The sequence below is a fragment of the Kitasatospora sp. NPDC090308 genome, assembly GCF_044769485.1.
GTDB classification, from domain to species: Bacteria; Actinomycetota; Actinomycetes; order Streptomycetales; family Streptomycetaceae; genus Kitasatospora; species Kitasatospora fiedleri.
The window spans coordinates 454292-510950 of sequence record NZ_JBIVXY010000005.1 but is presented as its reverse complement, the minus strand read 5'-3'; the positions used below and the strand labels follow the sequence as shown (position 1 = coordinate 510950).

The 56659-nt window shown below is 74.1% G+C and carries 49 protein-coding genes, 7 tRNA genes and 2 pseudogenes (2 of these 58 cut by a window edge); 41 read left to right on the top strand and 17 right to left on the bottom strand.

The genetic code is table 11. The features are described 5' to 3' along the window. The 10 genes from argH to cobA form a co-directional block, all read left to right on the top strand. Positions 1-494: the final stretch of an argininosuccinate lyase gene (gene argH, locus ACIQVD_RS15545; RefSeq protein WP_402289392.1), read on the top strand. Its footprint begins 928 nt before the window's first position; the window shows 494 of its 1422 coding nt (coding positions 929-1422); the start codon falls outside the window, past its left edge; it ends in the stop codon at positions 492-494. A gap of 104 nt (positions 495-598) precedes the next feature. After that, positions 599-1963, top strand: coding sequence for an FAD-binding oxidoreductase (locus ACIQVD_RS15540; RefSeq protein WP_402289389.1), 1365 nt, complete (start codon positions 599-601; stop codon positions 1961-1963). A 288-nt stretch (positions 1964-2251) separates the two neighbouring features. Continuing rightward, positions 2252-2746 carry a GNAT family N-acetyltransferase gene (locus ACIQVD_RS15535; protein WP_400689640.1) on the top strand — a complete coding sequence of 165 codons (495 nt, stop codon included), beginning with the start codon at positions 2252-2254 and terminating at the stop codon, positions 2744-2746. Between the two features lie 469 nt (positions 2747-3215). Then, positions 3216-4241, top strand: coding sequence for a methionine ABC transporter ATP-binding protein (locus ACIQVD_RS15530; RefSeq protein ID WP_400689637.1), 1026 nt, complete (start codon positions 3216-3218; stop codon positions 4239-4241). Further along, the gene (locus tag ACIQVD_RS15525) at positions 4238-4978 is read left to right on the top strand and encodes a methionine ABC transporter permease (protein WP_402289385.1); all 741 of its coding nucleotides are present in this window, start codon (positions 4238-4240) and stop codon (positions 4976-4978) included. The genes ACIQVD_RS15530 and ACIQVD_RS15525 overlap by 4 nt, the downstream gene beginning before the upstream one ends. A gap of 79 nt (positions 4979-5057) precedes the next feature. Next, positions 5058-5894, top strand: coding sequence for a MetQ/NlpA family ABC transporter substrate-binding protein (locus ACIQVD_RS15520; protein ID WP_100835316.1), 837 nt, complete (start codon positions 5058-5060; stop codon positions 5892-5894). Positions 5895-6062: 168 nt separating this feature from the next. Further along, entirely contained in the window at positions 6063-6689 is a 627-nt protein-coding gene (locus tag ACIQVD_RS15515; protein WP_402289381.1) for a GNAT family N-acetyltransferase, read from the top strand. A 203-nt stretch (positions 6690-6892) separates the two neighbouring features. Beyond that, positions 6893-8131, top strand: coding sequence for a precorrin-6y C5,15-methyltransferase (decarboxylating) subunit CbiE (gene cbiE, locus ACIQVD_RS15510; protein ID WP_402289378.1), 1239 nt, complete (start codon positions 6893-6895; stop codon positions 8129-8131). A 425-nt stretch (positions 8132-8556) separates the two neighbouring features. Further along, complete coding sequence (cobT, locus tag ACIQVD_RS15505) at positions 8557-12237, top strand: nicotinate-nucleotide--dimethylbenzimidazole phosphoribosyltransferase (RefSeq protein WP_402289375.1); 3681 nt, start codon at positions 8557-8559, stop codon at positions 12235-12237. A 237-nt stretch (positions 12238-12474) separates the two neighbouring features. Further along, positions 12475-13713, top strand: coding sequence for a uroporphyrinogen-III C-methyltransferase (cobA, locus tag ACIQVD_RS15500; protein WP_402289372.1), 1239 nt, complete (start codon positions 12475-12477; stop codon positions 13711-13713). Between the two features lie 104 nt (positions 13714-13817). Here cobA and ACIQVD_RS15495 read toward each other — a convergent pair whose 3' ends face one another. After that, the gene (locus ACIQVD_RS15495) at positions 13818-14378 is read right to left on the bottom strand and encodes a DUF6790 family protein (protein WP_400689618.1); all 561 of its coding nucleotides are present in this window, start codon (positions 14376-14378) and stop codon (positions 13818-13820) included. Positions 14379-14435: 57 nt separating this feature from the next. On the opposite strand from ACIQVD_RS15495, the gene ACIQVD_RS15490 reads away from it, so the two are divergent. Both ACIQVD_RS15490 and ACIQVD_RS15485 read left to right on the top strand, forming a co-directional pair. Beyond that, positions 14436-14912: a MarR family winged helix-turn-helix transcriptional regulator gene (locus ACIQVD_RS15490; RefSeq protein WP_400689615.1), complete on the top strand. Its 477-nt coding sequence runs from the start codon at positions 14436-14438 to the stop codon at positions 14910-14912. A 102-nt stretch (positions 14913-15014) separates the two neighbouring features. Beyond that, a complete protein-coding gene (locus ACIQVD_RS15485) occupies positions 15015-15818 on the top strand; it encodes an RNA methyltransferase (protein ID WP_111556491.1) in 804 nt (267 codons plus the stop codon). 15 nt (positions 15819-15833) lie between these two features. Here ACIQVD_RS15485 and ACIQVD_RS15480 read toward each other — a convergent pair whose 3' ends face one another. Then, a complete protein-coding gene (locus ACIQVD_RS15480) occupies positions 15834-16208 on the bottom strand; it encodes a hypothetical protein (protein WP_282205093.1) in 375 nt (124 codons plus the stop codon). 107 nt (positions 16209-16315) lie between these two features. Continuing rightward, complete coding sequence (locus tag ACIQVD_RS15475) at positions 16316-16873, bottom strand: hypothetical protein (RefSeq protein WP_400689610.1); 558 nt, start codon at positions 16871-16873, stop codon at positions 16316-16318. 83 nt (positions 16874-16956) lie between these two features. Here ACIQVD_RS15475 and ACIQVD_RS15470 point away from each other — a divergent pair, with 83 nt between their 5' ends. Then, a complete protein-coding gene (locus ACIQVD_RS15470) occupies positions 16957-18471 on the top strand; it encodes a hypothetical protein (protein ID WP_402289366.1) in 1515 nt (504 codons plus the stop codon). A gap of 544 nt (positions 18472-19015) precedes the next feature. On the opposite strand, the pseudogene ACIQVD_RS15465 reads toward ACIQVD_RS15470, so the two are convergent. Further along, positions 19016-20455 (bottom strand): annotated as a pseudogene (locus ACIQVD_RS15465) (protein kinase); the annotation flags it as partial. Between the two features lie 589 nt (positions 20456-21044). On the opposite strand from ACIQVD_RS15465, the gene ACIQVD_RS15460 reads away from it, so the two are divergent. Beyond that, a complete protein-coding gene (locus ACIQVD_RS15460) occupies positions 21045-21221 on the top strand; it encodes a hypothetical protein (protein ID WP_159073016.1) in 177 nt (58 codons plus the stop codon). Between the two features lie 244 nt (positions 21222-21465). Here the strand turns inward: ACIQVD_RS15460 and ACIQVD_RS15455 are convergent. The 5 genes from ACIQVD_RS15455 to ACIQVD_RS15435 all read right to left on the bottom strand — a co-directional run bounded on the left by ACIQVD_RS15455 (position 21466) and on the right by ACIQVD_RS15435 (position 21993). Then, positions 21466-21540, bottom strand: a tRNA-Val gene (locus tag ACIQVD_RS15455). Between the two features lie 35 nt (positions 21541-21575). After that, positions 21576-21647 (bottom strand) — tRNA-Val (locus tag ACIQVD_RS15450). 34 nt (positions 21648-21681) lie between these two features. Further along, positions 21682-21753, bottom strand: a tRNA-Val gene (locus ACIQVD_RS15445). Positions 21754-21792: 39 nt separating this feature from the next. Next, a tRNA-Cys gene (locus tag ACIQVD_RS15440) sits at positions 21793-21863 on the bottom strand. A gap of 57 nt (positions 21864-21920) precedes the next feature. After that, a tRNA-Gly gene (locus ACIQVD_RS15435) sits at positions 21921-21993 on the bottom strand. 287 nt (positions 21994-22280) lie between these two features. Between ACIQVD_RS15435 and ACIQVD_RS15430 the strand changes: the two genes are divergently transcribed. The 3 genes from ACIQVD_RS15430 (at position 22281) to ACIQVD_RS15420 (ending at position 25244) form a co-directional block, all read left to right on the top strand. Then, complete coding sequence (locus ACIQVD_RS15430; RefSeq protein WP_400689600.1) at positions 22281-23339, top strand: chorismate-binding protein; 1059 nt, start codon at positions 22281-22283, stop codon at positions 23337-23339. Positions 23340-23362: 23 nt separating this feature from the next. Then, positions 23363-24181: an aminotransferase class IV gene (locus tag ACIQVD_RS15425; RefSeq protein WP_402289362.1), complete on the top strand. Its 819-nt coding sequence runs from the start codon at positions 23363-23365 to the stop codon at positions 24179-24181. Positions 24182-24398: 217 nt separating this feature from the next. Continuing rightward, the gene (locus ACIQVD_RS15420) at positions 24399-25244 is read left to right on the top strand and encodes a GNAT family N-acetyltransferase (RefSeq protein WP_402289359.1); all 846 of its coding nucleotides are present in this window, start codon (positions 24399-24401) and stop codon (positions 25242-25244) included. A gap of 25 nt (positions 25245-25269) precedes the next feature. Here the strand turns inward: ACIQVD_RS15420 and ACIQVD_RS15415 are convergent, their stop codons facing one another. The 3 genes from ACIQVD_RS15415 to ACIQVD_RS15405 all read right to left on the bottom strand — a co-directional run bounded on the left by ACIQVD_RS15415 (position 25270) and on the right by ACIQVD_RS15405 (position 27177). Then, the gene (locus tag ACIQVD_RS15415) at positions 25270-25758 is read right to left on the bottom strand and encodes a DsbA family protein (RefSeq protein ID WP_402289356.1); all 489 of its coding nucleotides are present in this window, start codon (positions 25756-25758) and stop codon (positions 25270-25272) included. 56 nt (positions 25759-25814) lie between these two features. Beyond that, complete coding sequence (locus ACIQVD_RS15410) at positions 25815-26426, bottom strand: CGNR zinc finger domain-containing protein (RefSeq protein ID WP_402289353.1); 612 nt, start codon at positions 26424-26426, stop codon at positions 25815-25817. Between the two features lie 337 nt (positions 26427-26763). Then, positions 26764-27177: an SsgA family sporulation/cell division regulator gene (locus tag ACIQVD_RS15405; protein ID WP_030459107.1), complete on the bottom strand. Its 414-nt coding sequence runs from the start codon at positions 27175-27177 to the stop codon at positions 26764-26766. Between the two features lie 496 nt (positions 27178-27673). On the opposite strand from ACIQVD_RS15405, the gene ACIQVD_RS15400 reads away from it, so the two are divergent. Together ACIQVD_RS15400 and ACIQVD_RS15395 are read left to right on the top strand one after the other, a co-directional pair. After that, positions 27674-27745 (top strand) — tRNA-Val (locus ACIQVD_RS15400). 185 nt (positions 27746-27930) lie between these two features. Beyond that, positions 27931-28002, top strand: a tRNA-Val gene (locus ACIQVD_RS15395). A 77-nt stretch (positions 28003-28079) separates the two neighbouring features. Here ACIQVD_RS15395 and ACIQVD_RS15390 read toward each other — a convergent pair. Next, positions 28080-28853 (bottom strand): exonuclease domain-containing protein, encoded by a 774-nt coding sequence (locus ACIQVD_RS15390; protein WP_402289350.1) that lies wholly within the window; start codon positions 28851-28853, stop codon positions 28080-28082. A 259-nt stretch (positions 28854-29112) separates the two neighbouring features. On the opposite strand from ACIQVD_RS15390, the gene thrS reads away from it, so the two are divergent. Continuing rightward, positions 29113-31092, top strand: a complete 1980-nt coding sequence (gene thrS, locus ACIQVD_RS15385) for a threonine--tRNA ligase (RefSeq protein WP_400689582.1) — start codon at positions 29113-29115, stop codon at positions 31090-31092. A gap of 82 nt (positions 31093-31174) precedes the next feature. After that, complete coding sequence (locus ACIQVD_RS15380) at positions 31175-31732, top strand: HIT domain-containing protein (RefSeq protein ID WP_035860128.1); 558 nt, start codon at positions 31175-31177, stop codon at positions 31730-31732. 69 nt (positions 31733-31801) lie between these two features. On the opposite strand, the gene ACIQVD_RS15375 is transcribed toward ACIQVD_RS15380, so the two are convergent. Beyond that, the gene (locus ACIQVD_RS15375) at positions 31802-33445 is read right to left on the bottom strand and encodes a hypothetical protein (RefSeq protein WP_400689579.1); all 1644 of its coding nucleotides are present in this window, start codon (positions 33443-33445) and stop codon (positions 31802-31804) included. Positions 33446-33635: 190 nt separating this feature from the next. Between ACIQVD_RS15375 and ACIQVD_RS15370 the strand changes: the two genes are divergently transcribed. After that, positions 33636-34058 carry a thiol-disulfide oxidoreductase DCC family protein gene (locus ACIQVD_RS15370; protein WP_402289345.1) on the top strand — a complete coding sequence of 141 codons (423 nt, stop codon included), beginning with the start codon at positions 33636-33638 and terminating at the stop codon, positions 34056-34058. A gap of 12 nt (positions 34059-34070) precedes the next feature. On the opposite strand, the gene ACIQVD_RS15365 is transcribed toward ACIQVD_RS15370, so the two are convergent. Continuing rightward, positions 34071-36092, bottom strand: coding sequence for an elongation factor G (locus tag ACIQVD_RS15365; RefSeq protein WP_402289342.1), 2022 nt, complete (start codon positions 36090-36092; stop codon positions 34071-34073). Between the two features lie 128 nt (positions 36093-36220). Between ACIQVD_RS15365 and pgsA the strand changes: the two genes are divergently transcribed. The 17 genes and pseudogenes from pgsA (at position 36221) to ACIQVD_RS15280 (ending at position 52706) form a co-directional block, all read left to right on the top strand. After that, positions 36221-36877 (top strand): phosphatidylinositol phosphate synthase, encoded by a 657-nt coding sequence (pgsA, locus tag ACIQVD_RS15360; RefSeq protein ID WP_400689571.1) that lies wholly within the window; start codon positions 36221-36223, stop codon positions 36875-36877. Continuing rightward, on the top strand, positions 36874-37779 hold the full coding sequence (locus tag ACIQVD_RS15355) for a phosphatidylinositol mannoside acyltransferase (RefSeq protein WP_400689568.1): 906 nt from the start codon (positions 36874-36876) through the stop codon (positions 37777-37779). Before pgsA ends, ACIQVD_RS15355 begins: the two co-directional genes overlap by 4 nt. Continuing rightward, positions 37776-38951 (top strand): glycosyltransferase family 4 protein, encoded by a 1176-nt coding sequence (locus ACIQVD_RS15350; protein WP_400689565.1) that lies wholly within the window; start codon positions 37776-37778, stop codon positions 38949-38951. The genes ACIQVD_RS15355 and ACIQVD_RS15350 overlap by 4 nt, the downstream gene beginning before the upstream one ends. A 28-nt stretch (positions 38952-38979) precedes the next feature. Then, positions 38980-39342 (top strand): isomerase, encoded by a 363-nt coding sequence (locus ACIQVD_RS15345; RefSeq protein ID WP_400689562.1) that lies wholly within the window; start codon positions 38980-38982, stop codon positions 39340-39342. Between the two features lie 19 nt (positions 39343-39361). Continuing rightward, the gene (locus ACIQVD_RS15340) at positions 39362-39907 is read left to right on the top strand and encodes a hypothetical protein (protein ID WP_100835292.1); all 546 of its coding nucleotides are present in this window, start codon (positions 39362-39364) and stop codon (positions 39905-39907) included. 145 nt (positions 39908-40052) lie between these two features. Next, complete coding sequence (gene pdxS / locus ACIQVD_RS15335; RefSeq protein ID WP_033211561.1) at positions 40053-40964, top strand: pyridoxal 5'-phosphate synthase lyase subunit PdxS; 912 nt, start codon at positions 40053-40055, stop codon at positions 40962-40964. A gap of 105 nt (positions 40965-41069) precedes the next feature. After that, a complete protein-coding gene (gene pdxT / locus ACIQVD_RS15330) occupies positions 41070-41681 on the top strand; it encodes a pyridoxal 5'-phosphate synthase glutaminase subunit PdxT (protein ID WP_100835290.1) in 612 nt (203 codons plus the stop codon). 99 nt (positions 41682-41780) lie between these two features. Next, positions 41781-42536, top strand: coding sequence for a YebC/PmpR family DNA-binding transcriptional regulator (locus ACIQVD_RS15325; protein ID WP_014134592.1), 756 nt, complete (start codon positions 41781-41783; stop codon positions 42534-42536). 111 nt (positions 42537-42647) lie between these two features. Beyond that, positions 42648-43277: a crossover junction endodeoxyribonuclease RuvC gene (gene ruvC, locus ACIQVD_RS15320; protein WP_400689556.1), complete on the top strand. Its 630-nt coding sequence runs from the start codon at positions 42648-42650 to the stop codon at positions 43275-43277. An 87-nt stretch (positions 43278-43364) separates the two neighbouring features. Next, complete coding sequence (ruvA, locus tag ACIQVD_RS15315; RefSeq protein WP_100835289.1) at positions 43365-43976, top strand: Holliday junction branch migration protein RuvA; 612 nt, start codon at positions 43365-43367, stop codon at positions 43974-43976. Between the two features lie 72 nt (positions 43977-44048). Further along, the gene (ruvB, locus tag ACIQVD_RS15310) at positions 44049-45134 is read left to right on the top strand and encodes a Holliday junction branch migration DNA helicase RuvB (RefSeq protein WP_282205078.1); all 1086 of its coding nucleotides are present in this window, start codon (positions 44049-44051) and stop codon (positions 45132-45134) included. A 181-nt stretch (positions 45135-45315) separates the two neighbouring features. After that, positions 45316-45699, top strand: coding sequence for a preprotein translocase subunit YajC (yajC, locus tag ACIQVD_RS15305; RefSeq protein WP_233533830.1), 384 nt, complete (start codon positions 45316-45318; stop codon positions 45697-45699). A 147-nt stretch (positions 45700-45846) separates the two neighbouring features. Beyond that, entirely contained in the window at positions 45847-47646 is a 1800-nt protein-coding gene (gene secD / locus ACIQVD_RS15300; protein ID WP_400689551.1) for a protein translocase subunit SecD, read from the top strand. A 3-nt stretch (positions 47647-47649) separates the two neighbouring features. Further along, positions 47650-48762, top strand: a complete 1113-nt coding sequence (gene secF / locus ACIQVD_RS15295; RefSeq protein ID WP_111555886.1) for a protein translocase subunit SecF — start codon at positions 47650-47652, stop codon at positions 48760-48762. Positions 48763-48782: 20 nt separating this feature from the next. Then, entirely contained in the window at positions 48783-49337 is a 555-nt protein-coding gene (locus ACIQVD_RS15290; protein ID WP_400689547.1) for an adenine phosphoribosyltransferase, read from the top strand. Between the two features lie 185 nt (positions 49338-49522). Continuing rightward, positions 49523-51817 (top strand): annotated as a pseudogene (locus ACIQVD_RS15285) (RelA/SpoT family protein); the annotation flags it as partial. Positions 51818-51914: 97 nt separating this feature from the next. Then, entirely contained in the window at positions 51915-52706 is a 792-nt protein-coding gene (locus ACIQVD_RS15280) for a hypothetical protein (protein WP_400689544.1), read from the top strand. Positions 52707-52809: 103 nt separating this feature from the next. Here the strand turns inward: ACIQVD_RS15280 and ACIQVD_RS15275 are convergent, their stop codons facing one another. Continuing rightward, positions 52810-54039 carry a DUF349 domain-containing protein gene (locus ACIQVD_RS15275; protein ID WP_400689541.1) on the bottom strand — a complete coding sequence of 410 codons (1230 nt, stop codon included), beginning with the start codon at positions 54037-54039 and terminating at the stop codon, positions 52810-52812. A 208-nt stretch (positions 54040-54247) separates the two neighbouring features. Next, on the bottom strand, positions 54248-55000 hold the full coding sequence (locus tag ACIQVD_RS15270) for a peptidylprolyl isomerase (RefSeq protein WP_400689538.1): 753 nt from the start codon (positions 54998-55000) through the stop codon (positions 54248-54250). 222 nt (positions 55001-55222) lie between these two features. On the opposite strand from ACIQVD_RS15270, the gene ACIQVD_RS15265 reads away from it, so the two are divergent. Together ACIQVD_RS15265 and hisS are read left to right on the top strand one after the other, a co-directional pair. After that, positions 55223-55930 (top strand): MBL fold metallo-hydrolase, encoded by a 708-nt coding sequence (locus ACIQVD_RS15265; RefSeq protein WP_400689535.1) that lies wholly within the window; start codon positions 55223-55225, stop codon positions 55928-55930. A gap of 11 nt (positions 55931-55941) precedes the next feature. Beyond that, positions 55942-56659, top strand: the 5' portion of a protein-coding gene (hisS, locus tag ACIQVD_RS15260; RefSeq protein WP_400689533.1) for a histidine--tRNA ligase. It continues 545 nt past the right edge of the window; only the first 718 of its 1263 coding nucleotides appear in the window; it begins with the start codon at positions 55942-55944; its stop codon lies beyond the right edge, outside the window.

The window sequence follows — 56659 nt, the reverse complement described above, 5'->3', positions numbered from 1 at the left end:
GCAACCTGACCGGCCTGCTGGCCACCCTCAAGGCGCTGCCGCTCGCCTACAACCGCGACCTCCAGGAGGACAAGGAGCCGGTCTTCGACTCCTGCGACACCCTGGAGGTCCTGCTGCCCGCCTTCACCGGCATGATCGCCACCCTGACGGTGCACCGCGAGCGGCTGGAGGAGCTGGCCCCGGCCGGCTTCTCGCTCGCCACCGACATCGCCGAGTGGCTGGTCAGGCAGGGCGTCCCGTTCCGGGTCGCGCACGAGGTGGCCGGCGCCTGCGTCAAGGTCTGCGAGGCCGAGGGCATCGAGCTCTCCGACCTGACGGACGCCCAGTTCGCCGCGATCTCCCCGCACCTCACCCCCGAGGTCCGCACCGTCCTCTCGGTCCACGGCGCGATCGCCTCCCGCAACGGCCGCGGCGGCACCGCCCCGTCGGCCGTCGCCGTCCAGCTCGCCGAGATCAAGGAGGACCTCGCCGCCCAGCAGTCCTGGCTGGGCTGAGCGGTCTCCGGCAGGCACCGGCCCGGGGGCCCGGGGGACGGCGGAACGGCTCCTGGCCCGCCGTTCCCCGGGCCCCCGGCCGTCTCCCGGCCTACGCTGGAGCCATGGCCACAGCAGCCATGGCGCTCGCCGAGGGGTTCCGGGGCGAGATCGTGGTGCCCGGGGACGTCGGGTACGACGCGGCGCGGGCGGTGTGGAACGCGGCGGTGGACCGGCGGCCCGAGCTGATCGCCCGGTGCAGCGGCGTCGCGGACGTGCTCCAGGCCGTCGCGGTGGCTCGGGAGCACGGCCTGCCCGCCGCCGTGCGGGGCGCCGGGCACAGCCTGGCGGGCCTGGGCACCTGCGACGGCGGCATGCTGATCGACCTGTCCCGGCTGACCGGCGTCCGGGTGGACCCGGCCCGGCGGCTCGCCCGGGCGCAGCCGGGGGTGACCTGGGGGGCGTTCGACCACGAGACGCAGGCGTTCGACCTGGCGACTACGGGCGCGCCGTACTCGGCGGCGGGCATCGCGGGGACGACGCTCGGCGGGGGAGTCGGCTGGCTGGCCCGGTCGTACGGGCTGACCTGCGACAACCTGGTGGAGGCGGACGTGGTGACCGCCGAGGGGCGGCTGCTGACGGCGAGCGCGGCGGCGCACCCGGAGCTGTTCGCGGGGCTGCGCGGGGGCGGCGGGAACTTCGGGGTGGTGACCTCGTTCACGTACCGGCTGCACCGGGTGGGGCCGCACCTGCTGTGCGGGGCGGTGTACGTGCCGGTGGAGCTGCTGGCGCCGACCCTCGCCGCGGTGCGGGACTTCATGGCGGACGCCCCGGACGGCCTGACCGTGATGGTGGAGTTCGGGCGCCCGCGCGGGATGCCGCAGCTGCCGGACCGGACGGTGCTGCGGATCGGCCTGTGCTGGTCGGGCCGGGCCGACCGGGGACGGGAGGCGGTGGCGCCGCTGCGCGCCCTGCCGGGGGTGGTCGCGGACACCGTGCAGACCCGGCCGTACCCGCTGTGGCAGCGGATGCTGGACGCCGGCCTGGGCCCGGGGGCGGGCAACGCGGGGCGCTCGGAGTTCCTGTCGGTGCTGGACGCGGCGGCGATCGACCGGCTGGCCGAGCAGGTCGACGCGGCGCCGGGCCCGCTGGCCCGGGTGCAGCTGGCGTTCCTGGGCGGCGCGGTGGCCCGGGTGGGGCCGGAGGACACCGCGTACACCTACCGGACGGCGCCGTACCTGCTGAGCGCGGTGGCGCGCTGGACCGACGGCCCGGCGGAGCCGCACGCGGCGTGGGTGCGGCGGTGCTGGGAGGCGATGCGGCCGTTCTCCTCGGGCGGCGCGTACGTGAACCTGATGGGCGCCGAGGGGCAGGGCCGGGTGGTGGAGGCGTACGGGCTGGCGAAGTACGAGCGGCTGGTGGCGCTGAAGGAGCGGTACGACCCGGCGAACCTGTTCCGGGTCAATCGGAACATCCGGCCGAACGGGTGACGCGGGGGCGCCCGGGCGGGCGTGACGCTCGCCACGTCGGGCGTCGGGAAGGTTGAGAGCAGGGGTCGGCTGGGTAGAGCGGTGGCGAACGTCTCTCTTGACGGTCGCCCGACTCCCCGGATACTGAGCGTGAGCGTGTCAGTTCCGGCTGTCCGGGCCACCGTCCGGCGGGGCGCGTCGCGCTTCTCCCGGGCCGGGCAGATCCCCGTCCGGGCACACCTCGGACAGGAACCGGTGCCAGACCCTCACTCGCACGCGCCGGGCACTTAACGATGGAGGCCCCCGCACATGGGCATGAGTGTGATCATCGCAGCGGCACGACCGGAGGAGGCGGAGCAGATCCTCAAGCTCCAGTACCTCGGTTACCAGAGCGAGGCGGAGCTGTACAGCGACTGGACGCTGGAGCCGCTGACCCAGACCCTGGAGAGCCTCCAGGCCGAGATGTCCGAGCACCGGGTGCTGGTGGCCCGGCTCGGCGACGAGGTGGTGGGCAGCGTCCGCGGCTGGGTGGACGCCAAGGGCGTCGGCCAGATCGGCCGACTGGTGGTGCACCCGCGGATGCAGCGGCACGGCCTGGGCCGCCGCCTGCTGGAGGGGCTGGAGGCGCAGCTGGCCGCGGACGGCGCGACCGGCGGCTTCGAGCTGTTCACCGGCCACCGCAGCCTGGGCAACCTGCGGCTGTACCGCCGGCTCGGCTACCGCGAGACCGAGGTCCGCGAGGTGTCCCGCCGGCTGTCGATCGTGACGCTGGCCAAGCCGGTGGCGACCAGCCTGGCCGCCTGAACCAGGCGACACCGGCCGCCTGAACCGCGCGGCACCCGGGCCCGACCCGGCGCGGCGCCCGACCCGAACGAGGGGTCGGGCGCCGCAGTGCTTGTGCCGCAAGGATCGTGTCCGCAATGCGGACAGCTGGTCCTGAAAACTGGGACACGGACCATATGTCTGATTTACTGGGTTCCATGACCACGACGACGACATGCATCCCCACCGGCGCGACGCCGGCAGGTGAGTCGCGCATGTGCGGCCGTCGAATGTGTCGCCGCTGAGGGCCACCGCCCGGCGCCCGCTGACACCCCGTCCGCTGATGACTCGTTAGGGCCACGCCCACGGGCGGCCCGCCCGACCGGCGGACATGATCGGAACGAAGCCGGCAGCCCACTCTTCCCGGGCACCCGCGTGCCCATCCCGCCATCGGCGCGGACGCCCCCGCGGCCGTCCGCCGACCGTCCGCCGACGAACAACGGAAGCAGCTGTGATCACCACCAAGGGCCTGACCAAGGTCTACCGCTCCGGCGGCCGCGAGGTCCGGGCACTGGACGACGTCGACCTGCACGTGCGGCAGGGCGAGGTGTTCGGCGTCGTCGGCACCAGCGGCGCCGGCAAGTCCACCCTGATCCGGTGCGTCAACCTGCTGGAGCGGCCCAGCTCCGGCACCGTCACCGTCGACGGCGTGGAGCTGACCGCGCTCTCCGGCGGCCGGGAGCGCGCCGGGCGCGAGCTGCGGGAGGCCCGGCAGCGGATCGGCATGGTCTTCCAGCACTTCAACCTGCTCTCCTCGCGCACCGTCCAGCAGAACGTCGAACTCCCGCTGGAGATCATCGGCCTGGACCGGCGCGAGCGCCGCCGCAAGGCCGCCGAACTGCTCGACCTGGTCGGCCTCGCCGACAAGGCCCGCCAGTACCCCGCCCAGCTCTCCGGCGGCCAGAAGCAGCGCGTCGGCATCGCCCGCGCCCTGGCCGGCGACCCCAAGGTGCTGCTCTCCGACGAGGCCACCAGCGCCCTCGACCCGGAGACCACCCGCTCGATCCTCAAGCTGCTGCGCGAGCTCAACCAGCAGCTCGGCCTGACCGTCCTGCTGATCACCCACGAGATGGACGTCATCAAGTCGGTCTGCGACTCCGCCGCCCTGATGCGCGGCGGCAGGGTCGTCGAGAGCGGCCGGCTCACCGACCTGCTCGCCGACGGCCGCTCCCGGATCGCCCGGGACCTCTTCCCGCTCGGCGACTTCGGCACCCGGGACCCGGAGCGCACCGTCCTGGAGATCACCTTCCAGGGCGACGCGCCCGCCCAGCCGTTCGTCTCCCAGCTGGCCCGCACCTACCAGATCGACATCAACATCCTCGGCGCGGCCGTCGAGACCATCGCCGGCCGCCTGGTCGGCCGGATGCGGGTCGAACTGCCCGGCAGCCACACCGACAACGTGGTGCCGATCGGCTACCTGCGCCAACAGGGACTCCAGGTGGACGTCCTCGACCTGTCGAACGGAGCGGCGGCATGACCTGGGACCAGATGCAGGAACTGATGTGGCCCGCCACCTGGGAGACCTTCGGCATGGTCGGCATCGCCGGGCTCGCCAGCCTGCTGATCGGCCTGCCGATCGGGCTGCTGCTGGTGCTCACCGACAAGGGCGGCCTGCTGCAGAACCTGGCCGTCAGCCGGGTGCTCGGCGCGGTCGTCAACGTCGGGCGCTCCATCCCGTTCGTCATCCTGATCGTCGCGGTGATCCCGCTCACCCGGGCGATCGCGGGCACCACGCTCGGCTGGCAGGCCGCCAGCGTCCCGCTCGCGATCGGCGCCGTCCCGTTCTTCGCCCGGCTGGTGGAGACCTCCGTCCGCGAGGTGGACGGCGGGCTGGTCGAGGCGCTCAAGTCGATGGGCGCCGGCACCGGCTCCATCGTCCGCAAGACCCTGCTGCCCGAGGCGCTGCCCGCGCTGGTCGCCTCCGCCACCACCACGGTGATCGCGCTGATCGGCTACTCCGCGATGGCCGGCGCGGTCGGCGGCGGCGGACTCGGCGACCTCGCCATCCGCTACGGCTACCAGCGCTTCGAGACCACCTTCATGTGGGTCATCGTCGCCGAACTCGTGGTCATCGTCACCGTGATCCAGCTGCTCGGCGACCTCGCCGCCCGCCGGCTCTCGCACCGCGGCGACTACCGCAGCCCGCTCGGCTTCTTCCGCTCCGCCGGTGCCGAGCCGAAGGACACCGAGGAAGACCTGCTCTCCTCGCACTGACTTCCCGCCCTCGCCGAAGCCGAGGGACGGGTTCCCGGCCCCACCAGGGCCGTTCGCATCCCGCAGAAAGGCACTTTTCGTGCGTAACGTCCTGAAGACCACCGCCCTGACCGCCACCGCCGCCGGCCTCGCGCTCACCCTGGCCGCCTGCTCCTCGGACTCCTCCGGCTCCGGCGCCTCCGCCGACCCGAACAAGCCCCTGGTGGTCGCCGCCAGCCCCACCCCGCACGCGCAGATCCTCAAGTTCGTGCAGGACAACCTGGCGGCCAAGGCCGGCCTCAAGCTGGACATCAAGGAGGTCAGCGACTACGTGACCCCCAACACCTCGGTCCAGGACGGCTCCGCGGACGCGAACTACTTCCAGCACCAGCCCTACCTCGACGACTTCAACAAGAAGAACGGCACGGACGTCGTGTCGGTCGAGACCGTCCACCTGGAGCCGCTCGGCGTCTACTCCAAGAAGGTCAAGAGCATCACCGAGCTCAAGGACGGCGCCCAGGTCGCCGTCCCCAGCGACGCCACCAACGAGGGCCGGGCGCTCAAGCTGCTCGCCGACAACAACGTCATCACCCTCAAGGACGGCGCCGGCACCACCGCCACCGTCCAGGACGTCACCGGCAACCCGAAGAACCTCAAGTTCAAGGAGCTGGAGGCGGCCCAGCTGCCGCGCTCCCTCGACGACGTCGACGCCGCCGTCATCAACGGCAACTACGCGCTGGGCGCCAACCTCAAGCCCGCCACCGACGCGCTGGTGCTGGAGAAGGCCGAGGGCAACCCCTACGCCAACATCCTCGCCGTCAAGAAGGGCCACGAGAGCGACCCGCGGGTCCAGAAGCTCGCCGAGCTGCTGCACTCCGACGAGGTGAAGAAGTACATCGACGACAACTTCCAGGGCGCCGTCATCCCGGCGTTCTGACCCCCCGTCCGACCCCGCCCGGCCCCGCCGGACCTCCCCGCGGTGCCCCCGGCCTCCCCGCCGGGGGCACCGTGCTGACGAGCCGTGAGGTGCGGAGCGGGTACGCTGGCACGCCCGACGAAGGGGCGGGGCGTACGGTGTGTCCACGACCCGGCGAGGAGAGACGGCATGGTTGCGAACTTCCCCGAGACAGCCATCAGCACCGAACGGCTGCTGCTGCGCGCCCTTGAGGACCAGGACGCCCCCGCACTGGCCGCCATGCTCGACGACGAACTCGTCCAGACCTGGACCGGACACCCCCGCCCCTACCGGGAGTCCGACGCGCACGAGCTGATCGCCCGTCAGGCCCCCGAACGGCGCGCCCGGGGACGCGGAATCGTTTTCGCCGTCACCGAGCACCTCACCCAGCGGCTGGTCGGCCTGCTCGAACTCGACCGCACCGACTGGCACCTGCGCGCCACCGAGGTCCGCTTCGTCACCGCCCCCTGGGCCCGCGGCGAGGGCTACGCGCCCGAGGCCGTCCTCGGCACCGCCCAGTGGCTGTTCGAGGACCGCGGCTTCCAGCGCCTCGAACTGCGCACCGCCGCCGGCAACACCGCCGCCCAGCAGGTCGCCCAGAAGACCGGCGCGATCAGCGAGGGCGTGCTGCGCAACGCGGCGATAGTCCGCGGCGGGGAGTGGGGCCCGGGCCCCGAGGAGCACACCGACCTGATCGTGTGGAGCCTGCTCCCCGAGGACCTCGACCTGCCCGAACCCGTTCACCCCGACGACCGCCACCACGCCCTGCGCCGCTGAGACCCGGCCGCACCCACCACCGGACCCCGGGCCGCCCCCGACCGCGTTCCCGACCGCGTTCCCGGCCCTGCTCCGGTTGTTCACGCCCCCGGCGCGCGCCACGGCTCCGCACCACCCCGGCCAGGCGGTAGCCTCTGCGCAGGGAGCGCCCGCGGCGCACCCCACCAGGGGCGGACACACGGCACGAGGGAGAACGGCCGCAGATGGCTGACCGGATCACGGTCATCGGGTGGGACGGCACCCCCTTGACCCAGAGCGCCGCCGACGCACTCGCCGGAGCCACCCTGGTCGCCGGAGCGGGCTACCAGCTCGCCGCCCTCCCCGTCCCCGAACGCGCCGAACGCATCGGCCTCGCCGACCTGCGGGCCGCCGCCCGGAAGATCGCCGACCACCGCGGCGCCGCCGTCGTCGTCGCCGAGGGCGACCCCGGCTTCTTCGGCGTCGTGCGCACCCTGCGCCGCCCCGAGTACGGCCTCGAACTCGAAGTCCTGCCCGCCGTCTCCTCGGTGGCCACCGCCTTCGCCCGGGCCGGAATGGCCTGGGAGGACGCCCAGGTGGTCTCCGCCCACGGCGGACGGCTGCGCCGCGCCGCCAACGTCTGCCGCGCCCACCCCAAGGTCGCCGTCCTCACCACCGGTGGCGCCGGGCCCAGCGAACTCGCCCTGATGCTCCGCGGCGTCCCCCGCACCTTCGTGGTCTGCGAGGCGCTCGGCACCGCCGAGGAGGACGTCACCGTCCTCACCTCCGAACGCGTCCCCGACCACGACTGGCGCGACCCCTCCGTCGTCCTGGTCATCGGCAACGTCCCGCCCGCCGAGGCCGCCTCCGGCTGGCTGGCCGGCCGACCGCTCGACCACCCCGGCCCGCAGCGCGGCTGGGCGCTCCCCAGCCGGGCGTACGCCGGAGCGGACGCCGACGCCCGGCGCCCCCGCGCACTCCCGCCGCACGTCCGCGCGCTGGCCCTGGCCCGGCTCGCCCCCGCACCGGGCGACCTGCTGTGGACCGTCGGCGCCGGGGACGGCGCGCTCGCCGTCGAGGCCGCCCGGTTCGGCGCCGCCGTGGTCGCCGTCGAGGCCGAACCCGCCGACTGCGCCCGGATCTCCGCCAACGCCCGCAAGGCCGGCGTCGAGGTCGAGACCGCCGCCGGCTCCGGCCCCGACGTGCTCGGCGCCCTCCCCGAACCCGACGCCGTCGCCGTCGAACACGGCGGCCCCGCCATGGTCCGCGCCGTCGCCGCCCGTAAACCCGAACGGGTGGTCGCCGTCGCCCGCACCCTCGCCGAAGCCGCCGAGACCCGCCAGATCCTGGACGCCGCCGGCTACCGCGTCGACGGCCTGCTGCTCCAGTCCGCCCCCCTGCGCGCCGAACCCGACACCGGCGGCGGACCCTCCTTCGGACGCGGCGACTACACCCTGCTGATCTGGGGCGAACCGTACGACTGACCTCCGCCGACGCCCCCGCGGAGCGTCCGTCCCCGGCGGTACGGTGATCCCCGTCGCATCCGGACAGGGTTTCGAGATCGGCCCGGCCGCGGCCGGTAGGGTTTCCCCGGGGGACCAACCCGTCGAGGCAGTCCCGTGTCCGATCCGGCACGGTTACCGCCGATTTGACGCGTTGCAACCCGAACGGCCCGCTTCGCGGGCATTCGACGCGGTGCGCACCCGCCCGGAAGAATGCCGTGAGGGTCCGGAGCGGCCGCGCCGTCGTGCCGGTTGCCCGGGGCCGTCGTTGTTTCTGATGGCACGCCACCCGTGCGGGTGACGGCCGGTGGAGTAAGGGACGGGTCGGTGCGGCCCCGCCCCGGCGAAGTGGCGGGGCCTTCGGGGAGCCGCCGAGGACGCGCAAGCGGCCTGGAAGGAGCATTGACATGACCGACGGCGGCCACGCCCCCAGTACCGGTCCCCTCGCGCCCGAACCCGGGCCCGGCGGACCCGTCCCGGAGCACCACCTCGGCGCGCCCCTCCAGCCCGCCGCGCCCGCCGGGCCCTGGCACGGCGACCAGCGGCCCGCGTACACCTTCCTCGACCAGCCCGACGGCGACGAGGAGGACGACGTCCTGCTGATGCCCGGCCCGCAGACCGCCTGGGGCGACGCCGTGCACGGCACCGCCGAGTCCGCCGAACCGGCCGCGGAGCCGGTGGCCGAGCCGCTCGTCGCGCCGCTCGGCGAGCCGCTCGTCGCGGGTGAGCAGCCGCCCGGTACCCCCGTCGCGCCGTCCTGGCCGCCGCTCGAACCCCCGGTCCTCACCGCCACCCCGCCCGTCGAACCGGCCGCCGGGCCGTCCTCCGCACCGGCCGCGCCCGGCGCGGAGGGGGTCGGCAGCGGCACCCTGCACCTCGGTGCCCCGCAGGCGCAGGCGCAGGCCCAGCCCGTGGCCCCGGCTCCGGCTCCGGCCGCCGCCGTCCAGCAGCCGGCGCCGCCGCAGCCGCGCCGCCCGCTGCACGCCGGGCCGCCGATCCCCGACCCGTCCCTGATGACCGGTCACGTCCCGGTGCGCTCGCTCGCCGACCGCGGCCCGTCCTTCCCCGGCGGCACGCCCGCGTACGGGGTGCCGGTGCTGACCGCCGAAACGGTGCAGCAGCAGGCCGCCGTGCAGACGCAGGCCGCCGTGCAGACGCAGGCCCCGGTGCCGCCGCAGGCACAGCCGCAGCCCGCGCCGGCCGTGCAGGTGCCCGCGCCGGTGCAGCCGCAGGTGGTGGAGGCCGCGGCGGCGGTCGTCGCCGAGCCGGTGGCCGTGGCCCCGCCGGTCGTCGAGCCGCCCGTGGCGGTCGAGCCGGTGGCCGAGGTGCCGGTCGCCGTCGAGGCTCCCGCGCCCGCCGCCGAACCCGTCGTGGAGCAGCCGGTGGCCGTCGAGGGCTCCGTGGCTCCCGTGGCTCCCGTGGCCGGGCCCGCCGCGAACCTGGCACCGGTGTTCGTGGAACCGGCCCAGCAGGTCGAGCCGCCGGCCGCCGTGCCCGCCGCCGAGACCGTCGAGCCCGTCGAGTCCGTCGAACCTGCGGCGGTGGTGGCCGAGGCGGCCCCCGCGCCGTCCGAGCCGCAGCCGGAGGTGGCCGCCGAGCCGGTGGCCGTTGAGCCGCCCGCCGTTGAGCCGACCGCCGTTGCGGCGGTCGACGCGCCGTCGGCCGAGCAGCCGGAGGCCGTCGCGGCGGAGCAGCCCGCGCAGGCCCCCGCCGTGGAGCCCGAGGCCGCGCGGCCCGTCGAGGCCGCGTCCGCGCAGACGGTGAGCGGCGAGGCCGCCGCGGAGCCGATCCCCGCTCCGGCGGGCAAGTCGTCCGGGCGGGGTGCGCACCGGCGGATCTCCGCCTTCCTCGCCGCGCCCGCCGGTCTGCCGCTGCTGGAGCCCGAGGGCGCGCAGGCCGCCGCGGAGCCGCAGCCCGAGGCCGTCGCCGAGCAGCCTGCGGTCGAGGCCCCCGAGGCTCCCGCGGCCGTCACGGCCCCCGAGCAGGCGCAGACCGCGACCCCCGCCGCCGAGCAGCCGGTGGAGCCGGTGGCCGAGCCGGTCGCCGAGACCGCCGTTGCGGCCCCCGCCGAGGAGACCCAGCCGCAGCCCGAGGCCGAAGCCGCCGCCGAGCAGCCGGTGGAGCCGGTGGCCGAGCAGGCGGCCCAGCCGGTCGCGGCGTCCGAGGCCGAGCCCGCGCCCCGGCCGGAGGCCGAACCGGAGCAGGCCGAGCAGCCGCAGCCCGCGGCCGTCGAAGAGACCGCCGGAGCCGACGTCGAAGCCGAAGCCGCCGAGGTCGAGACCGTCACCGAGTCCGAGTCCGAGTCCGAGTCCGAGGCCGCCGAAGGGGAGCGCCCGCCCGCCGCGCCGGGTTACGACGAGGCCGGGCGGGAGGCCGTGCACCAGGTGATCAGGGAGCGGCGCGACGTGCGCAACGGCTTCCGGTCGGACGCGATCCCGCACGAGGTGCTGATCCGGGTGCTGGAGGCGGCGCACACCGCGCCGAGCGTCGGCTACTCGCAGCCGTGGGACTTCGTGGTGATCCGTTCCGCGAAGACCCGCCGGAAGATGCACGAGCTGGCGGAGCGTCAGCGCGAGGCGTACGCGGACTCGCTGCCCAAGGGCCGGGCGAAGCAGTTCAAGGAAATCAAGATCGAGGCGATCCTGGAGACGCCGGTCAACATCGTGGTGACCGCCGACCGCACCCGCGGCGGCCGGCACACCCTGGGCCGGCACACCCAGCCGCAGATGGCCCCGTACTCGGCCGCGCTGGCCGTGGAGAACCTGTGGCTGGCGGCCCGCGCCGAGGGCCTGGGCGTCGGCTGGGTGAGCTTCTTCGACGAGGAGGAGCTGGTCCGCGAGCTGGGCCTGCCCGAGCACCTGGAGGTCGTCGCCTACCTGTGCGTCGGCTACGTGGACGCCTTCCCGGACGAGCCGGAGCTGCAGCAGCAGGGCTGGGCGAAGAAGCGCCCGCTGTCCTGGGTGGTGCACGAGGAGCAGTACGGCAACCGCGCGCTGCCCGGCGAGGAGCCGCACGACCTGCTGTCCGACACCCTGCGCGGCATCCGCCCGCTGGACGCCAAGGCGCTCGGCGAGGCGTGGGACCGGCAGAAGCGGATGACCAAGCCCGCCGGTTCGCTCGGCGTGCTGGAGATGATCGCGGCCCAGCTGTCCGGCCTGGCCCGGCAGTGCCCGCCGCCGGTCCCGGAGCCCGGCTGCGTGGCGATCTTCGCGGGCGACCACGGCGTGCACGCCCAGGGCGTCACCCCGTGGCCGCAGGAGGTCACCGCGCAGATGGTCGGCAACTTCCTGGCCGGCGGCGCGGTGGTCAACTCCTTCGCCGCGCAGGTCGGCACCGAGGTGTGCGTGGTCGACGTCGGCGTGGCCGCCGAACTCCCGGACGCCATCCAGCAGGGCCGCACCACCGGCCTGCTGCCGCGCAAGGTCAAGCCCGGTACCGACGACATGACGCAGGGCCCGGCGATGAGCCGCGACGAGGCGCTGCGCGCGATCGAGGTCGGCATCGAGACCGCCCGCGACCTGGTCGCGGCCGGCAACAAGGTGCTGATCACCGGCGACATGGGCATCGCCAACACCACCGCCTCCGCCGCGCTGATCTCGGTCTTCACCGAGACCGACCCGGCCGAGGTCACCGGCCGCGGCACCGGCATCGACGACGAGACCCACGCCCGCAAGGTCGAGGTGATCCGGCAGGCCCTCGACCTGCACAAGCCGGATCCGGCCGACCCGATCGGCGTGCTGTCGGCCGTCGGCGGCCTGGAGCACGCCGCGATCGCCGGGTTCCTGCTCGGCGCGGCCTCGCTGCGCGTCCCGGTGATCCTGGACGGCGTGATCGCCGGTTCGGCCGCCCTGGTCGCCAAGGCCATCGCCCCCGAGGTGCTGGCCGCCTGCATCGCGGGCCACCGCTCCGCCGAGCCCGGCCACCAGACCGCGCTCGCCAAGCTCGGCCTGCGCCCGCTGATCGACCTCGACCTGCGGCTCGGCGAGGGCACCGGTGCCCTGCTGGCCCTCCCGCTGGTGCAGAGCGCGGCCCGGGCGATGCACGATGTAGCCACCTTCGACTCCGCCGGAGTCACCGAGAAGGCCTGACCCCGCCCGGCCCCGGCCGCCCCCGCCGTGCGAGGGGGCGGCCGCCCCGCCCGGGCCCCGTCCGGCCGACCCCGCCGGGCACCGGACGCCCGGCATCCGGCGTCGGTCGGTCCTTTCGACCGACCGGACCGGCCGGACCGGCCGGACCGGACCGATCGGACCGAACCCGTACCGGCTCAAGGGCGCGCCGGCACGGGGCTCCCCCCAGCACCGCCGCCCACCCAGGAGCTCCCCCTCATGACCGCGCCCACCCCCCACCCCCACCCGTCGACCCGGGGCCTCACCCCGTACCCCGTCGGGCTGCTGCTCACCGGCCGCCGCGTCGTGGTCGTCGGCGGCGGACAGGTCGCCCAGCGCCGGCTGCCCGCGCTGATCGCGGCCGGCGCCGAGATCCACCTGATATCCCCGGCCACCACCCCCGCCGTCTCCGCGATGGCCGACGCCGGCGAGCTGACCTGGCACCGGCGCCCGTACGCGGACGGCGACCTCGCCGACACCTGGTACGCGCTGGTCGCCACCGACGACCCGGCCGTCAACACCGCCGTCTCCGCCGAGGCCGAGCGGCTGCGGGTGTTCTGCTCCCGCAGCGACGACGCCTCCGCCGCCACCGCCTGGACGCCCGCCTCCGGCCACGACTCCGGCGCGACCGTCGCGGTCCTCACCGGCGACCCCCGGCACTCCGCGGCCCTGCGCGACTCCATCGTGGCCGGCCTGCGCGACGGCTCCCTCGCCGCCCGCCAGTACCGCGCCCGGGACGCGGGCGTCGCCCTGGTCGGCGGCGGACCTGGCGACCCGGACCTGATCACCGTCCGGGGCCGCCGCCTGCTCGCCGACGCCGACGTGGTCGTCGCCGACCGGCTCGCCCCGCGCGAACTGCTCGCCGAACTGCCCCCGCACGTCGAGGTGATCGACGCCTCCAAGATCCCCTACGGCCGCTACATGGCCCAGGAGGCGATCAACCGCACCCTGATCGAGCACGCCAAGGCCGGCAAGTTCGTGGTCCGGCTCAAGGGCGGCGACCCGTACGTCTTCGGCCGCGGCGGCGAGGAGCTGCTCGCCTGCGTCGAGGCGGGCGTCCCGGTCACGGTCGTCCCCGGCATCTCCTCCTCGATCAGCGTCCCCGCGGCGGCCGGCATCCCGGTCACCCACCGCGGCCTCACCCACGAGTTCACCGTCATCTCCGGCCACGTCGGCCCCGGCGAGCGCTCCCTCACCAACTGGGAGGCCGTCGCGGGGATGACCGGCACCCTGGTCCTGCTGATGGCCGTCGACAAGATCGGCGCGATCGCCGCCGAACTCCTCGCCCACGGCCGCGCCGCCGACACCCCGGTCGCCGTCGTCCAGGAGGGCACCACCGCCGGCCAGCGCCGCGTCGACGCCACCCTCGCCACCATCGGCGGGACCGTCACCGCCGAGGGCATCAAGCCCCCGGCGGTGATCGTGATCGGCGAGGTGGTCGGCGTCCTGGGCGAGTAGCCCGCCGGGCGGGAGCGGGAGGAAAGGGGAGCGGCCGTCCGACGGGACGGCCGCTCCCCTTCCTCGTGCCGGTCGTGCCGGTCGGGCGGGTCGGGCCGGTCGTGTCAGTCGTGCGTCCGGAGCCGGGCGGCCCGGTGCACGGGGCGGGCGGTGCGGGCCGGGCCGGTGGCGGTGCGGGCGGCGCGGCGGAGGTCCCGGGCGGCCAGGGCGATCATCACGGCGGGGATCAGGAGGTCGTTGGCCAGGATGCCGCCGGTGTTCCCGGCGGCGTGGTCGCCGTGGGCGAACCACTGGTAGAGGTGGCCGGCCGCCGCGCCCCACAGGAACGCCGCCGCCGCCAGCCCGCAGGTGAGTCGCTCGCGGGCGGAGGCGGACGCGGCGCGGAAGCCCAGCAGGGCGAAGCCGACGTTCGCGCAGGCGATCTCGAACTGGAACGGCGAGTGCGCGAACCCGATGGCGTCGGCCATGCCCGACGGGGCGATCAGGAACGCGACCGCGACCCAGAGGCTGCCGAAGCCCAGGGCGCCGACGGCCCACCAGCGCTGCCAGACCTCCGCCGCCGGCCGGTCCGGGTGCCGGCGGCTGCTCAGCAGCGCCCCGAGGGCGGGCACCAGCAGGAAGAGGAGCGGGAACGCGGTGCGAACGGCGTACGGGAGAGTGTCCATGCCTTCGAGTGTTGCATGGTTAATATTAACCCTGCAAGTGTTCGGTAGGATGGACCCATGGACGAAGGACTCGCAGAACTCCTCTACCGCGTGGTCATGCTGATGGGCGACGCGGCCCGCCGCCGCTCCGGCCCCGACCAGCGCCTCTCGACCAGCCAACTGCGGCTGCTGGGCACCCTGGAGGAGATCCAGCCCGCCACCCAGCACCGGCTCGCCGAGGCCCTGGCCCTCTCCGACCCCGCTGTCAGTCGCGCCCTGCGCCCGCTGGAGGCGGCGGGCTACGTCGCGGTCGACGTCGATCCCGCCCACCGGCGCCGCCGCCTGGTCACCCTCACCCCGGCCGGCCAGGCCGCCTTCCTGGACGAGGGCAAACCGCTGGAGGAGGAGTTCCGCACCGCCCTCCTGGCGGCCGGCTTCCCCTACGAGCGGTACCTCGCGGACACCCACCGGCTGGCCGACCTGCTCACCCCCGCCCCGCCGCCGCGCCGCGCGCCCGGCGCCCGGCGAGCGGACGGCGCACCCGGACCGGAGTGAGCCGGAGCCGCACGCGACCACCGCGGGGCGGGCGTCCCGTCCCGCCCCGCACCCGCGGATCACCGGACCTCTCCCACCCCCGCGACGTGCGAAAATCGTCCGGTGTCCGAGCCACTGACCGTCACCGACGCCGCCGACCCCCGGCTGAGCGACTACACCGACCTGACCGACGTCGAGCTGCGCCGCCGCCGCGAGCCCGCCGAGGGGCTGTTCATCGCCGAGGGCGAGAAGGTGATCCGCCGGGCGCTGGCCGCCGGGTTCCGGATGCGGTCGATGCTGCTCACCGCCAAGTGGCTGGGCGTCATGCAGGACGTGATCGCGGGGACGGACGCCCCCGTCCACCTGGTCGACCCGGTGCTCGCCGAGCGGGTCACCGGCTACCACGTGCACCGGGGCGCGCTCGCCTCGATGGAGCGCAAGCCGCTGCCCGCCGCCGCGCAGGTGCTCGCGGGCGCCCGCCGGGTCGCCGTCCTGGAGGGGCTGGTCGACCACACCAACCTCGGCGCGATCTTCCGCTCCTCGGCCGCGCTCGGCATGGACGCGGTGCTGCTCTCCCCGGACTGCGCCGACCCGCTGTACCGGCGGGCCGTCAAGACCTCGATGGGCGCGGTGTTCTCCGTCCCCTACGCCCGGCTCGACCCGTGGCCGGCCGCGCTCGACGCCGTCCGGGCGGCCGGGTTCGAGCTGCTGGCGCTGACCCCCTCCGGCGCGGAGGACTTCACCGCGGCCCGCCCGCACCTGCTCCCGAAGGCCGCGCTGATGCTCGGCGCCGAGGGCGACGGCCTGACCCCGAAGGCCCTCGCCGCCGCCGACCAGCGGGTGCGGATCCCGATGGCGCACGGCATCGACTCGCTGAACGTCGGCGCAGCCGCCGCGATCGCCTTCTACGCCGTCAACCACGGCTGACCGGACGGCCCGCGCTCAGCAGGCGGCGAACACCTCCGCGTCCGCGTCCTCCAGCACGAAGCCGTTGTCGAACCGGACCCGGACCGACGAGCGCGGGCCCCGCGCCCGGAACTCCCGCCAGTGCGGCTCCAGTTCGGCCAGCTGCGCCTCCAGCCGGCGCAGGCTCTCCGCGGGCACGGTGTGCCCGTAGTCCTCGAACAGGGCTCGCAGCCGCTCGTACTCACGGACCTCCTCCGGCGGCGGCAGCTCCCCGGTGACCCGCACGACGGTCCCCTCGACACCCGCGCCCAGCAGCAGGAGACCGACCGACGGGCCGTCCTCCCCGGCGGACGCCCCGCCCAACGCCAGGTCCGCCAGCAGCCTGACGCGCTCACCCTCCACCAGGGCCATCGCTCCCGCACCTCTCCCGACTCGCTCCGCCCCGCCGCCGACCCGGCGCACGGTCGGCACCATTATCCGGTGGCCGCCGCCCCGACCGGCCGCCCCGCCCCGCCCCGTCACGCCGCCCGGCGCGCCGACGGCGGACGGATCGGCTGCGGCGCCGGCCGCCGCGGGTCGTGGTGGCGGCGGCCGGTCAGGTCGCCGACCCGCAGGACCAGCTCCGGCGACGGGGGAGCGGGCCACAGCGTCAGCCGGTGCTCCTCGACCGGGCGGGCCGCGGTGTCGGCCTCCCGCCCCCGGTCCCGGCCGCGGGTCTGCACCCGCACCCGGTACCAGCCGGGCCCGGCGTGCGCCAGGTTCCCCGGACCCTCGACGTCCACCCCGTCCCAGGCCCGCAGCCGCAGCTCGCCACTGCTGTGCAGCGACAGCTCCACCGCGCTCTCCCACTCCGGCCCCGGCTCCGCCGGCCGCCGCGCGCAGCGCTCCACCCCCAGCCGGATCAGCCCGGTGTGCGTCCCGCACAGCACCGTCAGGTGGTCCGGGCAGCCCGAGGCCACCCCGTTCCCGTGGAACAGCCGGTCCAGCGCGTGCGCGTCCCAGCCGTCCGGCAGCTCCGGCCCGTACAGGAAGTACTGGCAGTACGCGACGTGCATCGCGTCGGTCGTCCACATCATGCGGCACATGCTGCCGCCCCGTACTGACAAGCCGTCACCACCTCCCGGCCCCCGCCCCGCCACCGTCCGGTAGCGTCCCGGCCATGCCGACCCCGCCGCCCCGGCGGGCCGCGACCGTCCCGCACACCGGGGTGGCGGGGTCGGACACCCCCGGAAGGAGACCACCGCACGTGCTCAGCCCCCGGCCCGAGATCCTGACCGGCCTGTCCGAGAACCCCGCCCTGCCCGCTGACCTGCTCGACCGCCTGATCGCCGACCCGTACCCGCCCCACCAGCTCTTTCGCCGTCCCGACCTGACCGAGCCGCAGCTCGACGCGCTGATCGAACGGGACGCGCACGGCACCGCCCTCAACCGGCACCTGCCGGAGCACGTGCGCCACCGCCTCGCCGGCCACCCCGATCCGGACGTCCGGGCCGCCCTGGTCGTCTCCGCCGCCGCCGACGAGCGCGAGCTGTTCGAACGGCTCGCCGCCGACCCTGCACCCGAGGTGCGCCAGAAACTCGCCGAGTCCGACCGCACCCCCGCCGACCTGCGCGCCCGCCTCGCCCACGACCCCGACCCGGACGTCCGCGCCGCCCTCGGCCAGTACTGGACCACCGCGCCCGAACCCGTCCGCCGCACCCTGCTCACCGACCCCGAGGACAGCGTCCGCGCCGCCGCTTGCGCCCGGTACTTCCGCCACCTGCCGCACCCCGTCCCGCCCGCCGACCTCGTCCCCGCCCTGCTCGCCGACCCGCTCACCCGGGCCGGGGCCGTCCCGCACGCCGACCTGGCCGCCGCCGACCCCGCCCGCCTTGCCGCCGACCCCGACCCGGACGTCCGCCACGCCCTCGCCGCCCACCCCGACCTGCCCGCCGCGGTCCGCGACCGCCTCGCCACCGACCCCTTCGCCCTGGTCCGCCTCGCCGTCTTCGCCCGCCCCGACACCCCCGACGCCGACCGCGCCGCCCTGTACGCCTGGCTCACCGGACCGTACGAACCGTCCGGCCAGGACGAGGACGAGGAGACCGCCATCGAGCACGAGTTCGCCCACTTCGCGGTCGGCACCGAACTCTGGATGATGCGCCTGCCCTGGGTCACCGCCGACCCGCTGCCGCACCTCGACTCGCCCTACCCCGTCTTCCGCCGCGCCGCCGCCTCACCCGACCTGCCCGCCGAGACCCGCGCCCGGCTGCTCGCCGACCCCGACAACGAGGTCGCGCTGGCCGCCGCCGCCAGCAGCCCCGACCCCATCGACCCGGTCACCGCCGAACGCCTCGACCGCGAACACCGCCCCCGCAAGCGGATGCGTTGGCGCCCCGCCGACTCCTACCCGCTGCCCGTCGGGACGCTGCGTCGGCTGGCCGACGACCCCGTCCCCCGGATGCGCCTGCTCGCCCTCCGCGACCCCGACCTGCCCGCCGCCGTCCTGGAGCGCCTCGCCGCCGACCCCGACCCGGACGTCCGCCACGCCGCCGCGAGCCACCCGCGCCTGCACCCGGCCACCCTGCGCGCGCTGCTCGCTGACCCGTCCGGGTACGTCGCCGCGTCCGCCGCCGCCCATCCGGCCCTCCCGGTCGCGGAGATGCGCGCCCTGCTGGACGCCGCCGGGCTGTGACGCCCGCCGGGCGGCCCGGTCAGTCCGCCGAGCCCGAGACGCCCGAGCCCGGCCAGGACTCCTCCAGGCCGCCGTCCGGGCGGACGGTGTACCGGGTGGAGGAGACCGCGCCCGTCCGGTCGACCCGCTCCTCGCGGATCAGTGCGCCGTTCTCCACCCGCCACACCGCCCCCGCCTCCGGGTTGGCGGCCGAGGCCCGGTCGGCCAGCAGCACGGGGGAGCCGCCGGTGAAGCCGTACAGCTGGACCAGGTCGACCGGCACCGAGCCCTCCAGCCGGCGCAGCACCACCAGCGCGGCCTGGGCGTCCCGGTAGCGGGCGGGCAGCACCGCGGAGAGCGAGATCGGCGGGCCGTTCTCGGTGGAGCGGCCGTCGTGCAGCCGGATCGCCGGGCCGCCGGACGGGTCCGGGTAGCTCAGGTTGGGCCAGTCGACCTGCGGCTGGGTGCCGAAGGACGGGGCGAGCCCGGTGTCGCTGTGCCCGGCGTTCGCGCCGTCCACGGACAGCGTCGTCGTCCCGGCGCTCGGCGCGGCCGGCCCCCCGGTCACCACGCCGGCGGGCTGCGGGCCCAGGCCCTGCGCCTCGCGGTTCTGGCAGCCCTGCGCGACGGCGATGGCCAGCGCCACGCCCAGGGTGACCGTCACGAACACCACCAGCCGCTGCCGCAGCAGCCGTTGACGCGGCGTCGGGCGCCCGCCCAGGGTGTGCGGGGCGCGCCCGGGCGGGGGAGTGCGGTCCCGGCCCGGCGCGGGGGTGCGGCCGGGGCCGGTCGCGGGGCGGCGCTCCCGGACGGTGTCGCCGTCCCGGACCGGTCGCCGCGCCCCCGGGCCGCGCCCGTCCGGACGGGCCGCGTCCTGCCGGGGCATCGCGGGCGTGGCCACCGCCCGCCCGCCGGGCCCGGCCGCGCCGTCCGCCTTCGCCACCGGACGCCCGCCGCCCCCGGCCGTACCGCGCACCGCCTCGGGACGCCCGCCCGCCGTACCGCGTCCGCCCGCCGTGCCGCGCGCGCCCTCGGGCCGTCCGTCCGGCCGCCGGGCCGCCCCCGGTACCGGGCCGGCACCCGCCCGGCGGGGCGGGGGAGCGCCCTCCGCGGGGCCGTCGGCGGGCGGCGCGGCCGGGGCGCGCACCTCGTCGGGGCGGGCGGCGGCGCGTCCGGCCCGGCCGCCGCCGCGCGCCGCGAGCTCGCTGAGGCGCTCGTGCAGCGCGGCGGCCGGCGGGCGCTCGGACGGCTCCTTGGCCAGGCAGGCGCGCACCAGCGGGGCCAGCACCGGCGGGACGCCGCTCAGGTCGGGCTCCTCGTGCACCACCCGGTACAGCATCACCTCGGAGGAGGCGCCCGACCCGAACGGCGACTCGCCGGTCAGCGCGAACGCCAGCGTCGCCCCGAAGGCGAACACGTCGGTGGCGGGGGTGACGGCCGCGCCGCGCACCTGCTCGGGCGCCAGGAAGCCGGGCGAGCCGACCGCGGTGCCGACGTGGGTGAGCGTGGAGGCGCCGCGCGACCAGGCGATGCCGAAGTCGATGATCCGCGGGCCCTTGGGGGAGAGCAGGATGTTCGAGGGCTTCAGGTCGCGGTGCACCACCCCGGCCTCGTGCACCTTCACCAGCCCGTCGGCCAGCGCCGAGCCGATCCGGGCGGCGTCCGGCCAGGCCAGCGTCCCCTCCTCGGAGACCTGCTTGTACAGCGAAGGCCCGGGCACGTACGCGGTGGCCAGCCAGGGCCGCTCGGTCTCGATGTCGGAGCCGACCACCCGGGCCGTGCAGCCGCCGCGGATCCGCGAGGCGGCGGCGATCTCCCGGGCGAACCGGGTGCGGAACTCGGCGTCCTCGGCCAGCTCGGCGCGGATCAGCTTCAGCGCGACCCGCTGCCCCTTGCGGTCGGAGCCGAGGTACACCACGCCCATCCCGCCGGCGCCCAGCCGCCGGTGCAGCCGGTACGGGCCGACGATGCGGGGGTCCTCACGCCTCAACCGCATCATTGCCATCTGCCCGTACCCGTTCCCGTTCCGTCAGCCTGTGGGGTGAGGCCCCGTCGGATGTGGGGCATCGTCAGACAACTGTCTCGGGACAGCTTACGGACAGGTACCGGCCCCGCGTCGACACGCAACACGCGAACCGCCGGTCGGATTGTCGGATCGGTAGCGTGCGTGCGATCCCCGACCGCCCCGACCCCGCCCGCCACCGGCGGCGATCCGCACCCGAACCGCACCCGAACCGCCGCCGCACCCGCCGCCCACCCCCCGTCAGGACCCGGTCAGGGCCACGCCGGAACCCGGCTCCCGGCCCCGGCCGGGCCACCCCCCAGGGGGCACCCCCGGGGCGGTCTAGGGGTACCCGCACCCCCGGTCTCCGCCTCCAGGAGTACGCCGCCGCGCCGCGCCTCATCCCAGCGGAGGCGATCGGAACCGTGCGCGGGCATGACGACCCTCGACGGCCTTGCCGCATACGGTTGTTCACAGCGAGGGCGGGCCGCTCGTCCCCCGAGGAACCGCCCCCGCTGCCAGGACCGCACCACCCGCACCGCCCCGTCCGAACCGACCCGCAGCACCCAGCCCGGCAGGAGCCCAGCACACCATGGCACCGCTCAGCAGAGCCCTTCGCCGCCGCCACCTCCCCGCCACGGAGACCCGGCACCCGGCCGTCGCCCTCGCCATCGTCCTGCCCTGCGCCGTCCTGCTGCTGGCCCTGTTCGGCGCGTGGGACCAACTGGCGACCCAGACCCGGGCGGTCGCCGACCTGATCGGGCGCTGACCCCCTCATGGGGTAGGGGTCTTCGCCGGCCGGAGCCGCCCTCACGGTCGTGGACGGACCAGTGAGTGGCACAGGCTGCAAGCTCCGGCCCACCCGGTGGCCGGGAACGACACGTCGGTGAGGGCGTGCCGTTCCCGGCCACCGTCGTTCGTCGTGCGCCGCCCGCCGCCCGCCGCCCGCCGCCCGCCGCCCGTTCCGGAAACGCCGAGAGCCGCAGTCCGGACCGGACTGCGGCTCTCAACCGTGGTGCGCGATACTGGGATTGAACCAGTGACCCCTACCGTGTCAAGGTAGTGCTCTCCCGCTGAGCTAATCGCGCGGGTGCGCCAGGAATCCCCTGCTGGGAAGCCTGAGTGCGCGATACTGGGATTGAACCAGTGACCCCTACCGTGTCAAGGTAGTGCTCTCCCGCTGAGCTAATCGCGCGGGTCGATCCGAAGGACCGGGATCCGAAGACCAGTGCGCGATACTGGGATTGAACCAGTGACCCCTACCGTGTCAAGGTAGTGCTCTCCCGCTGAGCTAATCGCGCGGGGAGGGCGCCCGGTCGAGACCGGACGACACCTCTCGGAGGTGGAGACGGGATTTGAACCCGTGTACACGGCTTTGCAGGCCGTTGCCTCGCCTCTCGGCCACTCCACCAGGCAACACTTCTGAACTTCTGAACTCCCGAAGAACGATCTTACCCGTTCTCCGTCGAGCGGACGACGAGATTCGAACTCGCGACCCTCACCTTGGCAAGGTGATGCTCTACCAACTGAGCCACGTCCGCCTGTCGGCCCGGGGGCTTCCCCGGTTTTCCCGGCGGCGCTCCCTGGCGACGTGTTGAACTCTAGCGGATTCCCGGCCCAGCTGAAAAATCCGTTCCCGCAGCGTGGCGCGGGGGTGGCTGCCGCACGTCGAACCGTCCGGCCCGCCCCCGACGCCTTCCCGGGCCCCCGACCTAGACTTTCCGGTACCGGGGCGATCCCCCGGGACCTGTCCCGCGCCCGCGCGGACCGGCGCCGCGACAGCCTCGGCACCGGCGGCGGGCAGCACCGAAATCCGCGCAGGAGAACCGTGTCCCGCCGCACCGCACCCCTCAGCCCCGAGCAGCCGATGGCCCGCTTCGCCGGCCGGCTCGCCACCGGCCTGCGCGAAGTCACCCACGACCCGGCCGCCCTCGAACGCGGCGGATTCTGGGCCGTCGTCCACGACTTCGAGGGCAGGCTCACCTGCGCCCGGTTCGCCGACGTCCGCCCCGACCCGGCCCCGCCCGCCACCGACCGCTGGCACGGCCCCGCCCCCGCGTCCTGGCGCAGCTCCCTCGACGCCGACGCCTACCGGGCCGGAGTCCGCCGCATCCGCGAGCACATCGCCGCCGGCGAGGTCTACCAGGCCAACCTCTGCCGGGTGTTGAGCGCCCCGCTGCCCGACCCCGCGCGCACCGACATCGACGCCCTCACCGGCCTGCTCGCCGCCCACAACCCCGCCCCCCACGCCGGAACGATCCGCCTCCCCGAGCACGGCGTCGAGATCGCCACCGCCTCGCCCGAGCTCTACCTCGCCCGCCGCGGCCGCACCGTCCTCTCCGGCCCGATCAAGGGCACCGGCCGCACCGAGGCCGACCTGCTCGACAAGGACCACGCCGAGAACGTGATGATCGTCGACCTGGTCCGCAACGACCTCGGCCGGGTCTGCGAGACCGGCACCGTCACCGTCCCCGACCTGTGCGCCGTCGAGAAGCACCCCGGCCTGGTCCACCTGGTCTCCACCGTCGAGGGCACCCTGCGCCCCGACGCCGGCTGGGCCGAGCTGTTCGCCGCCACCTTCCCGCCCGGCTCCGTCACCGGCGCCCCCAAGAGCAGCGCCCTGCGGATCATCCACGCCCTGGAGACCGCCCCCCGCGGCCCCTACTGCGGCGCCGTCGGCTGGGTCGACGCCGACCGCGGCGAAGCCGAACTCGCCGTCGGCATCCGCACCTTCTGGATCGAACGCCCCCCGACCGGCGCCCCCGTCCTCCGGTTCGGCACCGGCGCCGGAATCACCTGGGACTCCGACCCCGACCGCGAGTGGCAGGAGACCGAACTCAAAGCCGCCCGGCTGGTAGCGATAGCCTCCACCGGCACCCCCGACTGATCCCCGCAAGGAGCACCACGCCGATGATCTGGGTCAACGGACACCTCACCGCCGAGGACGACGCCGCACTCTCCGTCCTCGACCACGGACTCACCGTCGGCGACGGCGTCTTCGAAACGGTCAAGGCCGAGCACGGCGAACTCTTCGCCCCCACCCGGCACCTCGACCGCCTCACCCGCTCCGCCCGCGGCCTCGGCCTGCCCGACCCCGACCACGACCTGGTCCGCGAGGCCTGCGCCGCCGTCCTCGCCGCCAAGCCGCTGCCGCTCGGCCGCCTGCGCATCACCTACACCGGCGGCACCTCGCCGCTCGGCTCCGAACGCGGCACCGCGGGCCCCAGCCTGATCGTCGCCCTCGGCAGCGCCACGCCCCGCCCCGACACCACCGCGGTCGTCACCGTCCCCTGGCGCCGCAACGAGCACTCCGCCGTCGCCGGACTCAAGACCACCTCCTACGCCGAGAACGTCATCGCCCTCGCCGCCGCCCACCGCGCCGGCGCCAGCGAGGCCCTCCTCGCCAACACTGCCGGCCGGCTCTGCGAAGGCACCGGCTCCAACGTCTTCCTCGTCCTCGACGGCCGCCTCCTCACCCCCACCCTCGCCTCCGGCTGCCTGGCCGGCATCACCCGCCAGCTCGTCCTCGACTGGACCGGCGCCGAAGAGACCGACGTCCCCCTCGACGCCCTCACCCGGGCCGAAGAGGTCTTCCTGACCTCCACCCTCCGCGACGTCCAGGCCGTCACCCGCATCGACGACCGCGAGCTGCCGGGCGTGGGGCCGGTGACCCGTAAGGCGGTGGAGGTCTTCGCGGAGCGCGCGGGGCGGGACCGTGACCCGGTGTGAGTGGGGACGGGCTGCGCCGGGGCCGAGGCGGGGTGGGGGAGTGCGGTCGGTCCGCGTCGGCGGTCGCGAGCTGCCGGGCGTGGGGCCGGTGACCCGCAAGGCGATGGAGGTCTTCGCGGAGCGTGCCGGGCGGGACCGCGACCCGGTGTGAGTCAGTGGCCGGCCCGAGGGCGGGTGGCGGGGTAGAAGAGCGGCAGGGGCGGGAAAGGGAGACGGCATGACCACCACGTTGCGGCCCGACGGGCCCGAGGAGGCGGGTGTCGGCGGCGGGCGGACGCAGCGCTGGCACATCATGGTGAACGGGCGGCGGGCGGGGGGCCTGCGGACCAACGCGTGGGCCCGCAGCGGGCGGTACCCGGGGGAGGTCTGCGAGCTGGAGGTCGCCGAGGCGGACCGCCGCCGCGGGCGGGCGACCGTCGCGGTGCTGGCCGCCGAGGAGGTGCTCCGGTCCTGGGGGTGCGTCCGGGCCCAGGTCATCGTCCCGGCCGGGGCCCCCGTCGCCCTGCACCTCGCGCACGCCCTCGGCTACACCGAGCGGATGCGCAACCTCGGCAAGGACCTCGACCAAGTCCCGCCGCAGACAAGCGGGTTGACGGACCGTCCGATGACCCCCGAGGAGTACCCGGTCTGGCAGGAGGCCGCCATCGCCGGCTACCGCCAGGACCTGATCTCCGCCGGTCTCGACCCTGACGAGGCCACCGTCCGCGCCGAGGGCGACCACCGCCGGGCCCTCCCGGTCGGCCTCTCCACCGTCGGCACCGTGCTGCGCCGCCTGCTGGACGCCGACGGCCGCGTCCTCGGCACGATCTGGGTCACCCTCCACCAGGACCGGCTGCCCGACGGCAGCCCGCTCGCCTGGGTGATGCTGGTCGAGGTCGCCGCCGAGCACCGCGGCCGGGGCCACGGCCGCGCCCTGATGCGCATCGCCGAACGCGAGTGCCTGCGGGCCGGGGTCCGCCACCTCGGCCTGAACGTGTTCCGTGACAACGCGGTGGCGATCGGGCTCTACGAGTCGCTCGGCTACCGGACCACCCGGCACGTGCTCAGCAAACCCCTGCTCTGACCGCCCCCGCCCCCACGGACCGGCCTCAGCCGTTCAGCAGCTCGACGATCCGCTCCCGCAACCCGTCCTGCGACTGCCCGCCGTCCAGCCGCTTCCCGGCCACCACGTACGTCGGCGTCCCCTTGACGCCGATCGCCCGCCCCTCGGCCACGTCCGAGTCGACCCAGAGCATGTGCCGGCCGTCGATCAGCGCGGTGTCCACCTCGTCCGCGTCCACCCCGACCGTTCCGGCGATCTCCACCAGCACCGCGGCCCCGCCGCGCTCGACGTCCTCCAGCCGCGCCAGCACGGCCTCCGCGAACTCCCAGCCGCGCCCCTGCTTGAACGCCTCCGCCGCCGCCTCGGCCGCCGGGTACGCGTACTTGTGCTTCTCCAGCGGGAAGTGCCGCAGCTCGACGGTCAGCGCGTCACCGAACCGCTCCCGCAGCGCCCGGACGTCGTCCAGCGCGGTACGGCAGTCGGGGCACAGCAGGTCGCACCAGAACTCGACACGGGGCAGCGAGGAATCACTCATGCCGCCCAGTCTCCCAGGTCGCGGACGGCCAGCTGACCCCCGCCCGGCCCGCCGCCTCAGCGGCCCGCGGCCGACACCGCCCCGGCGGCCGCCCCGGCCTCCGCCCCGGCCTCCGCCTCCGCCGAGCGCTGCCGGGCCCGGTACGCGGCGACGTGCAGCCGGTTGCCGCAGGTGCGGCTGTCGCAGTAGCGGCGCGAACGGTTGCGGGACAGGTCGACGAAGACCCGGGCGCAGCTCGGCGCCTCGCAGCGGCGCAGCCGCTCCAGCTCGCCCGCCATCACGATGAACGCCAGCGCCATGCCCAGTTCGGCGGCCAGGTGCCGGCCGATCGCGGCGTGCGGGGCGAAGTAGTGGATGTGCCAGCCGTGGTGGTCGTGGTTGGTCAGCCGGGGCGTGGTGCCGGCCTCCGCGACCAGGGTGTTCACCAGCTCGGCGGCCCGCTCGACCGACCCGGCCGAGAACACCTCGCCGAGCCGGGCGCGCAGCTCGTGCACGGCGGCCAGGTCCGCCGGGCCGAGCGAGTCGATCTCGCTGATCTCCTGCCGGACCACGAACGCGCTCAGCGCCGCCACGTCGGGCAGCTGTTCGCTGCCGCACGCCTCCGGCGCCGTGTTCAGCAGCTCCACCAGGATGCTCAGCGCGCACTCGGTGTCATGGGTGATCAGCACGTGGGGGCTCCTCACGCGGCGCCGGCCCCGGGGCCGGCGCGTCGGTCATCGCGCGCCGACTCTACCGGCCCGGGCCGCCCCCGGACCGGGACGCGGGCGGTACGTGACCGGGCCGATACGTGGCGCCGCCGGACCCGGCACGGCCGGCCGGGACCGGGTGCGGCCCGGTCCGGGACGTGACTGAGCCCCGGACGTCCGCTCCGGTGGGAGAGGACGCCCGGGGCCGGACCCCGAGGCCGCCGTGGCGGCTGCGAGCTGCGACCGTGCCCCCGAGTAGGACGGTGCGCATCGAGGCGTTCCCGCCGCCGCGCGACGGCGGGCCGTACTCGTTCGGGGGTCAGTTCTCGGCGAGGATGTGGGACAGCTCCCGGTCGAGGTCGAAGTGACGGTGTTCGGTGCCGGGGGGCACCGCGGCGTCCGTCCGCTTGAGAAAGGACTCAAGCGCCCGGGCCGGGGCCTCCAGCAGGGCCTCTCCTTCCGGAGAGCTCAGGGCGATGCAAACCACGCCTTGACCGTGGCTGCGGGACGGCCACACCCGGACGTCGCCGGTACCGGTCGGTCGGTGCAGCCCCTCCGCGAGGAGGTCGCGGGCGAACACCCACTCCACGGTCTCGTCGGCTCCGGTGTGGAACGTCGCGTGCACGGCATAGGGGTCGGCAGTGTCGTAGCGCAGGCCCGCGGGGACGGGCAGTGACGACTCGCTGGACACGATGAGGCGCAGGTGCAGCTCGCAGCTGACCGTGGTGTTCATAAGCGCCAGGGCCTTTCGCTCAGTGTGCGCTCGGGGAATCGCACGTCGGCGAACGGACCATCCCACCTGAAAGCCCGGTGTAAACCCGTCTGTCCCGATTCCGGTGCGAGTCGTACCCCTTCCGGCGCATTGCGGAATCCCCCGGCCGCACCCGCCGCCCGGGCGGCGGGCCGGTAACGGCAGGGCATTACCGGCGGTCGCACCGGGGCGGGCCGCGGCGAGACTGGAGGAACCCACGAACCCGGCCCCGCGGACCCCGGTCGGCTCCGTCCGGCGGCCCCGGCCGACCGGCCGCGCCGACCGCCCGGACCGGGGACGTCACTCGGCGTGGCCGGCCGGTCCGCCGACCGGTGCCGTCGACCGACGCCGCTGGTCGGGCGCGACGACCGGGGGTGCGCCCCGGAGGCCGGGGCGCGGGGCGGGCGCGGGGCGGGCGCGGTGGCGGCGAGGGTGTTCGGAGCACCCGCGCGGATGGGGTAATGTTTTCCCTGCACCCGGGCGATTAGCTCAGCGGGAGAGCACTTCGTTCACACCGAAGGGGTCACTGGTTCGATCCCAGTATCGCCCACCGGAATGCACAGGCGCGGGGCTCCGACTTGTTTATCAGGTCGGGGCCCCGCGCCTTTTCCGCATACCCCGGCCGAACTTCTGACGTTCATTCAACCTGCCTTCCCGGAAGGGGAACTGGGGGTCCGTCCGCGGAACGGATTGTGGACCCGGCCCCAAGTGGTGCTACAGTTCTTCTCGTTGCCCGGGCGATTAGCTCAGCGGGAGAGCACTTCGTTCACACCGAAGGGGTCACTGGTTCGATCCCAGTATCGCCCACCGAGCACCAACCGCAGGCCCCGACCACGCTGTCGGGGCCTGCGGCGTTTCCCGGCCCGACAGCCCCCGACGGTGCGTCAGGCCGCCAACCCGCAGGCGTGGCCCGACTCCAGGCGCGCACCGCAGTGGCAGCGGGCCGGGCGCATCGGCCAGGCCGTGTCCACCCGCTCCGGGGTGCCCGAGCGCTCGAACCACCGCTCCAGGCCGCGCGCCTGCGCCGCGTGCCACACCGCCTGCCGCAGGTGCAGCTCGGCCGGCGACAGCCCGCCCAGGCGCGCCGCGTGCCGGGCGGCCACCGCGCGCACCAGCTCCATCGCCGCCCGCGCGTCCGCCGCCGCGTCGTGCGCGCCCACCAGCTCGACGCCGTAGTGCGCGCACAGGTCGGTCAGCGTGCGCCGCCCCTTGCGGTAGCGGTCGAGCTGCTTGTCCAGCACCCGCGGATCGAGCACCAGCAGTTCCGCGCCGCCCAGCACCTCCGGCAGCGACCCCGCCCCGTGCCGGCGCAACTCCCGGTCCAGCAGCGTCAGGTCGTACGGGGCGTTCATCACCACCAGCGGCACGCCCGCCCGGGACTGCTCGGCCAGGGCCAGCGCCACCTCCACCGCGACCGTCCGCGGCGGCCGGCCGTGCGCCCGGACCTGTTCGTCCGAGATGCCGTGCACCGCGCGGGCCGGCTCCGGGATCGGCACCCCCGGGTTCGCCAGCCAGGTGCGGACGGCGGCCTCCCGGCCCGGTGCGGGCTGCACCACCAGGGCGGCCGAAACGATTCTGTCCCGCTCGACGTCCACACCCGTGGTCTCGGTGTCGAAGGACGCGAGCGGACCGTGGTACCAGGAACGGAGCTGCTGCATGACGCCCCCTCAGACGCCGCACGGTCCTTGCCCGGCGGCCGCTGCCACCGAGGACCGGTGCAGCGGCAGCGCCGTGCAGGAGTGATACCGCACTCGACGCGCGGTCAACCGTCCCGACGACCGGATCGTCGCGGAAAGTGACCGAACGACCACGCCGTCCGCGAACGGGCCTTGGCGACGGGCACGCGGCCCGGCTCGGTACCATGCACGGTGCAGCGGTTCTGCTGCACCACGGTAGCCAGAACGTCAGGAGAGACCGGTGACGGACGTCCGGATCATCATCAACCGCGAACCCGATCGGGAAGAGCGCGTGGTGACCACGGGCACGACGGCCGCCGAGCTCTTCGCCGACGACCGCGCCGTGATCGCCGCCCGGGTCGGCGGCCAGCTCAAGGACCTCGCCTACGCCGTCCAGGACGGCGACGAGGTCGAACCCGTCGTGATCTCCAGCCCCGACGGACTCGACATCCTGCGGCACTCCACCGCCCACGTGATGGCCCAGGCCGTCCAGCAGGTCTTCCCCGAGGCCAAGCTCGGCATCGGCCCGCCCGTCCGGGACGGCTTCTACTACGACTTCGACGTCGAGAAGCCGTTCCACCCGGACGACCTCAAGACCATCGAGAAGAAGATGCAGGAGATCATCAAGCGGGGGCAGAGGTTCTCCCGCCGGGTGGTCACCGACGAGGCCGCCCGCGAGGAGCTCGCCGGGGAGCCCTACAAGCTGGAGCTGATCGGCCTCAAGGGCTCGGCCGCGACCGCCGGCGAGGGCGCGGACGTCGAGGTCGGGGCCGGCGAGCTCACCATCTACGACAACGTCGACCCGAAGTCCGGCGAGGTCTGCTGGGGCGACCTCTGCCGCGGCCCGCACCTGCCCAGCACCCGGCACATCCCGGCCTTCAAGCTGATGCGCTCCGCCGCCGCGTACTGGCGCGGCAGCGAGAAGAACCCCATGCTGCAGCGCCTCTACGGCACCGCGTGGCCCTCCAAGGACGAGCTCAAGGCGCACCTCGACTTCCTGGAGGAGGCCGCCAAGCGCGACCACCGCAAGCTCGGCAGCGAGCTCGACCTGTTCTCCATCCCGGAGCAGATCGGCTCCGGCCTCGCCGTCTTCCACCCCAAGGGCGGCATCATCCGCCGCACCATGGAGGACTACTCGCGCAAGCGGCACGAGGAGGAGGGCTACGAGTTCGTCTACACCCCGCACGCCACCAAGGGGAAGCTGTTCGAGACCAGCGGCCACCTCGACTGGTACGCCGACGGCATGTACCCCCCCATGCAGCTGGACGAGGGCGTCGACTACTACCTCAAGCCGATGAACTGCCCGATGCACAACCTGATCTTCGACGCGCGCGGCCGCTCCTACCGCGAACTGCCGCTGCGCCTGTTCGAGTTCGGGACGGTCTACCGGTACGAGAAGTCCGGCGTGGTGCACGGCCTGACCCGGGCCCGCGGCTTCACCCAGGACGACGCGCACATCTACTGCACCCGCGAGCAGATGGCCGAGGAGCTGGACCGCACGCTGACCTTCGTGCTGGGCCTGCTGCGCGACTACGGCCTGAACGACTTCTACCTGGAGCTGTCCACCAAGGACCCGGAGAAGTTCGTCGGATCGGACGAGGACTGGGAGGAGGCCACCGCCGTCCTCGCCGGCGTGGCCGAGAAGCAGGGCCTGCCGCTGGTGCCGGACCCGGGTGGCGCGGCCTTCTACGGCCCGAAGATCTCCGTCCAGGCGCGCGACGCGATCGGCCGGACCTGGCAGATGTCGACCGTCCAGCTCGACTTCAACCTGCCGGAGCGCTTCGACCTCGAGTACACCGCGGCGGACGGCTCGCGGCAGCGGCCGGTCATGATCCACCGGGCGCTGTTCGGCTCGATCGAGCGCTTCTTCGCGGTGCTGCTGGAGCACTACGCGGGCGCGATGCCGCCGTGGCTGGCCCCGGTCACCGTCACCGGCATCCCGATCACCGACGAGCACGTCCCGTACCTGCTGGACGTGGCGGCCGAGCTGAAGAAGCACGGCATCCGGGTCGAGGTCGACACCTCGGACGACCGGATGCAGAAGAAGATCCGCAACGCGCAGAAGACCAAGGTCCCGTTCATGCTGATCGCGGGCAACGACGACGTCGAGGCCGGCGCGGTGTCGTTCCGCTACCGCAGCGGCGAGCAGAAGAACGGCGTGCCGAAGGCCGAGGCGATCGCGGAGATCGTCGAGGCGGTGCGCAGCCGGGTGCAGGTCTGACCCCTGCGGGACTGACGCGGGTGCGGGGCGGTCTCCTCCGGGAGTCCGCCCCGCACCGCTCTGTTCGCGGGCCGCGGCGCTTATGCTGGCGGGCATGACCAGTGAGCCGGAACTGCAGCGGGGCGTGGGGGAGCCGGACGGCTTCCGTCGCCTGTGGACACCCCATCGGATGGCGTACATCCAGGGCGAGAACAAGCCCACCGGGCCGGCTCCCGACGACGGTTGTCCGTTCTGCTCGATCCCGAAGCTGAGCGACGAGGACGGGCTGATCGTGCAGCGGGGCGAGTCGGTGTTCGCGGTGCTGAACCTGTACCCGTACAACGGCGGGCACTTGATGGTGGTGCCGTACCGGCACGTCGCGGACTACACCGAGCTGGACGGGCCGGAGACGGCGGAGCTCGGGGAGTTCACCAAGAAGGCGATGACGGCGCTGCGGGCGGCCTCGGGGGCGCACGGGTTCAACATCGGGATGAACCAGGGGGCGGCCGCGGGGGCGGGGATCGCCGCGCACCTGCACCAGCACGTGGTGCCGCGCTGGGGCGGGGACACCAACTTCATGCCGGTGGTGGGGCACACGAAGGTGCTGCCGCAACTGCTGGCGGACACCCGGAAGGTGCTGGCCGAGGTGTGGCCGGCCTGACCGGTCCGGGACGCGGACAGGGGCGTGCGGGAGGGTTCCCGCACGCCCCTGCGGCCGTTCGCGGGCCGGTCAGCCGGCGTCGTACTTGTCGGCGCGGAACGGGCGGGCGCCCTGGATCTCGCTGCGCAGCATGTTGGAGCGGTTGGCGATCCGGTCGGTGGCGACGTCGTGCTCGTCGAGGAACTCGATGACGGCGGCGTGGATGATGCCGAGGACCGGGCTGGGCAGGTAGATGGTGTCGTCGGACTTGTAGCGGCTGTTCCAGGTCGGGTCGGCCCAGGCCTGGCGCAGGCAGAGCGGTTCGGGGAAGGAGATGCCGCCGCCGAGCCACTTCAGCAGGCCGGGGTTCTTGTGGAACGGGGCGCGGACGGCCTGGCGGACCACCTCGGTGTCGTTGACGACCGGTAGCTGGACGGTGCGGGTCTCCCAGAAGCGGAGCGTCTTGGAGACGTCCTTCTCGGGGGTCTTCGGCTTGCCGGTGAAGTAGCCGTTGATCGGGCCGAGGGTGTGCGGGGTGACGTGGATCTGCAGGTTCTGCGCCAGGACCATCACGTTGATCACGATGGTGGAGACCAACTGGCCCTTGTGCAGGACGAACTGGACGGCGATCCGGTGCCGGGTGTCGGAGCCGAAGCTCTGCTTGCTGGCGAGCTCCTGGACGGCGAAGTCGCGCATCCGGTCGCCGTCCATGTCGGGACCGGAGGGGCGGCCGATCTCGTCGGCGCCCTCGCCGGTGTCCAGCACCACCCAGTGGCTGATCATCGGCTTGGGCAGGCCGCCGTTGGGGACCTCGCTGCTGGTCAGGCCGGAGAGGCGGTCGGCGATCCGGCGGGTCAGGTCGGCGACGTGGAAGACCCGGAAGTCGGGGTGGCCCTCGGCGGGGCGGAGGTCCTCGCGCAGGGACCACTCGGCCCAGCGGGCGCCGATGCCGAGGATGCCCTTGGGCCCGGCGTAGTGCTGGATGTTGGTGTTCTGCTCGGCGCTGAGGCGGTCCAGGCCGGCCTTGAGGGCGTTGGCCTTCTTGTCGAGGTGGTCCTTGGGGACGGCCTTGGGGACGATGGCGGCGACCGGGCTGCCGCCGACCAGGTCGCCCCAGCGGGCGCGCTGCTGGGCGACGCTGTCGACCACGGTGCGCTTGGCGAGGTACCAGCCGAGGACCGGGCCGAGCATCACGATCCGGAAGTAGAGGCCGAGGACGCCGTGGAACGGCGGCCAGAACGCCAGGACCAGCGCCAGACCGAAGACGAGCAGCATGACCAGGGTGCCGAGGAAGCCGTCCAGGCCGGCGGACTTCTTGCCGCTGAGCCAGGCGCGGACCTGGTAGGCGCCCAGCCAGACCAGGGTGCCGGGCAGGAACAGCAGGCCGAACAGCAGGCTGAGGCCGGAGAGCTTGCGGTCCCGGGCCTCGCGCAGGTCCTGGGCGGCGAGGCAGTGTTCGACGACCATCCGGACGTCGGTGCCGTGCGAGGGGACCAGCGGTTTGCGGCCGCCGCCGAGGGTGCGGTCGATCAGGGCGCGGCTGAACGCCTCGCCGGCGCTGGGGCGGAACAGCTCGAACTTGCCGTCCTTGACCGTGACGCCGGTCAGCGCCTCGAGTTCCCTGACGTCGCCGGTGCGGTAGGCGGCGGAGGAGAACGCCTGGGTGACCGCGGTCTGGTTGCCGACGTCCGTCCGCGGTACCTGCGCGCCCGGCGTCATGTCGAGCTGAGTCACCTGTGCAGCTCCTTCTCCCCTGATCGATCTGCGGCAGGTTACCGTGCGGCGGCGGGGCTGTGCGGATCATCGGCTGATCCTGGGTCACATATCGGCCGCGCGCGGCCGTTCCGGGGACATGGTGCCCCGTGCGGGCGGGTTCGACGCCCCCGGTTTGTCGGCCGGTGCCGCGGGGGTGGAGGATCGCGGCATGACGAGTGCGTACGCACCGGGCCCGGTGCTGGTTTTCGACGGCGACTGCGCGTTCTGTTCCAGCTGCGTGCGGTGGGCGGAGCGCTATCCGCGGCAGAGCCTGTCCTCGGCGGGCTGGGAGGCGGTGGCGTTCCAGTTCGCGGACCTGGCGGCGCTGGAGGAGTTCACCGGCGGGGAGGTGACGGCGGAGCGGGTGCAGCGGGAGGTGCTGTGGGTGACGCCGGACCGCCGGGTGTACGGCGGGGCGCAGGCGGTGGCGCGGCTGTTGATGCGGTCGGGCGGGCTGTGGGCGTGGGCCGGCGGGGTGCTGGCGCTGGCGCCGGTGCGGCCGGTGGCGGACGCGGTCTACCGCTGGGTGGCGAGGAACCGGGACCGGATGCCGGGCGGCACTCCGGCGTGCGCGCTGCCGCGGCGTTCCTGACCGGCCGCGCGGTCAGCCGCCGGTGTGCCGCGCGGCGAGGTGGGCGGGCATCGGGGCGTGCCGCAGGTAGGCGCGGGTGAACTGGCCGGTTCCGTGCGACAGCGAGCGCAGGTCGAGCGGGTAGCGGGCGAGTTCGAGTGCGGGGACCTCGGCGCGGACCAGGCTGAGGCCCTCGCCGCCGATCTCGGTGCCCAGGACGTGTCCGCGCCGGGCGGAGAGGTCGGCGAGCACGGCGCCCTGGTACTCGTCGGGGAGCAGGACGCGCACCTCGTCGACGGGTTCCAGGACCTTGACGGCGGTGTGGTCGGCGGCCTCCTTGAGGGCGAGGGCGGCGGCGGTCTGGAAGGCGGCGTCGGAGGAGTCGACGGAGTGCGCCCTGCCGTCGGTGAGGGTGACCTTGACGTCGGTCATCGGGTGGCCGCGCAGGCCGCGGGCGAGTTGGGCGCGCACGCCCTTCTCGACCGAGGGTACGAAGTGGCGGGGGACGGCGCCGCCGACGACGCGGTCGACGAACTCGAAGCCGCCGCCGGGCAGCGGTTCGACGGTGAGGTCGCAGACGGCGTACTGGCCGTGGCCGCCGGACTGCTTGACGTGCCGGCCGTGGCCGTCGGCGGGGGCGGCGAAGGTCTCCCGCAGGGCGACCTCGTAGGGGACGGTGTCGACGTGGACGCCGTGGCGGGTGGTGAGGCGGTCGAGGGTGACGGCGAGGTGGGCCTCGCCGGTGCACCACAGGACGAGTTGGCCGGTGTCGGGGTTCTGTTCGACCCGCAGGGCCGGGTCCTGGGCGGCGAGCCTGCCGAGGGCCTGGGAGAGCCTGTCCTCGTCGGCCTTGGAGCGGGCCTGGACGGCGGTGGGGAGCAGGGCCTCGGGCAGCGGCCAGGGCGGGAGCACGGTGCGGCCGGGGCGGTCGGCGGTGAGGGTGTCGCCGGTGCGGGCGGCGGTGAGCCGGGTGACGGTGGCGAGGTCGCCGGCGACGGCCTGCGGGACGGGGCGCAGTTGGCGGCCGAGCGGGCTGTGCGGGGCGGTGAGGCGTTCCTCGGTGCCGTCGGGGAGCCGGACGGTGGTGTCGGGGCGCAGGGTGCCGGCGAAGACCTTGAGCAGGCTGAGGCGGCCGAGGTAGGGGTCCTCGCCGGTGTGCACGACCTGGGCGGTCACGGGGGCGTCCGGGTCGGCGGCGGGGAGTCCGTCGGTGCGGTCGGCGGGGGAGGGGAAGGCGTCGGCGACCAGGTCGAGCAGGGCGTCGCAGCCGGTGCCGTCGGGGGCGGTGGCGAGGACGGGGTGCAGGGTGCCGGCCAGCAGTTCGCGGCGCAGGCCGGCGGTGAGGGCGGCGGTGTCGAGCCCCTCGCCGTCGAGGTAGCGGGCCAGCAGGGTGTCGTCCTCGCCGGCCAGGGCCTCGACCAGGCGGGCGCGTTCGGCGGCGAGGTCGGGGGCGTCCCCGGGGGTGCCGTGGACCCGGCCGGTGAGCAGGTCGGTGGCGCCGTGCAGGTGTCCGTCGCGCAGGTCGACGTGGTGCAGCGGGCGGACGGTGTCGGGGGTGCCGAGGGTGTCCTGGAGCATCCGCAGCACGTCGTCGAGGCGGACCCGGGCGGTGGTGAGGTGGGTGAGGACGATCGCGCGGGGGAGGCGGGCGTCCTCGCACTGCCGCCACAGGGCGCGGACCGGGCGGGGGACTTCGGGGTCGGCGGCGGAGTGCACGAACAGGGCGGCCTCGGCGGCGCGCAGGGCGGCCTGGAGTTCGCCGGCGAAGTCGGCGTAGCCGGGGGCGTCCAGCAGGTTGACCTTGAGGCCGCGCCAGGGGAGCGGGAGGAGCGCGAGCTGGACGGAGCGCTGCTGCCGGTGCTCGACGTCCTCCCAGTCGGCGGCGGTGGTGCCGTCGGGGACGGTTCCGGCTCTGGTCAGGACGCCGGCGGTGCGGGCGAGCGCTTCGGCGAGGGTGGTCTTCCCGGCTCCGCCGGCCCCGACCAGGGCCACGTTGCGGAGCCGGTCGGGTCGGTCGGCGGGCGGTGCGGGGGTGTGGGCCGTCCGGTCCGGCATGGCTGGCCTCCTGCCGCTCGATCAGCGTGGATACCATTGTCCGGCCGGGCGGGTGCATTCGCGCGGCCGCCCGGCGGGGCATGCGGCCCGCGGGTGCCAATCCGAGGAGCGGAGCGGACCGGAAGGCCATGCTCAACAAGTACGCGCGTGCCTTCTTCACACGTGTCCTCACCCCGTTCGCGGCGATGCTGCTGCGGTGGGGTGTCAGTCCGGACGCGGTCACGCTGATCGGTACGGCCGGTTCGGTGGCCGGCGCGCTGGTGTTCTTCCCGCGCGGGGAGTTCTTCTGGGGCGTGATCACCGTCACGCTGTTCATCTTCTCCGACCTGGTGGACGGCAACATGGCCCGCCAGGCGGGCCGCTCCAGCAAGTGGGGGGCGTTCCTGGACTCGACGCTGGACCGGGTCGCCGACGCGGCGATCTTCGGCGGTCTGGCGATGTGGTACGCCGGGGGCGGGGACAACGACCTGCTGTGCGCGGTGTCGGTCTTCTGCCTGGCCAGCGGCCAGGTGGTGTCGTACACCAAGGCGCGCGGCGAGGCGCTGGGCTTCCCGGTGAACGTCTCGGGGCTGGTCGAGCGGGCCGAGCGCCTGGTGATCAGCCTGACCGCGGCCGGGCTCGCGGGCCTGCACAAGTTCGGGGTGCCGTACATCGAGTGGTTGCTGCCGATCGCCCTGTGGGCGGTCGCGGCGGGCAGTCTGGTGACGGTGGCGCAGCGGATGCTGACGGTGCGCCGGGAGTCGGCGGAGCTGGAGGCGGCGGCCGCCGCCGAGGGGGTCAAGTGAGGGAACGGTTGGTCGCCGCGGCCTACGCGGCCGGGTGGGCGGGGTTGAAGCACCTGCCCGAGCCGGTGGCCCGCGGCCTGTTCGACACCATCGCCGACGTGGCGTGGCGGCGGCAGGGCAAGGGGGTGCGGCAGTTGGAGGCCAACCTGTCGCGGGTCCGCCCGGACGCGGACGCGGCCCGGCTGCGGGAGCTGTCCCGGGCCGGGATGCGCTCCTACATGCGGTACTGGCGGGAGTCGTTCCGGCTGCCGACCTGGAGCCGGGAGCGGATCGCCGGTGCCATAACGGTCAAGGGCCTGGAGCAGCTGAACGAGGCGATGGCGGCGGGCCGCGGCGCGGTGCTGGCGCTGCCGCACATGGCGAACTGGGACCTGGCGGGCGCCTGGATCGCGTCCGCGGGCGGGTTCCCGTTCACCACGGTCGCCGAGCGGCTGAAGCCGGAGTCGCTGTTCGACCGGTTCGTGGCGTACCGGGAGAGCCTGGGGATGGAGGTGCTGGCGCTGACCGGCTCCGACGTCTCGGTGGTCGGGACGCTGGCGCGGCGGCTGCGGGAGGGGAAGCTGGTCTGCCTGGTGGGCGACCGGGACCTCTCCGAGGCGGGCGTCCAGGTGGACTTCTTCGGCGAGCCGACCCGGATGCCGGCCGGTCCGGCGGCGCTCGCCCAGCGGACCGGGGCGGCGCTGTTCCCGGTGTCGCTCTGGTACGACGGGCCGCTGCTGCGGGCCGAGGTGCACCCGGAGGTCCGGCCGTCCGGGGAGGGGTCGCGGCAGGAGCAGGCCGCCGCGATGACCCAGGCGATGGCGGACGTGTGGGCGGAGGCGATCCGCGAGCACGCGGTGGACTGGCACATGCTGCAGAAGCTGTGGCTGGCCGACCTGACCCCGCGGCAGGTGCGGTCGTGAGGATCGGCGTGGTGTGCCCGTACGACTGGGACGTGCCGGGCGGGGTGCAGTTCCACATCCGGGACCTGGCGGAGCACCTGATCCGGCGGGGGCACGAGGTGTCGGTGCTGGCCCCGGCGGAGGACGAGCAGGCGCTGCCGCCGTACGTGGTCTCGGCGGGGCGGGCGGTGGCGGTGCCGTACAACGGGTCGGTGGCCCGGCTGAGCTTCGGCATCCTGTCGGCGGCCCGGGTGCGGCGCTGGCTGCGCGAGGGCCGGTTCGACATCCTGCACGTGCACGAGCCGAACTCGCCGTCGCTGTCGATGCTGGCGGCGTGGGCGGCGACCGGGCCGATGGTCGGGACGTTCCACACCTCCAACCCGCGCTCGCGGGCGATGATCGCGGCCTCGCCGATCCTGCAGCCGGGCCTGGAGAAGATGTCGGCCCGGATCGCGGTCTCCGAGTACGCCCGGCGCACCCTGGTGGAGCACCTGGGCGGCGACGCGGTGGTGATCCCGAACGGCGTGGACGTCCGGTTCTTCGCGGACGCCGAGCCGGAGCCGGCGTGGCAGGGCGGCGCGGCCGAGGGCGGGCCCGGCGGCACCATGGGCTTCATCGGCCGGATCAACGAGCCGCGCAAGGGACTGCCGACGCTGCTGGCCGCGCTGCCGCGGATCCTGGCCGAGCGCCCGGGAGTGCGGCTGCTGGTGGCCGGCAAGGGCGACGAGGAGGAGGCGGTGGCCGGCCTGGCGCCCGAGGTGCGGGCCCGGGTCGAGTTCCTCGGCATGGTCTCGGACCGGGACAAGGCCCGGCTGCTGCGCAGCGTCGACCTGTACGTGGCGCCGAACACCGGCGGCGAGTCCTTCGGCATCATCCTGGTCGAGGCGATGTCGGCGGGCGCCCCGGTGCTGGCCAGCGACCTGGACGCGTTCCGCCAGGTGCTGGACGGCGGCGCGGCCGGCGAGCTGTTCCCGGTCGAGGACGCGGACGCGCTGGCGGCCGCGGCGGTCAAGCTGCTGGGCAGCCCGGAGCGGCTGCTGGCGCTGCGCGAGGCCGCCTCCCGGCACGTGCGGCGCTTCGACTGGGAGACGGTCGGCGCCGAGGTGCTCTCGGTGTACGAGACGGTCACCGACGGGCGGCCCCCGGTGGCCGAGGTCGAACCGTCCGGTCGGCGTCCGCGTCCGAGCCGGTGAACCGCCCCGCCCGGAGAGGGAGTCCCGCATGCCGCTGATCACCGTCGACTACACCGACCGGCTCGCCGACGCCTTCGACCGGCGGGGCTTCGGCCTGGCCCTGAACCGGCTGGCGGTGAAGCTGCTGGACGCCCGGCCGGCCGGCTGCACGACCCGGTTCCGCCGGACCGAGGAGGCGGTGGTCGGGGCGGACGCCGAGACCTTCGCGCTGGTCGTGGTCGGGTTCGAGGTCTTCCCGGGCCGCAGCGCCGCGGCCAAGGCGGCGCTGGGCGAGGCCGTGCTGGCGGCGCTGCCCGGGTACCTGGGGGCGGAGGCCGGGCCGGTGCAGGCCACCGTCCGGGTCGGCGAGCTCGCCCCGGACGGCTACCGCTCGGCCGTCCTCGGGGGCTGAGCCGGTACCGTAGCGCCCCGTGGCTACCTGGATCTGGGCCGTTGCGGCCGTCGCACTCTCCGCCCTCTACCTGAGCTGGACGGCGGGCAGGCTCGACCGGCTGCACGCCCGGATCGACGCCGCCCGGGCCTCGTTGGACGCCCAGCTGCTGCGCCGTTCCTCGGTGGCGGTGGAGCTGGCCACCTCCTCGCTGCTCGACCCGGCCGCGTCGATCCTGCTGCTGGAGGCCGCGCACGCGGCCCGGCAGGCCGAGGACGAGCAGCGCGAGGTGGCCGAGAGCGAGCTGAGCCTGGCGCTGCGGGCGGTGCTGGACGAGCCGGCGCAGGTCGCCGCGGTGCGCGAGGCGCCGGGCGGCGAGGAGGCGGTGCGCGACCTGGTGGAGGCGGTGCGCCGGGTGCCGATGGCGCGGCGCTTCCACAACGACGCGGTGCGGGCGGCGCGGGCGGTGCGCGAGCACCGGCTGGTGCGCTACTTCCGGCTGGCGGGGCGGGCGCCGTTCCCGATGGCCTTCGAGATGGACGACGAGCCCCCGGTGGCCCTCACGCCCGAGGGAGCGCCCGCGTAGGCTGGCAGCGTTTCCTGCCGCACCGGGTCGCTGGCCTGATTGTCGTATGCCGGGGACGGCCCTGGACCATGTGGCGTATGGGTCGTGGTGTCCCCGGGCCTACGATAGACCGATAGCACCGGTTCATCCCTGAGTGAGGTCTTACGTGTCCACCACCCCCACTTCCGCTGAGCAGCCCCAGGTCGGCACCGCCCGGGTCAAGCGCGGCATGGCCGAGCAGCTCAAGGGCGGCGTGATCATGGACGTGGTCAACGCCGAGCAGGCGAAGATCGCCGAGGACGCCGGTGCGGTCGCGGTCATGGCGCTGGAGCGCGTTCCGGCCGACATCCGCAAGGACGGCGGCGTGGCCCGGATGTCCGACCCGAACATGATCGAGGAGATCATCGACGCGGTCTCCATCCCGGTGATGGCCAAGTCCCGGATCGGCCACTTCGTCGAGGCCCAGGTCCTGCAGTCGCTCGGCGTCGACTACATCGACGAGTCCGAGGTGCTCACCCCGGCCGACGAGGTCAACCACTCCGACAAGTGGGCCTTCACCACCCCCTTCGTCTGCGGCGCCACCAACCTGGGCGAGGCGCTGCGCCGGATCGCCGAGGGCGCGGCCATGATCCGCTCCAAGGGCGAGGCCGGCACCGGCAACGTGGTGGAGGCCGTCCGCCACCTGCGCCAGATCAAGAACGAGATCGCCAAGCTGCGCGGCTTCGACAACAACGAGCTGTACGCCGCCGCTAAGGAGCTGCGCGCCCCGTACGAGCTGGTCCGCGAGGTCGCCGAGCTCGGCAAGCTCCCGGTCGTGCTGTTCTCGGCCGGCGGCGTGGCCACCCCGGCCGACGCCGCGCTGATGCGCCAGCTCGGCGCCGAGGGCGTGTTCGTCGGCTCCGGCATCTTCAAGTCGGGCGACCCGGCCAAGCGCGCCGCCGCCATCGTGAAGGCCACCACCTTCTTCGACGACCCGAAGATCATCGCGGACGCCTCCCGCAACCTGGGCGAGGCCATGGTCGGCATCAACTGCGACACCCTGCCGGAGACCGAGCGCTACGCCAACCGCGGCTGGTAGTCGGCCGACGCACGCCCCGCGCGTCCGGCCCGCCGCCCCCGGGGGCGGCGGGCCGCTGCGTGGCGACCCGGATCATCGGTTCGAGAACGAAGAGGTAGTGAGACCGTGAGCACCCCCACCATCGGCGTCCTGGCCCTGCAGGGCGACGTCCGCGAGCACCTGGTCGCGCTGGCCGCCGCCGACGCGCTGGCCCGGCCGGTGCGCCGCCCGGAGGAGCTGGCCGAGGTCGACGCGCTGGTGATGCCCGGCGGCGAGTCCACCACCATCTCCAAGCTGGCGGTGCTGTTCGGCCTGATGGCGCCGCTGCGCGAGCGGGTCGCGGCCGGCATGCCGGTGTACGGCACCTGCGCGGGCATGATCCTGCTGGCCGACAAGATCCTGGACGGCCGGGACGACCAGGAGACCGTCGGCGGCATCGACATGACGGTCCGCCGCAACGCCTTCGGCCGGCAGAACGAGTCCTTCGAGACCGCCATCCCGTTCGCGGGCCTGCCCGGCGACCCGGTCACCGGCGTGTTCATCCGCGCCCCCTGGGTCGAGGCGGTCGGCACGGGCGTCGAGGTGCTGGCCGAGGTGCCGGCCGCGGACGGCCCGGACGCCCGGATCGTCGCGGTCCGCCAGGGCAACCTGCTGGCCACCTCCTTCCACCCGGAGCTGACCGGCGACCACCGCGTCCACGAGTACTTCGTCCGGATGGTCGAGGCCGCCGGGCGCTGAGACCCCACCGCGGGCGTGGTGACCGTGTGCCACCTGACGGTGCGGCACCGGTAGGATCTCCCCTGTTCATTTCCCATTGGCGACGAAAAGGAGCTGGCGATGTCCGGCCACTCTAAGTGGGCTACCACCAAGCACAAGAAGGCCGCGATCGACGCCAAGCGCGGCAAGCTCTTCGCCAAGATGATCAAGAACATCGAGGTGGCGGCCCGCACCGGCGGCGGCGACCCCGCCGGCAACCCCACGCTCTACGACGCCATCCAGAAGGCCAAGAAGAGCTCCGTCCCGATCGACAACATCAACCGGGCCGTCAAGCGCGGCTCCGGTGCGGAGGCCGGCGGCGCCGACTACTCGACGATCATGTACGAGGGCTACGGCCCCAACGGCGTGGCCGTCCTGATCGAGTGCCTCACCGACAACCGCAACCGCGCCGCCTCCGACGTGCGCGTCGCGATGACCCGCAACGGCGGCAACATGGCCGACCCGGGCTCGGTGTCGTACCTGTTCAACCGCAAGGGCGTGGTGATCGTCCCCAAGGCCGACGGCGTGGACGAGGACAAGATCCTCGACGTGGTGCTGGACGCCGGCGCCGAGGAGGTCAACGACCTGGGCGAGGCCTTCGAGGTGATGTCCGAGGCCACCGACATGGTCGCGGTCCGCACCGCGCTGGTCGACGCGGGCATCGACTACGACTCCGCCGACGCCAACTTCGTCCCCAGCATGCAGGTCGAGCTGGACGCCGACGGCGCCCGCAAGATCTTCAAGCTGATCGACGCGCTGGAGGACAGCGACGACGTGCAGAACGTCTTCGCCAACTTCGACGTCTCCGACGAGATCATGGCCGAGCTGGACGCCTGATCCCCCGTCCCCCCTCCGCCCGGTGGCTCTTCGCGGTCGCCGGGCGGCGGCGTGTCCGGGGTGTTGTCGGCGGCCGGGGGTAACCTGCGCAGGTCGGAGAGAGGTGTGGCCGTGCGAGTGCTGGGTGTGGACCCTGGGCTGACCAGGTGCGGGGTCGGGGTGGTCGAAGGGCTGCCCGGGCGGCAGTTGGCGATGCTCGGCGTCGGCGTGGTGCGCACGCCGGCCGAGGACGAGCTCGGCCCCCGGCTGCTCGCCATCGAGCAGGGCCTGGAGTCCTGGCTCGACCGGTACTCGCCCGAACTCGTCGCCGTGGAGCGGGTGTTCGCCCAGCACAACGTCCGCACCGTGATGGGCACCGCGCAGGCCTCCGCCGTCGCCGTGCTCTGCGCGACCAGGCGCGGCATCCCGGTCACGCTGCACACCCCCAGCGAGGTCAAGGCCGCCGTCACCGGCTCCGGCCGGGCCGACAAGGCCCAGGTCACCGCGATGGTCACCCGCATCCTGCGGCTGGACGCCCCGCCCAAGCCCGCCGACGCGGCGGACGCCCTGGCGCTGGCGATCTGCCACATCTGGCGCGGCGGCACCACCAACCGGCTGACCGCCGCGATCAAGGCGCACGGCGCGGGCGGCGGCTCCTGGCACGGCGCCGCGCAGCAGGACGGGCCCGAGCGGCAGGCGGGCGCCCCCCGGGCGGCGTACGGCAGGGCGCCGGGCCGCTCGCGCAGTTCCCCGCGCCCCTGACGGGGCCCGGAGGTCGAGTAGGCCCGCCGCCCCGCCGGGTGCGGGGCGCGGCAAGCAATCGGAACCGTCGAGAGGAACGACTTCACCATGATCGCCTTTGTGCAGGGGCCGGTTGCGGTGGTGGGGGCCGGGGTGGCCGTGGTGGAGGTCGGCGGGGTGGGGATGGCGGTGCAGTGCACGCCGGCCACGCTGGCCCGGCTGCGGGTGGGGGAGGTGGCCCGGCTGGCCACCTCGCTGGTGGTGCGGGAGGACTCGCTGACGCTGTTCGGGTTCGCGGACGACGACGAGCGGGCGACCTTCGAGGTGCTCCAGGCGGCGCCCGGGGTCGGGCCGAAGCTGGCCCAGGCGATCCTCGGGGTGCACTCGCCGGAGGCGCTGCGGGTGGCGGTGGCGGGCGGCGACGAGAAGGCGCTGATCGCGGTGCCCGGCATCGGCAAGGCGAAGGCGGCGAAGCTGCTGCTGGAGTACAAGGACAAGCTCGGCGCCCCGCACGGCACCGTCCCGGCGCAGAAGCCGGTGGCCTCCGGCCCGGCGCCCTGGCACGAGCAGCTGCACTCCGCGCTGGTGGGCCTGGGCTACGCTCCGCGGGAGGCGGAGGAGGCGGTGGCCCGGGTGACGCCGGAGGCCGAGGCGCAGTCGGTGCCGGACGTCGGGGCGCTGCTGCGGCTCGCCCTGCGCGGGCTGAACCGGGCCCGCTGAGCCGGGCCCGCCGAACCGCCGTAAAGCAATGTGGCGATCCGTCGCCAAGTCGACATGGGGAGCAGTCTTCCGATGAGCCCGTACGAGCCCGAGCCCGTTGACGGTCTGCTGGCGGCGTCCGCCGACGGCGAGGACCAGGCGGTGGAGGCGGCGCTGCGGCCCAAGCTGCTGGAGGAGTTCATCGGGCAGGAGCGGGTGCGCGAGCAGCTCTCGCTGGTCCTCCAGGCGGCCCGCAAGCGCGGCGCGGCGCCGGACCACGTGCTGCTCAGCGGCCCGCCCGGACTGGGCAAGACCACCCTGTCGATGATCATCGCGGCGGAGCTGAACGCCCCGATCCGGATCACCTCCGGCCCGGCGATCCAGCACGCGGGCGACCTGGCGGCGATCCTGTCCTCGCTGACCGAGGGCGAGGTGCTGTTCCTCGACGAGATCCACCGGATGTCCCGGCCCGCCGAGGAGATGCTGTACATGGCGATGGAGGACTTCCGGGTCGACGTGATCGTCGGCAAGGGCCCGGGCGCCACCGCGATCCCGCTGGAGCTGCCGCCGTTCACGCTGGTCGGCGCGACCACCCGGGCCGGGCTGCTGCCGCCGCCGCTGCGCGACCGGTTCGGCTTCACCGGGCACATGGAGTTCTACGCCCCGGCCGAGCTGGAACGGGTGGTGCACCGCTCGGCGGGTCTGCTGGACGTGGAGATCGACCCGGCGGGCGCGGCCGAGATCGCCGGGCGCTCGCGCGGCACGCCGCGGATCGCCAACCGGCTGTTGCGCCGGGTGAGGGATTTCGCGCAGGTCCGGCACGACGGCCTGGTCACCCGGGAGATCGCCGCGCGGGCGCTGGAGGTCTACGAGGTGGACGCGCGCGGCCTGGACCGGCTGGACCGGGCGGTGCTGGAGGCGCTGCTGAAGCTGTTCGGCGGCGGTCCGGTGGGCCTGTCCACGCTGGCGGTGGCGGTGGGCGAGGAGTCGGAGACGGTCGAGGAGGTGGCCGAGCCGTTCCTGGTCCGGGAGGGCCTGCTGGCGCGCACCCCGCGCGGGCGGATCGCCACCGCGGCGGCCTGGCGGCACCTGGGGCTGACCCCGCCGCCGGCGCCCGGCGGTCCGAGGCCGGGCCGGGGCGGGCAGCAGAACGGGCTGTGGGCCGACGGCCAGGCATAACTCGGCCGCCTTATCGGGAGTTTATGTGCATGCCAAGGCTCGCCACTTCCGGCGGCACACTGGCATGCTTGGCGTTGTCCGTTCAGTGCGGGTCGCCTAGACTCCGCCGGACCGCCCCTCTCACCCGACGGGCCGACGTATACGCACTGGTCGCCGAGAGCGGCCGCAAAGGACCCTGGCCGTGAACCTGATCATCCTCATCCTCCCGCTCCTCGCGATCTTCCTGATGTTCCGCTCGCAGAAGAAGCGACAGGCCCAGGCGCAGACCATGCAGTCCGCGCTGCAGCCGGGATCGGGAGTGCGCACCATCGGCGGCATGTACGCGCTGGTGAAGGCGGTCAACGACGAGACGGTCGAGCTGGAGGTCGCCCCCGGTGTGGTGGCCCACTACACCAAGGGCGCGATCGCGGCCGTCCTGGAGCCGCTCGAGTACGACGCGATCATCAACGGCCGCCCCGTCGAGGACGAGGCCGAGGAGGCCGTCGACGCGGATGCCGACGAGAAGCCCCTGAGCCTGTCCAAGGACGAGGCGAAGGCCGACGCCGAGGCTCCCGAGAGCAAGTAGTACGGTCGGGGGCACCCTCGACCAGCGGCATCCGCCGCAAGCCCAACAGGACCTCTTGGGCCGTCGTGCGTCCGCCGCCTTCCGCCCCCGCCAGCGCGGGGCCGGAGGCCGGCCGCCGGGCGGCATGGACAGGGAGAAACGAGCAAGGTGGCAACACCCAAGTCGCGGTCGCGCGACGGATACCCGGGACGGGCGCTGGCGCTCATCCTGGTGGTCACCGTCGGCCTTGTGGCCCTCATGTTCGGGACGGGCAACACCAAGCCCCGTCTCGGTATCGACCTCGCCGGTGGCACCAGCGTCACGCTGACCGCAAAGTCGGACGACCCCTCCGCGGTCAACAAGACCAATCTGAACACCGCGGTCGGCATCATCCAGAAGCGCGTCAACGGCATGGGCGTCTCCGAGGCGGAGGTGCAGACCCAGGGCAATGCCAACATCATCGTCAACATTCCCGACGGTGGTAACACGCAGCAGTCCATCGACAAGGTCGGCGACACCGCCAAGCTCTACTTCCGCCCGGTGCTGGCCGCCGAGCCGTCCGGCGTGGCCACGCAGCCGGCCGACCCGTCCGCCTCCCCGGACGCCGCGGCCTCCGCCGCCCCGAGCGCGGGCGCCTCGGCCTCGGCCGGTGCCTCCGCCGCTGCGGGCTCCTCCGGCGCGGCCTCCGCCCCGGCGTCCGCCTCCGCGTCCGCCAGCAAGGCCGGCCGCGCCCTCTCCGGCGCGCTCCAGGCCGACCCGACGGCCTCCGCGAGCGCCGGCGCCTCCGCGCCCGCCGCCGACCCGGGCGCCGCCGCCTCCGCGCCCGCCGCCGACCCGGCCGCCGCGCCCACCCCGGACCCCGCGACCGCCGCGCTCCAGCAGCAGTACGCCGCGCTGGACTGCTCGGTCAAGGAGCAGCGCAAGAACTACCAGACCAGCGACCAGACCGCGCCGGCCCTGGCCTGCTCGTACGACGCGGAGCAGGGCCTCTGGTACAAGTTCGTGCTCGGCGGCGTCGCGGTGAACGGCTCGGACGTCACCAAGGCGCAGGCCGTGTACGACACCCAGACCGGCAAGGGCTGGATGGTCGACCTGTCGTTCAACGACGCCGGCTCCAAGGCCTTCGCCTCCACCACCGGCCAGCTGGCCACCCAGTCCTCCCCGGCCAACCAGTTCGCCATCGTGCTGGACGGCCAGGTCGTCTCCCACCCGTACGTGCAGGAGTCGATCACCGGCGGCAGCGCCGTGATCAACGGCAGCTTCACCTCGGACGACGCCAAGTCGCTGGCGAACGTGCTCAGTTACGGCGCGCTCCCGCTGGACTTCGTGAAGAGCGACGTCACCACCGTCTCCCCGCAGCTCGGCTCCGAGCAGCTGAAGGCCGGCCTGATCGCCGGTCTGATCGGCATGCTGCTGGTGGTCGCGTACTCGCTGGTCTACTACCGCGGCCTGGGCCTGATCTCGATCGCCGGCCTGGTCGTCTCGGGCATCCTGACCTGGTCGATCATGAGCCTGCTGGGCGCGGGCATCGGCTTCGCGCTGAACCTGCCCGCGGTCTGCGGCGCGATCGTCGCGATCGGCATCACCGCGGACTCCTTCATCGTGTACTTCGAGCGCATCCGGGACGAGGTCCGCGAGGGCGCCCAGCTGCGGGCCGCCGTGCAGCGCGCCTGGCCGCGGGCCCGGCGCACCATCCTGGTCTCGGACTTCGTCTCCTTCCTGTGTGCCGCGGTGCTGTACCTGGTGTCGGTCGGCAAGGTGCAGGGCTTCGCCTTCACGCTGGGCCTGACCACCCTGCTCGACGTCGTGGTGATCTTCCTGTTCACCAAGCCGCTGATCAGCCTGCTCGCCCGCACCAAGTTCTTCGCCTCCGGCCACCCGCTGTCCGGCCTGGACCCGAAGCGGCTCGGCGCCCGTCCGCCGCTGCGCGGCTCCCGCCGCCGTCCCACCACGACCCAGGAGGTCTGACCCATGTCGCTCCGCAACATCGGTCACCGCCTCTACCAGGGCGAGGTCTCCTTCGACTTCGTGGGCAAGCGGAAGATCTGGTACTCGATCTCCGCGGTGATCGTCCTGGTGGCCGGCATCGGCCTGGCCCTGGGCCTGCACCTGGGCATCGAGTTCAAGGGCGGCTCGGTCTACACCGTGCACAAGCCCGGTCTGAGCGCCTCCCAGGCGAAGGACACCGCCGACCGGATCATCGGCTCGCACACCGCCCTGGTGCAGACCACGGACAAGGGCGACGTCCGGATCCAGGTCAGCGCCCAGGAGTCGATCCCGGCGACCACCTTCACCAAGGAGTTCTCCGAGGCGGTCGGCGTCCAGGAGAAGGACGTCAACGCCCAGGTGATCGGCCCCTCCTGGGGTGCCGACATCTCCAAGAAGGCACTGACCGGCCTGATCGTCTTCATGGTGCTGGTCACCGTCTACATGGCGATCGCCTTCGAGTGGCGGATGGCGGTGGCCGCCCTGGTCGCCCTGATCCACGACCTCCTGATCACCATCGGCGTCTACGCCCTGGTCGGCTTCGAGGTCACCCCGGGCACCGTGATCGGCTTCCTGACCATCCTCGGCTACTCGCTCTACGACACGGTCGTCGTCTTCGACACCGTGAAGGAGAACACCCGGGGCCTCACCAAGCAGTCCCGCCGCACCTACAGCGAGGCCGCCAACCACGGCCTCAACCAGACCCTGGTGCGCTCGATCAACACCACGGTGGTGGCCCTGCTGCCGGTCTCCGCGCTGCTCTTCATCGGCGGCGGCCTGCTCGGCGCCGGCACCCTGAACGACATCTCGCTGGCCCTGTTCATCGGCCTCGCGGCCGGTGCCTACTCCTCCATCTGCGTGGCCACCCCGCTGCTCGCGCAGCTCAAGGAGCAGTCCCCGGACATGAAGGCGCTGGCCAAGCGGGTCGCCCAGCGGCGCGCCTCGGAGGCCAAGGCCGCGGCCGAGGCCGAGGCCCGGGGTGAGGACCCCGACAGCGCGGAGGTGACCGGGGACGAGGTTCCGGCCGGTATGGTCGGACAGCGTAACCAGCCGGCCGGCCGCGCCCGAGGCAAGGGCCGGCCGTCCGGCAAGCGCTGACCCCCCGCGAAGGAACCCCCGTGACCTCCACCACCGACCCCGTCCTGTCCGAGCTGCTCAACAGCCGGATCCGGGACGTGCGGGACTACCCGAAGCCGGGTGTCCTGTTCAAGGACATCGCCCCCCTGCTCGCCGACGCCGAGGCGTTCGGCGTGCTGACCCGGGCGCTGGCCGGACGGGCGAAGGAGCTCGGCGCCACCAAGGTGGTCGGGCTGGAGGCGCGGGGGTTCGTGCTCGCCGCGCCGGCCGCGTTCGCCGCGGGCCTCGGGTTCGTCCCGATCCGCAAGAAGGGCAAGCTGCCCGGCGAGGTGTTCTCCCGCTCGTACGACCTGGAGTACGGGTCGGCGACGCTGGAGGTGCAGTGCGACGCGTTCGAGCCCGGCGAGCGGGTGCTGGTGGTGGACGACGTGCTGGCCACCGGCGGGACGATCGCCGCGTCGCTCGACCTGGTCCAGGAGGCCGGGGCGGAACTGGTCGGCGTGGTGGTGCTGATGGAGCTCGCCTTCCTGCCGGGGCGCGCGAAGCTCGCCGCGCACCTGCACGGCGCACCGCTGGAGACGCTCGTCGTGGTGTGACACCGCGCTGTTCGAGGGCCGCCCGGGAACACGACCGTTCCCGGGCGGTTCTCCGTTCGAGGCGGGCGCGCCGCCGCAGGGGGGCGCACTGTCGGTACGATGAAGGTTGATCCGACGTAGGAGTGTCCTTGCCCGACGAGGTTGTGCCCACGGCCGCTGCCGCCAGTTCCCGCTCTTCGCAGGGCGGGATGCGGGCTCGGCTCGCCCGGCTGGGCGGACAGCGCAGTTCGATGGTCAACCCGGTGCTGGAGCCGCTGTTCCGGACGATCCGGGCGAACGACCCCAAGGCCGACCCGGGGCTGCTGAAGGACATCGAGCGGGCGTACGCCGTCGCGGAGAAGTGGCACCGCGGGCAGAAGCGCAAGAGCGGCGACCCGTACATCACCCACCCGCTGGCGGTGGCCACCATCCTGGCCGAGCTGGGGATGGACGCGCCGACCCTGATGGCCGGCCTGCTGCACGACACGGTGGAGGACACCGACTACGGCCTGGAGACGCTCCGGCAGGACTTCGGCGGCTCGGTGGCGCTGCTGGTCGACGGCGTCACCAAGCTGGACCGGGTCAAGTTCGGCGAGGCCGCCCAGGCGGAGACCGTCCGCAAGATGGTCGTGGCGATGGCCAAGGACCCGCGGGTGCTGGTGATCAAGCTCGCCGACCGGCTGCACAACATGCGCACGATGCGCTACCTCAAGCGGGAGAAGCAGGAGAAGAAGGCCCGCGAGACGCTGGAGATCTACGCCCCGCTGGCGCACCGGCTGGGCATGAACACCATCAAGTGGGAGCTGGAGGACCTGGCCTTCGCCATCCTCTACCCCAAGATGTACGACGAGATCGTCCGGCTGGTGGCCGAGCGCGCCCCCAAGCGCGACGAGTACCTGGCCACCGTGATCGACCAGGTGCAGGGCGACCTGCGCGGGGCCCGGATCACCGCGCAGGTGACCGGTCGGCCCAAGCACTACTACTCGGTCTACCAGAAGATGATCGTCCGGGGCCGGGACTTCGCCGAGATCTACGACCTGGTGGGCATCCGGGTCCTGGTCGACACCGTCCGCGACTGCTACGCGGCGCTGGGCACCATCCACGCGCGGTGGAACCCGGTGCCGGGGCGGTTCAAGGACTACATCGCGATGCCCAAGTTCAACATGTACCAGTCGCTGCACACCACGGTGATCGGCCCCGGCGGCAAGCCCGTCGAACTCCAGATCCGCACCTTCGACATGCACCGCCGCGCCGAGTACGGCATCGCCGCGCACTGGAAGTACAAGCAGCGCGCGGTGGCCGGCGCCTCCAAGGTGCGCACCGACACCCCCACCCACGGGCGGCAGCACGACAAGGCCGACGCGGTCAACGAGATGGCCTGGCTGCGGCAGCTGCTGGACTGGCAGAAGGAGACCGAGGACCCGAGCGAGTTCCTGGAGTCGCTGCGCTTCGACCTGTCCAGCAACGAGGTCTTCGTCTTCACCCCGAAGGGCGACGTGATAGCGCTGCCCGCGCAGGCCACCCCGGTGGACTTCGCGTTCGCGGTGCACACCGAGGTCGGCTACCGGTGCATCGGCGCCCGGGTCAACGGCCGGCTGGTGCCGCTGGAGTCGACGCTGGAGAACGGCGACACGGTGGAGGTGTTCACCTCCAAGGCGGAGAACGCCGGCCCGTCCCGGGACTGGCTGAGCTTCGTCAAGTCGCCCCGGGCCCGGAACAAGATCCGCGCCTGGTTCTCCAAGGAGCGCCGCGAGGAGGCGATCGAGCAGGGCAAGGAGGCGATCGCCCGGGCGATGCGCAAGCAGGGCCTGCCGATCCAGCGCATCCTCACCGGGGACTCGCTGGTCACCCTCGCCCACGAGATGCGCTACCCGGACATCTCCTCGCTGTACGCGGCGATCGGCGAGGGCCACGTCGCCGCGCAGGCGATCGTGCAGAAGCTGGTCCAGGCGATGGGCGGCGAGGAGGGCGCGGTCGAGGACCTCGCCGAGACCGCCACCCCCTCGCACCAGCCGCGCGCGATGCGCCGCCGGGCCAAGGGCGACCCGGGCGTCATCGTCAAGGGCGTGGACGACGTCTGGGTGAAGCTGGCGCGCTGCTGCACCCCGGTGCCCGGCGACCCGATCGTCGGCTTCATCACCCGCGGCAACGGCGTCTCGGTGCACCGCGCGGACTGCGTCAACGTGGAGTCCCTCCAGCAGCAGCCCGAGCGGATGATCGAGGTCGAGTGGGCGGCCACCCAGTCCTCGGTGTTCCTGGTCGCCATCCAGGTGGAGGCGCTGGACCGCTCCCGGCTGCTCTCGGACGTCACCCGGGTGCTCTCCGACCAGCACGTCAACATCCTGTCGGCGGCCGTGCAGACCTCCCGCGACCGGGTCGCGATGAGCCGGTTCACCTTCGAGATGGGCGACCCCAAGCACCTGGGCCACGTGCTCAAGGCGGTGCGCGGCGTCGAGGGCGTCTACGACGTCTACCGGGTCACCTCGGCGCGCAACAGGTAGCCGCGGGTCCAGCGGCCCCCCGGCCGCTCCGGTCGCCGCCCGCCCCCGCCCCGCCGACACTGGCCGGGTGGGGGCGGTCGGCTTTCCGGGAGGCAGCGTGCACGGCGTACGGCTCAGGACGGCGGCGGTCGGCGCGGCGGCGGCCGCGGCGCTGGTGGCCGGCTGCGGCAGCGGCTCGGGCGGCTCCGGCGGCCCGGCGGCGAGCGGCACCGGCAGCGCGGTGACGGCCACCGCGGCGGCGGCCTCCGCGCCCGGGGACAACGGGGTGGCCGGGCTCCCGGCCGACCAGGCCCTCCAGCGGGCGGTGCAGGGCCTCCGGGACGCGGGCGCGGTCCGGACGGCCGGCACGCTGAGCACCCAGGGCGCGCGGATCCGGGTGGACCTGCGGCTGAACGCCGCCGGCGACTGCACCGGCACGCTCGGCCAGCTCGGCGTCGGCAGCTTCGAGGTGGTCAAGGCCGGCCCGCAGCTGTGGGTGAGACCCGACCAGGAGTTCTGGCAGACCCACGGCGGTTCGGCGATGTCCGACCGGGTCGGCGACCGCTACCTGCGGACCACCAGCGACAACCCGGACTTCGCCGAGATCACCGAGCTGTGCGACCTGACCGCGCTGGCCGACCGGCTCGGCAGCGCGGGGAGCGGCGTGACCCGGGGCGAACCGGCCACCGTGCAGGGCCGCCCCGCCCTCGCGCTGAGCGGCGGCTCCGGCACCGGCACCCTGTACGTGGCCACCACCGGCGCGCCGGTGCCGCTGGAGCTGGAGCAGGACACCGGGAAGGTCGAGTTCAGCGAGTTCGGCACCCCCGTCCCCAGCGCCACCCCCGGGCCCGACCAGAGCCTGGACCTGGACCAGCTGGAGTCGCCCGCCGCCTCGCCCTCGGTGGTGTGACCCCGCGCGCGGAGGCCCCGTACGCGGAGGTCCCGTACGCGAAGGGCCCGTACGCGAAGGGCCCCCGTCCGGCGCGGACGGGGGCCCTCTCGGCGGCACCGGGTCAGGAGGTGAACTCCTGGAGCGACTTCTGGGCCTGGTCGAGCAGCGCCTGGCGGCCCTCCAGCTCGGCCTCCAGCTTGGCGGCCCGGGACGCGTTGCCCGCGGCGCGGGCCTTGTCCAGGTCGGCGCGGAGCTTGTCGACGGCGGCCTGCAGCAGGGCGGTCATGCCGGTGGCGCGGGCCCGGGCCTCCGGGTTGGAGCGCTGCCACTCGGCCTCCTCGGCCTCGCGGACGGCGCGCTCCACCGCGTTGAGCCGGCCGTCCAGCTTCGGGCGGGCGTCGCGCGGGACGTGGCCGATCGCCTCCCAGCGCTCGGAGACCTCGCGCAGCGCGGCCTTGGCGGCCTTCAGGTCGGTGATCGGCAGGATCGCCTCGGCCTCGACCAGCAGCGCCTCCTTGGCCTTCTGGTTCTCGCCCTGCTCGGCGTCGCGCTCGGAGAACGCGGCGGACCTGGCCTGGAAGAAGACGTCCTGGGCGCCGCGGAAGCGGGCCCACAGCTCCTCCTCCGCGTCCCGCTGGGCGCGGCCAGCGGCCTTCCACTGGGTCATCAGGTCGCGGTAGGCGGCGGCCGTCGGGCCCCACTCGGTGGAGCCGGACAGCGCCTCGGCCTCGGCGACCAGCTTCTCCTTGACCGAACGGGCCGATTCGCGCTCCGAGTCGAGCGCCGCGAAGTGCGCCTTGCGGTGCTTGGAGAAGACCGAGCGGGCGTGCGAGAAGCGGTGCCACAGCTCGTCGTCGCTCTTGCGGTCCAGCCGCGGCAGCGCCTTCCAGTTGTCGACCAGGGCGCGCAGCCGGTCCCCGGCCTCCCGCCACTGGTCGGACTCGGCGAGCTGCTCGGCCTCGGCGACCAGCGCCTCCTTGGCGGCGCGGGTCTCCTCCTGGGCCTTGGCCCGGGCGGCCTTGCGCTCGCTCTGCCGGGTCTCGATCTCGCCGGCCAGGGTGTCCAGGCGGGCGGCGAGCCCGGCCAGGTCGCCGACCGCGTGCGCCTCGGCGACCTGGGCGCGCAGGTGCTCCAGCGCGGCCTGCGCCTCCTTGGCGGCCAGGTCGGTCTTGCGCACCCGGTGCTCCAGGAGGGCGGTCTCCGCCTCCAGGCCCTGGAACTTGCGCTCGAAGTAGGCGAGGGCCTCCTCGGGGGAGCCGGCCTGCCAGGAGCCGACCTGGCGTTCGCCGTCGGCCGTCCTCACGTAGACGTTCCCCTGCTCGTCGACACGGCCCCACGGGTCGCTGCTCACAGCGCCTCCTCCACATGACGCCACGCCCACGGGCGGGAGCGTCGTCCACAGTTGATGTGCGGCGGACCGATGGAGCCCGCCGTCCCGAGCCGCCGTTGTTCTCGCGCCGAGGGTGACGGCCGACGGTCTGGGCACCCTATACAACAGCAACATAGGCGACCAGCGCCGGTGCTGTCCGCATCCGGCGCCGGTCGATTTTCGCGGCGGGTCAGCCCTTCGCGGCGGTGATGCTGGTGATGTTGACCGGAGTGGCGGGCGCGCCGTCGCCGCCGCCGCCCTGGACACCGGCGTCGGCGATCTTCTGCAGCACGTCCAGGCCGCCGGTGATCTTGCCGAACGGGGTGTAGCTGGGGGGCAGTTGGGTGTCCTTGTAGACCAGGAAGAACTGGCTGCCGTTGGTGTTCGCGCCGGAGTTGGCCATCGCGACGGTGCCCGCCGGGTAGGTCGCGCCGGTGAGGTTCTCGTCCGCGAACTGGTAGCCCGGGCCGCCCGTTCCGGTGCCGGTCGGGTCGCCGCACTGCAGGACGTAGATGCCCTCCGTGGTCAGGCGGTGGCACTTGGTGCCGTCCCAGAACTGCTGACCGGCCAGGAAGACGAAGGAGTTGACGGTGTGCGGGGCCTTCGCCGCGTCCAGGCTGAAGGTGACCTTGCCGGCCGAGGTGTCCATCGTCGCGGTGTACGCGGCGGCGGTGTCGATCGACATCGCGGGCTCGGTGGCCCACTGCTTGCCGCCGGCGGACGGGGACGGCGCGGCGGAGGCGGCCTTGTCGTCCTTCTTCTTGTCCGAGTCGAACACGCCCGCGGCGACGCTGGAGACGCCGCCGATCACCACGACGGCCAGCACCCCGGCGACGATCGCGTTGCGCTTCCTGCGCTTGGCGGACGCCTCGGCGCGCGCCTGCATCTGGCGCTCGTACTTCTCACGGGCGAGCTGCCGTCGCCGCTGTTCGCTGCTGACCACCGGACGTGTCTCCTGGGATGTGTAGTGGGGGGACTTCGAGCTGGCGTGCACGGATCATCGCACCCGTCGGCGGCCCAGTGTAAGGACCCCGCGCGTCAGGACGGGATCAGCGCGAGATGAGAAAGCCCTGAACGCACCGGACAACCGGTTCGCCCGCGGCCCGGTGCCGCCGGTAGGCTGCGGGGGAAAAGCAGACCGCCACCGCATGAACGAAGGACTCGCGTGTTCGTCGCCGGATTCCCCGCCGGGGCCTGGGGCACCAACTGCTACCTGGTCGCACCCGCCGCCGGCGAGGAGTGCGTGATCGTCGACCCGGGCCACGAAGCGGCCGACGGCGTCGAGGAGTTGATCCGCGAGCACCGGCTCAAGCCGGTCGCGGTGCTGCTCACCCACGGACACATCGACCACGTCGCCTCGGTGGTCCCGGTCTGCGGCGCGCAGGGCGTACCGGCCTGGATCCACCCCGAGGACCGCTACATGCTGGCGGACCCGGAGAAGGCGCTCGGGCGCTCGCTCGGGCAGCAGCTGATGGGCTCGATCACCGTCGGGGAGCCGGACGACGTCCGCGAGTTGACCGACGGCGGCGTGCTGGAACTCGCCGGGCTCCACCTCACCGTCGACCACGCCCCCGGCCATACCGGGGGGTCGGTGACGTTCAGGACGCCCGCCGCACCGGACGTCCCGCCGGTGCTCTTCTCGGGCGACCTGCTGTTCGCCGGCTCCATCGGGCGTACCGACCTCCCGGGCGGAGACAGCGCGGCGATCATGCGCTCGCTGGCCCGGGTGTGCCTGCCCCTCGACGACGCGACCGTGGTGCTCTCCGGCCACGGCTCCCAGACCACCATCGGCCGAGAGCGCGCCACCAACCCCTACCTCCAGCAGGCGGGCGGTGCGTTCGGCGCGCCGGCCTTCCCGCGACGAGGAATGTGACGGAAGAGAAGTTGAGCACCTTCACCGCCCCCAAGGGCACCTACGACCTGCTGCCGCCCACCTCGGCGACCTTCCTGGCGATCCGCGAGGCGATCGCCGCCCCCGCCCGGCGGGCCGGGTACGGCTACATCGAGACCCCGGTCTTCGAGGACGTGAAGCTCTTCTCCCGCGGTGTCGGGGAGTCCACCGACATCGTCACCAAGGAGATGTACAACCTGACCACCCGCGGCGGCGACGAGCTCGCGCTGCGCCCCGAGGGCACCGCCTCGGTGCTGCGCGCCGCCCTCCAGGCCAACCTGCACAAGCAGGGCAACCTGCCGGTCAAGCTCTGGTACTCCGGCAACTACTACCGCTACGAGCGGATGCAGAAGGGCCGCTACCGGCAGTTCTCGCAGGTCGGCGCGGAGGCGATCGGCGCCGAGGACCCGGCCCTGGACGCCGAGTTGATCATCCTGGCCGACGACGCCTTCCGCTCGCTCGGCCTGTCGGACTACGCGCTGCTGCTCAACAGCCTCGGCGACAGGCAGTGCCGCCCGGTCTACCGCGCCGCGCTGATCGCGTTCCTGTCCGGCCTCGACCTGGACGAGGAGACCCGCCGCCGCGCGGAGATCAACCCGCTGCGGGTGCTGGACGACAAGCGCGAGGCGGTGCAGGCCCAGCTCGCCGACGCCCCGATGCTGCGGGACTTCCTCTGCGAGGACTGCAAGGCGTACGACGAGAAGGTCCGCG

Coding starts and splice junctions, on each gene's coding strand:
- pgsA (WP_400689571.1), top strand. CDS start 36,221: ATGCTCAACAAGTACGCGCGTGCCTTCTTCACACGTGTCCTCACCCCG.
- ACIQVD_RS15460 (WP_159073016.1), top strand. CDS start 21,045: ATGGCACCGCTCAGCAGAGCCCTTCGCCGCCGCCACCTCCCCGCCACG.
- ACIQVD_RS15535 (WP_400689640.1), top strand. CDS start 2,252: ATGGGCATGAGTGTGATCATCGCAGCGGCACGACCGGAGGAGGCGGAG.
- cobT (WP_402289375.1), top strand. CDS start 8,557: ATGACCGACGGCGGCCACGCCCCCAGTACCGGTCCCCTCGCGCCCGAA.
- ACIQVD_RS15365 (WP_402289342.1), bottom strand. CDS start 36,092: ATGCCGGACCGGACGGCCCACACCCCCGCACCGCCCGCCGACCGACCC.
- cobA (WP_402289372.1), top strand. CDS start 12,475: ATGACCGCGCCCACCCCCCACCCCCACCCGTCGACCCGGGGCCTCACC.
- ACIQVD_RS15380 (WP_035860128.1), top strand. CDS start 31,175: ATGCTGGCGGGCATGACCAGTGAGCCGGAACTGCAGCGGGGCGTGGGG.
- ACIQVD_RS15370 (WP_402289345.1), top strand. CDS start 33,636: ATGACGAGTGCGTACGCACCGGGCCCGGTGCTGGTTTTCGACGGCGAC.
- ACIQVD_RS15515 (WP_402289381.1), top strand. CDS start 6,063: ATGGTTGCGAACTTCCCCGAGACAGCCATCAGCACCGAACGGCTGCTG.
- ruvA (WP_100835289.1), top strand. CDS start 43,365: ATGATCGCCTTTGTGCAGGGGCCGGTTGCGGTGGTGGGGGCCGGGGTG.
- ACIQVD_RS15490 (WP_400689615.1), top strand. CDS start 14,436: ATGGACGAAGGACTCGCAGAACTCCTCTACCGCGTGGTCATGCTGATG.
- ACIQVD_RS15425 (WP_402289362.1), top strand. CDS start 23,363: ATGATCTGGGTCAACGGACACCTCACCGCCGAGGACGACGCCGCACTC.
- ruvB (WP_282205078.1), top strand. CDS start 44,049: ATGAGCCCGTACGAGCCCGAGCCCGTTGACGGTCTGCTGGCGGCGTCC.
- ACIQVD_RS15415 (WP_402289356.1), bottom strand. CDS start 25,758: ATGAGTGATTCCTCGCTGCCCCGTGTCGAGTTCTGGTGCGACCTGCTG.
- ACIQVD_RS15345 (WP_400689562.1), top strand. CDS start 38,980: ATGCCGCTGATCACCGTCGACTACACCGACCGGCTCGCCGACGCCTTC.
- ACIQVD_RS15470 (WP_402289366.1), top strand. CDS start 16,957: ATGCCGACCCCGCCGCCCCGGCGGGCCGCGACCGTCCCGCACACCGGG.
- cbiE (WP_402289378.1), top strand. CDS start 6,893: ATGGCTGACCGGATCACGGTCATCGGGTGGGACGGCACCCCCTTGACC.
- ACIQVD_RS15475 (WP_400689610.1), bottom strand. CDS start 16,873: ATGATGTGGACGACCGACGCGATGCACGTCGCGTACTGCCAGTACTTC.
- ACIQVD_RS15525 (WP_402289385.1), top strand. CDS start 4,238: ATGACCTGGGACCAGATGCAGGAACTGATGTGGCCCGCCACCTGGGAG.
- ACIQVD_RS15405 (WP_030459107.1), bottom strand. CDS start 27,177: ATGAACACCACGGTCAGCTGCGAGCTGCACCTGCGCCTCATCGTGTCC.
- ACIQVD_RS15495 (WP_400689618.1), bottom strand. CDS start 14,378: ATGGACACTCTCCCGTACGCCGTTCGCACCGCGTTCCCGCTCCTCTTC.
- ACIQVD_RS15480 (WP_282205093.1), bottom strand. CDS start 16,208: ATGGCCCTGGTGGAGGGTGAGCGCGTCAGGCTGCTGGCGGACCTGGCG.
- ACIQVD_RS15540 (WP_402289389.1), top strand. CDS start 599: ATGGCCACAGCAGCCATGGCGCTCGCCGAGGGGTTCCGGGGCGAGATC.
- secF (WP_111555886.1), top strand. CDS start 47,650: ATGTCGCTCCGCAACATCGGTCACCGCCTCTACCAGGGCGAGGTCTCC.
- ACIQVD_RS15390 (WP_402289350.1), bottom strand. CDS start 28,853: ATGCAGCAGCTCCGTTCCTGGTACCACGGTCCGCTCGCGTCCTTCGAC.
- ACIQVD_RS15325 (WP_014134592.1), top strand. CDS start 41,781: ATGTCCGGCCACTCTAAGTGGGCTACCACCAAGCACAAGAAGGCCGCG.
- ACIQVD_RS15420 (WP_402289359.1), top strand. CDS start 24,399: ATGACCACCACGTTGCGGCCCGACGGGCCCGAGGAGGCGGGTGTCGGC.